This is a genomic window from Nonomuraea sp. NPDC026600 (genome assembly GCF_040638335.1).
Taxonomy (GTDB): Bacteria; Actinomycetota; Actinomycetes; order Streptosporangiales; family Streptosporangiaceae; genus Nonomuraea.
Map to the genome: position 1 here is coordinate 56,128 of NZ_JBEZYD010000032.1, position 55,009 is coordinate 111,136.

57 protein-coding genes (2 of these 57 running past the window's edge) are annotated in these 55,009 nt (G+C 70.3%); 35 read left to right on the forward strand and 22 right to left on the reverse strand.

Annotated elements, in window-relative coordinates:
* The 4 genes from AB0F17_RS47865 to AB0F17_RS47880 form a co-directional block, all read left to right on the forward strand.
* Position 1: a 1-nt sliver of a hypothetical protein gene (locus AB0F17_RS47865; RefSeq protein WP_358037719.1), read on the forward strand. 584 nt of this gene lie to the left of the window's left edge; just 1 of its 585 coding nucleotides falls inside the window; the start codon falls outside the window, past its left edge; its stop codon straddles the left edge of the window (only 1 of its three bases is visible, at position 1).
* A 63-nt stretch (positions 2-64) separates the two neighbouring features.
* Complete coding sequence (locus AB0F17_RS47870; RefSeq protein WP_358037722.1) at positions 65-1,207, forward strand: histidine kinase; 1,143 nt, start codon at positions 65-67, stop codon at positions 1,205-1,207.
* Positions 1,204-1,875, forward strand: a complete 672-nt coding sequence (locus AB0F17_RS47875) for a response regulator transcription factor (protein ID WP_358037725.1) — start codon at positions 1,204-1,206, stop codon at positions 1,873-1,875. The genes AB0F17_RS47870 and AB0F17_RS47875 overlap by 4 nt, the downstream gene beginning before the upstream one ends.
* A gap of 123 nt (positions 1,876-1,998) precedes the next feature.
* Entirely contained in the window at positions 1,999-2,211 is a 213-nt protein-coding gene (locus AB0F17_RS47880; RefSeq protein ID WP_214643926.1) for a hypothetical protein, read from the forward strand.
* Positions 2,212-2,275: 64 nt separating this feature from the next.
* Here the strand turns inward: AB0F17_RS47880 and AB0F17_RS47885 are convergent, their stop codons facing one another.
* Positions 2,276-2,908 (reverse strand): TetR/AcrR family transcriptional regulator, encoded by a 633-nt coding sequence (locus AB0F17_RS47885; RefSeq protein ID WP_358037729.1) that lies wholly within the window; start codon positions 2,906-2,908, stop codon positions 2,276-2,278.
* A gap of 45 nt (positions 2,909-2,953) precedes the next feature.
* Between AB0F17_RS47885 and AB0F17_RS47890 the strand changes: the two genes are divergently transcribed.
* The 4 genes from AB0F17_RS47890 to AB0F17_RS47905 all read left to right on the forward strand — a co-directional run bounded on the left by AB0F17_RS47890 (position 2,954) and on the right by AB0F17_RS47905 (position 5,246).
* Positions 2,954-3,892 (forward strand): beta-ketoacyl-ACP synthase III, encoded by a 939-nt coding sequence (locus AB0F17_RS47890; protein ID WP_358037732.1) that lies wholly within the window; start codon positions 2,954-2,956, stop codon positions 3,890-3,892.
* A 126-nt stretch (positions 3,893-4,018) separates the two neighbouring features.
* Positions 4,019-4,354 carry an antibiotic biosynthesis monooxygenase gene (locus AB0F17_RS47895; protein ID WP_358037735.1) on the forward strand — a complete coding sequence of 112 codons (336 nt, stop codon included), beginning with the start codon at positions 4,019-4,021 and terminating at the stop codon, positions 4,352-4,354.
* A 225-nt stretch (positions 4,355-4,579) separates the two neighbouring features.
* Entirely contained in the window at positions 4,580-4,888 is a 309-nt protein-coding gene (locus AB0F17_RS47900; RefSeq protein WP_358037738.1) for a metalloregulator ArsR/SmtB family transcription factor, read from the forward strand.
* On the forward strand, positions 4,857-5,246 hold the full coding sequence (locus AB0F17_RS47905; RefSeq protein ID WP_358037741.1) for a VOC family protein: 390 nt from the start codon (positions 4,857-4,859) through the stop codon (positions 5,244-5,246). The genes AB0F17_RS47900 and AB0F17_RS47905 overlap by 32 nt, the downstream gene beginning before the upstream one ends.
* Here the strand turns inward: AB0F17_RS47905 and AB0F17_RS47910 are convergent.
* Together AB0F17_RS47910 and AB0F17_RS47915 are read right to left on the reverse strand one after the other, a co-directional pair.
* Entirely contained in the window at positions 5,243-5,896 is a 654-nt protein-coding gene (locus tag AB0F17_RS47910) for a response regulator transcription factor (RefSeq protein ID WP_358037744.1), read from the reverse strand. The two genes, AB0F17_RS47905 and AB0F17_RS47910, sit on opposite strands and share 4 nt — an antisense overlap.
* Positions 5,893-7,077, reverse strand: a complete 1,185-nt coding sequence (locus AB0F17_RS47915) for a histidine kinase (protein ID WP_358037747.1) — start codon at positions 7,075-7,077, stop codon at positions 5,893-5,895. Before AB0F17_RS47915 ends, AB0F17_RS47910 begins: the two co-directional genes overlap by 4 nt.
* Positions 7,078-7,248: 171 nt before the next feature.
* Between AB0F17_RS47915 and AB0F17_RS47920 the strand changes: the two genes are divergently transcribed.
* Together AB0F17_RS47920 and AB0F17_RS47925 are read left to right on the forward strand one after the other, a co-directional pair.
* Positions 7,249-7,647, forward strand: coding sequence for a hypothetical protein (locus tag AB0F17_RS47920; protein ID WP_358037750.1), 399 nt, complete (start codon positions 7,249-7,251; stop codon positions 7,645-7,647).
* Positions 7,647-9,182 carry a multicopper oxidase domain-containing protein gene (locus AB0F17_RS47925; protein ID WP_358037753.1) on the forward strand — a complete coding sequence of 512 codons (1,536 nt, stop codon included), beginning with the start codon at positions 7,647-7,649 and terminating at the stop codon, positions 9,180-9,182. The genes AB0F17_RS47920 and AB0F17_RS47925 overlap by 1 nt, the downstream gene beginning before the upstream one ends.
* Before the next feature lie 30 nt (positions 9,183-9,212).
* Here AB0F17_RS47925 and AB0F17_RS47930 read toward each other — a convergent pair whose 3' ends face one another.
* Positions 9,213-9,815, reverse strand: coding sequence for a TetR family transcriptional regulator (locus AB0F17_RS47930; RefSeq protein ID WP_358037756.1), 603 nt, complete (start codon positions 9,813-9,815; stop codon positions 9,213-9,215).
* A gap of 58 nt (positions 9,816-9,873) precedes the next feature.
* Here AB0F17_RS47930 and AB0F17_RS47935 point away from each other — a divergent pair, with 58 nt between their 5' ends.
* Positions 9,874-11,130 (forward strand): NAD(P)/FAD-dependent oxidoreductase, encoded by a 1,257-nt coding sequence (locus tag AB0F17_RS47935; protein WP_358037759.1) that lies wholly within the window; start codon positions 9,874-9,876, stop codon positions 11,128-11,130.
* Positions 11,131-11,188: 58 nt separating this feature from the next.
* The gene (locus AB0F17_RS47940) at positions 11,189-14,056 is read left to right on the forward strand and encodes a BTAD domain-containing putative transcriptional regulator (RefSeq protein WP_358037762.1); all 2,868 of its coding nucleotides are present in this window, start codon (positions 11,189-11,191) and stop codon (positions 14,054-14,056) included.
* Here AB0F17_RS47940 and AB0F17_RS47945 read toward each other — a convergent pair.
* Entirely contained in the window at positions 13,978-14,175 is a 198-nt protein-coding gene (locus tag AB0F17_RS47945) for an FAD-dependent monooxygenase (RefSeq protein ID WP_358037765.1), read from the reverse strand. The two genes, AB0F17_RS47940 and AB0F17_RS47945, sit on opposite strands and share 79 nt — an antisense overlap.
* Positions 14,176-14,363: 188 nt before the next feature.
* On the opposite strand from AB0F17_RS47945, the gene AB0F17_RS47950 reads away from it, so the two are divergent.
* On the forward strand, positions 14,364-15,377 hold the full coding sequence (locus tag AB0F17_RS47950) for an acyl-CoA desaturase (protein WP_358037768.1): 1,014 nt from the start codon (positions 14,364-14,366) through the stop codon (positions 15,375-15,377).
* Positions 15,378-15,404: 27 nt separating this feature from the next.
* On the opposite strand, the gene AB0F17_RS47955 is transcribed toward AB0F17_RS47950, so the two are convergent.
* On the reverse strand, positions 15,405-15,617 hold the full coding sequence (locus AB0F17_RS47955; RefSeq protein ID WP_358037771.1) for a hypothetical protein: 213 nt from the start codon (positions 15,615-15,617) through the stop codon (positions 15,405-15,407).
* A gap of 65 nt (positions 15,618-15,682) precedes the next feature.
* On the opposite strand from AB0F17_RS47955, the gene AB0F17_RS47960 reads away from it, so the two are divergent.
* From AB0F17_RS47960 to AB0F17_RS47975, 4 genes are all read left to right on the forward strand, one after another.
* A complete protein-coding gene (locus AB0F17_RS47960; protein WP_358037774.1) occupies positions 15,683-16,807 on the forward strand; it encodes a histidine kinase in 1,125 nt (374 codons plus the stop codon).
* Positions 16,804-17,472 (forward strand): response regulator transcription factor, encoded by a 669-nt coding sequence (locus AB0F17_RS47965; protein ID WP_358037777.1) that lies wholly within the window; start codon positions 16,804-16,806, stop codon positions 17,470-17,472. The genes AB0F17_RS47960 and AB0F17_RS47965 overlap by 4 nt, the downstream gene beginning before the upstream one ends.
* Before the next feature lie 96 nt (positions 17,473-17,568).
* Positions 17,569-18,807 (forward strand): cytochrome ubiquinol oxidase subunit I, encoded by a 1,239-nt coding sequence (locus AB0F17_RS47970; protein WP_358037780.1) that lies wholly within the window; start codon positions 17,569-17,571, stop codon positions 18,805-18,807.
* 10 nt (positions 18,808-18,817) lie between these two features.
* Positions 18,818-19,558 (forward strand): cytochrome d ubiquinol oxidase subunit II, encoded by a 741-nt coding sequence (locus AB0F17_RS47975; RefSeq protein ID WP_358037783.1) that lies wholly within the window; start codon positions 18,818-18,820, stop codon positions 19,556-19,558.
* Between the two features lie 120 nt (positions 19,559-19,678).
* On the opposite strand, the gene AB0F17_RS47980 is transcribed toward AB0F17_RS47975, so the two are convergent.
* The 3 genes from AB0F17_RS47980 to AB0F17_RS47990 all read right to left on the reverse strand — a co-directional run bounded on the left by AB0F17_RS47980 (position 19,679) and on the right by AB0F17_RS47990 (position 21,969).
* Positions 19,679-20,095, reverse strand: a complete 417-nt coding sequence (locus AB0F17_RS47980) for a PIN domain nuclease (RefSeq protein WP_358037786.1) — start codon at positions 20,093-20,095, stop codon at positions 19,679-19,681.
* Entirely contained in the window at positions 20,092-20,337 is a 246-nt protein-coding gene (locus AB0F17_RS47985) for a type II toxin-antitoxin system VapB family antitoxin (protein WP_357651335.1), read from the reverse strand. Before AB0F17_RS47985 ends, AB0F17_RS47980 begins: the two co-directional genes overlap by 4 nt.
* 357 nt (positions 20,338-20,694) lie before the next feature.
* Complete coding sequence (locus AB0F17_RS47990; protein ID WP_358037789.1) at positions 20,695-21,969, reverse strand: helix-turn-helix transcriptional regulator; 1,275 nt, start codon at positions 21,967-21,969, stop codon at positions 20,695-20,697.
* A 150-nt stretch (positions 21,970-22,119) separates the two neighbouring features.
* On the opposite strand from AB0F17_RS47990, the gene AB0F17_RS47995 reads away from it, so the two are divergent.
* A complete protein-coding gene (locus tag AB0F17_RS47995) occupies positions 22,120-22,497 on the forward strand; it encodes a hypothetical protein (protein ID WP_358037792.1) in 378 nt (125 codons plus the stop codon).
* A 98-nt stretch (positions 22,498-22,595) separates the two neighbouring features.
* Here the strand turns inward: AB0F17_RS47995 and AB0F17_RS48000 are convergent, their stop codons facing one another.
* Together AB0F17_RS48000 and AB0F17_RS48005 are read right to left on the reverse strand one after the other, a co-directional pair.
* The gene (locus AB0F17_RS48000; protein WP_358037795.1) at positions 22,596-24,290 is read right to left on the reverse strand and encodes an alpha-amylase family protein; all 1,695 of its coding nucleotides are present in this window, start codon (positions 24,288-24,290) and stop codon (positions 22,596-22,598) included.
* Positions 24,291-25,274, reverse strand: coding sequence for an aldo/keto reductase (locus tag AB0F17_RS48005; RefSeq protein ID WP_358037797.1), 984 nt, complete (start codon positions 25,272-25,274; stop codon positions 24,291-24,293).
* Between the two features lie 62 nt (positions 25,275-25,336).
* Between AB0F17_RS48005 and AB0F17_RS48010 the strand changes: the two genes are divergently transcribed.
* From AB0F17_RS48010 to AB0F17_RS48020, 3 genes are read left to right on the forward strand one after another with little or no spacing between them, the layout of a single operon-like run.
* Positions 25,337-26,215, forward strand: coding sequence for a LysR family transcriptional regulator (locus AB0F17_RS48010; protein ID WP_358037800.1), 879 nt, complete (start codon positions 25,337-25,339; stop codon positions 26,213-26,215).
* 29 nt (positions 26,216-26,244) lie between these two features.
* The gene (locus AB0F17_RS48015) at positions 26,245-26,448 is read left to right on the forward strand and encodes an EF-hand domain-containing protein (protein WP_358037803.1); all 204 of its coding nucleotides are present in this window, start codon (positions 26,245-26,247) and stop codon (positions 26,446-26,448) included.
* Positions 26,449-26,508: 60 nt separating this feature from the next.
* The gene (locus AB0F17_RS48020) at positions 26,509-27,696 is read left to right on the forward strand and encodes a helix-turn-helix domain-containing protein (RefSeq protein WP_358037806.1); all 1,188 of its coding nucleotides are present in this window, start codon (positions 26,509-26,511) and stop codon (positions 27,694-27,696) included.
* On the opposite strand, the gene AB0F17_RS48025 is transcribed toward AB0F17_RS48020, so the two are convergent.
* Positions 27,693-28,448 carry a TetR/AcrR family transcriptional regulator gene (locus AB0F17_RS48025; protein WP_358037809.1) on the reverse strand — a complete coding sequence of 252 codons (756 nt, stop codon included), beginning with the start codon at positions 28,446-28,448 and terminating at the stop codon, positions 27,693-27,695. The two genes, AB0F17_RS48020 and AB0F17_RS48025, sit on opposite strands and share 4 nt — an antisense overlap.
* A 93-nt stretch (positions 28,449-28,541) precedes the next feature.
* Here AB0F17_RS48025 and AB0F17_RS48030 point away from each other — a divergent pair, with 93 nt between their 5' ends.
* Positions 28,542-29,291 (forward strand): SDR family oxidoreductase, encoded by a 750-nt coding sequence (locus AB0F17_RS48030; RefSeq protein WP_358037812.1) that lies wholly within the window; start codon positions 28,542-28,544, stop codon positions 29,289-29,291.
* 127 nt (positions 29,292-29,418) lie between these two features.
* Positions 29,419-29,643, forward strand: coding sequence for a hypothetical protein (locus AB0F17_RS48035; protein ID WP_358037815.1), 225 nt, complete (start codon positions 29,419-29,421; stop codon positions 29,641-29,643).
* Between the two features lie 378 nt (positions 29,644-30,021).
* On the opposite strand, the gene AB0F17_RS48040 is transcribed toward AB0F17_RS48035, so the two are convergent.
* From AB0F17_RS48040 to AB0F17_RS48050, 3 genes are all read right to left on the reverse strand, one after another.
* Positions 30,022-31,203, reverse strand: coding sequence for a hypothetical protein (locus AB0F17_RS48040; RefSeq protein WP_358037817.1), 1,182 nt, complete (start codon positions 31,201-31,203; stop codon positions 30,022-30,024).
* 154 nt (positions 31,204-31,357) lie between these two features.
* A complete protein-coding gene (locus tag AB0F17_RS48045) occupies positions 31,358-32,587 on the reverse strand; it encodes a glycosyltransferase (RefSeq protein ID WP_358037820.1) in 1,230 nt (409 codons plus the stop codon).
* Positions 32,588-32,740: 153 nt separating this feature from the next.
* Positions 32,741-35,173 (reverse strand): MMPL family transporter, encoded by a 2,433-nt coding sequence (locus AB0F17_RS48050; protein ID WP_358037823.1) that lies wholly within the window; start codon positions 35,171-35,173, stop codon positions 32,741-32,743.
* A 211-nt stretch (positions 35,174-35,384) separates the two neighbouring features.
* Here AB0F17_RS48050 and AB0F17_RS48055 point away from each other — a divergent pair, with 211 nt between their 5' ends.
* Entirely contained in the window at positions 35,385-36,635 is a 1,251-nt protein-coding gene (locus AB0F17_RS48055) for an MFS transporter (RefSeq protein ID WP_358037826.1), read from the forward strand.
* On the opposite strand, the gene AB0F17_RS48060 is transcribed toward AB0F17_RS48055, so the two are convergent.
* Positions 36,594-37,136 carry a hypothetical protein gene (locus AB0F17_RS48060; RefSeq protein ID WP_358037829.1) on the reverse strand — a complete coding sequence of 181 codons (543 nt, stop codon included), beginning with the start codon at positions 37,134-37,136 and terminating at the stop codon, positions 36,594-36,596. The genes AB0F17_RS48055 and AB0F17_RS48060 overlap by 42 nt on opposite strands.
* 102 nt (positions 37,137-37,238) lie before the next feature.
* Complete coding sequence (locus AB0F17_RS48065; RefSeq protein WP_358037832.1) at positions 37,239-37,814, reverse strand: hypothetical protein; 576 nt, start codon at positions 37,812-37,814, stop codon at positions 37,239-37,241.
* A 141-nt stretch (positions 37,815-37,955) separates the two neighbouring features.
* Here AB0F17_RS48065 and AB0F17_RS48070 point away from each other — a divergent pair, with 141 nt between their 5' ends.
* The 7 genes from AB0F17_RS48070 to AB0F17_RS48100 all read left to right on the forward strand — a co-directional run bounded on the left by AB0F17_RS48070 (position 37,956) and on the right by AB0F17_RS48100 (position 44,493).
* Positions 37,956-38,585, forward strand: a complete 630-nt coding sequence (locus AB0F17_RS48070; RefSeq protein ID WP_358037835.1) for a helix-turn-helix domain-containing protein — start codon at positions 37,956-37,958, stop codon at positions 38,583-38,585.
* 78 nt (positions 38,586-38,663) lie between these two features.
* The gene (locus AB0F17_RS48075; protein WP_358037837.1) at positions 38,664-39,833 is read left to right on the forward strand and encodes a homogentisate 1,2-dioxygenase domain-containing protein; all 1,170 of its coding nucleotides are present in this window, start codon (positions 38,664-38,666) and stop codon (positions 39,831-39,833) included.
* Positions 39,830-40,585: a hypothetical protein gene (locus tag AB0F17_RS48080; protein WP_358037840.1), complete on the forward strand. Its 756-nt coding sequence runs from the start codon at positions 39,830-39,832 to the stop codon at positions 40,583-40,585. Before AB0F17_RS48075 ends, AB0F17_RS48080 begins: the two co-directional genes overlap by 4 nt.
* Positions 40,582-41,685 carry a fumarylacetoacetase gene (fahA, locus tag AB0F17_RS48085; RefSeq protein WP_358037843.1) on the forward strand — a complete coding sequence of 368 codons (1,104 nt, stop codon included), beginning with the start codon at positions 40,582-40,584 and terminating at the stop codon, positions 41,683-41,685. The genes AB0F17_RS48080 and fahA overlap by 4 nt, the downstream gene beginning before the upstream one ends.
* A 70-nt stretch (positions 41,686-41,755) precedes the next feature.
* Positions 41,756-42,913: an Ig-like domain-containing protein gene (locus tag AB0F17_RS48090; protein ID WP_358037846.1), complete on the forward strand. Its 1,158-nt coding sequence runs from the start codon at positions 41,756-41,758 to the stop codon at positions 42,911-42,913.
* A 72-nt stretch (positions 42,914-42,985) separates the two neighbouring features.
* On the forward strand, positions 42,986-43,417 hold the full coding sequence (locus AB0F17_RS48095) for an NfeD family protein (protein ID WP_358037848.1): 432 nt from the start codon (positions 42,986-42,988) through the stop codon (positions 43,415-43,417).
* A gap of 2 nt (positions 43,418-43,419) precedes the next feature.
* The gene (locus tag AB0F17_RS48100; protein ID WP_358037851.1) at positions 43,420-44,493 is read left to right on the forward strand and encodes an SPFH domain-containing protein; all 1,074 of its coding nucleotides are present in this window, start codon (positions 43,420-43,422) and stop codon (positions 44,491-44,493) included.
* 21 nt (positions 44,494-44,514) lie between these two features.
* Here AB0F17_RS48100 and AB0F17_RS48105 read toward each other — a convergent pair whose 3' ends face one another.
* Entirely contained in the window at positions 44,515-45,153 is a 639-nt protein-coding gene (locus tag AB0F17_RS48105) for a hypothetical protein (RefSeq protein ID WP_358037854.1), read from the reverse strand.
* Between the two features lie 343 nt (positions 45,154-45,496).
* A complete protein-coding gene (locus tag AB0F17_RS48110) occupies positions 45,497-46,672 on the reverse strand; it encodes a Gfo/Idh/MocA family oxidoreductase (RefSeq protein WP_358037857.1) in 1,176 nt (391 codons plus the stop codon).
* A 176-nt stretch (positions 46,673-46,848) separates the two neighbouring features.
* Between AB0F17_RS48110 and tdh the strand changes: the two genes are divergently transcribed.
* The 4 genes from tdh to AB0F17_RS48130 are packed head-to-tail and all read left to right on the forward strand — an operon-like array spanning position 46,849 to position 51,209.
* Positions 46,849-47,877 carry an L-threonine 3-dehydrogenase gene (gene tdh / locus AB0F17_RS48115; protein ID WP_358037860.1) on the forward strand — a complete coding sequence of 343 codons (1,029 nt, stop codon included), beginning with the start codon at positions 46,849-46,851 and terminating at the stop codon, positions 47,875-47,877.
* Positions 47,877-49,058, forward strand: coding sequence for a glycine C-acetyltransferase (locus AB0F17_RS48120; protein ID WP_358037862.1), 1,182 nt, complete (start codon positions 47,877-47,879; stop codon positions 49,056-49,058). The genes tdh and AB0F17_RS48120 overlap by 1 nt, the downstream gene beginning before the upstream one ends.
* Before the next feature lie 13 nt (positions 49,059-49,071).
* Positions 49,072-50,013 (forward strand): LysR family transcriptional regulator, encoded by a 942-nt coding sequence (locus tag AB0F17_RS48125; RefSeq protein WP_358037865.1) that lies wholly within the window; start codon positions 49,072-49,074, stop codon positions 50,011-50,013.
* A gap of 23 nt (positions 50,014-50,036) precedes the next feature.
* A complete protein-coding gene (locus AB0F17_RS48130; protein ID WP_358037868.1) occupies positions 50,037-51,209 on the forward strand; it encodes an MFS transporter in 1,173 nt (390 codons plus the stop codon).
* Positions 51,210-51,235: 26 nt separating this feature from the next.
* Here AB0F17_RS48130 and AB0F17_RS48135 read toward each other — a convergent pair whose 3' ends face one another.
* The 3 genes in view from AB0F17_RS48135 to AB0F17_RS48145 are tightly spaced (at most 9 nt apart) and all read right to left on the reverse strand, a layout consistent with a single transcriptional unit that may run on beyond the window.
* A complete protein-coding gene (locus AB0F17_RS48135; protein WP_358037871.1) occupies positions 51,236-52,852 on the reverse strand; it encodes a GTPase in 1,617 nt (538 codons plus the stop codon).
* Positions 52,849-54,624: an ABC transporter gene (locus AB0F17_RS48140; RefSeq protein ID WP_358037874.1), complete on the reverse strand. Its 1,776-nt coding sequence runs from the start codon at positions 54,622-54,624 to the stop codon at positions 52,849-52,851. The genes AB0F17_RS48135 and AB0F17_RS48140 overlap by 4 nt, the downstream gene beginning before the upstream one ends.
* 9 nt (positions 54,625-54,633) lie before the next feature.
* A protein-coding gene (locus tag AB0F17_RS48145; protein WP_246650632.1) for a response regulator transcription factor crosses the window boundary here: on the reverse strand, positions 54,634-55,009 show its 3' portion. 281 nt of this gene lie beyond the right edge of the window; 376 of the gene's 657 nt are visible here — the last part of the coding sequence; its start codon lies beyond the right edge, outside the window; the stop codon is at positions 54,634-54,636.

The window sequence follows — 55,009 nt, forward strand, 5'->3', positions numbered from 1 at the left end:
AGAGCCCTCCGGTAAAAGTGCGGAAAGATGAGGCACTGTGTCCGACTTGTCGCTTATTGACATCGTGCGGCGAAGGATCCGGGCGCTCCCTCCCCTCTGGGTGGACGGCGCGCTCACCGCGGTGATCCTGATCGCCCAGCTCTGGCCGCTGCTGTCCAATGACGAGCGCACTAGCCAACCCTGGGACTGGTGGGGGTACCTGGTGGTGATCCTCGCGTCACTGCCGCTGATCTGGCGGCGGCGGGCGCCGATCACCGTACTGACTGCCAGCCTGTGCACGGGCGCCCTCTACGATCTCGCCGACCATGTCGCGCGCCAGCCCATCTGGTACGGCGGGATGGTCGCGCTCTACACGGTCGCCGCCTACTCCGGGACCTGGCAGCGGATCACCGTGTTCGCCATGACCATCGCCGGTGGCCTGCTCCTGGTCGGCTCGTCGGAGACCGCGCTGCGCGGGACCGTGCTGTTCGTCGCCGCGTACGCCATCGGCAGGGCCACGGCCACCTCCCGCGCCCACGCCGCCGCACTGGAGGAACGGGCCGAACGGCTGGAAAGGGAGCGACAGGTGGAAGCGGAACGCGCCGCCGAACACGAGCGCGCCAGGATCGCCCGCGACATGCACGACATCCTCGCCCACGCGGTCAGCCTCATGGTCGTCCAGGCCGAGGCGGGGCCCGTGGTGGTCAGGAGCAACCCGGCCCGGGCGGAGGCCGCCTTCGACGCGATCGCCGCGGCGGGGCGGGACGCGATGATGCAGCTCCGCCGGATGCTGGGCGTGCTGAAGGACGAGGAGGCGCCGCGCGCGCCCCAGCCCACCATCGACGACCTGCCCGCCCTGGCGGACCAGGTCTCGCATACGGGGCTCCGGGTGGGGTTCGCCTCGGTCGGCCGGCCGCGTCCCGTCTCGCCCGACTGCGCCGTCGCCGCGTACCGGGTCACGCAGGAAGCGCTCACCAACATCGTCAAGCACGCCGGCGCGAACCACGCGAACATCCGGCTCACCTGGGAGGACGACACCTTGCTGCTCGACATCACCGACGACGGCCGGGGCCGCGCGCTCGACGGGCGCGGGCTGCCTTCGGGCGGGCACGGGCTGATCGGCATCCGGGAGCGCGCCGCCGCCTGCGGGGGCACCGCCGCGGCCGGTCGCCGCACGGACGGGCCGGGCTTCCAGGTGTCGGTACGACTCCCGCTGGCCCAGGCATGACCGGCCCGGATGTGTCCCCGAGCATCCGGGTCGTGGTCGCCGACGATCAGGAGCTGGTCCGGGGCGGGTTCGCGATGATCCTCGACGCTCAGCCGGACATCGACGTGGTCGCCGAGGCGGGCGACGGGGTGCAAGCGATCGCCGCGGTCCGCGCGCACGAGGCGGACGTGCTGCTGCTCGACATCCGCATGCCCAGGATGGACGGCATCGAGGCCGCCAAGATCGTGTGCGCGGAGACGGACTGCCGGGTGCTCATGCTCACCACGTTCGACCACGACGACTACATCTATGACGCGCTGCGGGCGGGCGCCAGCGGGTTCCTGCTCAAGGATGTGCGCCGTGATGACCTGGTCAACGCCGTACGGGTGGTCGCGGAGGGGGAATCGCTGCTGGCGCCGACGGTGACCAGGAGGTTGATCTCCGAGTTCACCTCCCGGCCGGCTGCCCGGCCCACCGGGGCGCTGGACGTACTGACCGCCAGAGAGCGCGAGACGCTGCAGCTCATCGCGCGCGGGCTGTCGAACGCGGAGATCGCGCAGGCCATGGTGGTCAGCGAGCACACCGTGAAGACGCACGTCAGCAATCTGCTCGCCAAACTCGGGCTGCGCGACAGGGTACAGGCGGTGATCACCGCCTACGAATCGGGCCTCACGGTGCCTGGTGCGTAATACGTGGCCGGACGGGGTAGGCGGGGACGTATTCGACCGACGAACCGGGAACGGCCCTAACAGTGGATGAAACACCCTTCCAGGTGATGCAATGGGCCGACCCGCTATCACCGAGGAGGCCCGTTGAGAGACAACCTCGACCTCGCCGCGAGCGCCCAGCAACTGGCCGACGCCGCACCGGCGGGCTCGCTGGACCGCGCGGCGGCCGCGTCCGTGGCCATCACGCTGGCCACCACGCGCGACGTCTTCCAGGCAAGGCAGACGCTCGACGGACTCGCACCGCAGGACGTACGCCAGGCGGCGCTGACACTCTTCGAGGAGCTCTCGGCGAGCTGACCAGACCGACCCCCATGCCGACGCCGCACCCAGCAGGGACGCGCGGCCTCTTAAACGCGCCGTCTTACGCACCGCCGGCTGGCGAAATGGCGGCCGGCGAAATGCCGAGACGAGCCCGTACGGCCCGGCGCGCCCAGGTGACGGCCTGGCGGTCGCCGTGCAGTTGCAGGGTGTGGTTCAGCGACATGACCAGGCCGTGCAGCTCGAACACCAGTTGTTCGGCATCGGTGCCGCCCGGCAGGTTCCCTGCGGCCACGGCCCGCCGCGTCTCCTTGAGCAGCCGCGCCCGCCAGGTGTCGAACCGGGCCTCCACCGCGTCGCGCACCGCCCCCGCGCGCCCGTCGAACTCGTGGGCCGCGGCGACGAAGAAGCAGCCGCCGGGAAAGACCCCGCGCTCCAGGTAGGAGATCCACGCCTCGCAGAGCGCCCGCAGCCGCGGCATTCCGGGCTCGATCCGTACGACGGGCTCCCAGACCTCCGCGCGGAAGACCTCGCCCGCCCGCTCCAGCACCGCCAGTTGCAACGCCTCTTTTGAACCGAAGTGCCCGAGCACACCGGACTTGCTCATGCCGAGCTCGGTCGCGAGGCGGCCGATGGTCAGCCCTTCCAGCCCGGCGACGGAGGCGATGCCGACCGAGCGGTCGAGGATGGCGGAGCGGGTGCCGAGGGCCTCCGCCACGGATCTGCGCGGGCTCATCGGGCCATTTTAGCGTCCGAACGGTCGGTTGCTATAGTCCGGCCCATGAACGGATCACGCATCGTCGCCACCGGCCACTACCAACCCGCCAAAGTACTGACCAACGACGACCTCGCCGCCATGGTCGACACCTCCGACGAGTGGATCGCCAAGCGGGTCGGGATCCGTACCAGGCACATGGCCGGGCCGGAGGAGGGCGTGACCGAGCTGGCCGGGCACGCGGCGGCCAAGGCGCTGGCGGGCAGCGGGCTGGACGCGTCCGACATCGATCTCGTGCTCGTGGCCACCTGCACCCAGACCGAGCGGGCGCCGAACATCGCCTCCCGCGTCGCGGCCAAGCTCGGCGTGCCGGACGCGGCCGTCATGGACCTGGGCGTCTCGTGCTCCGGTTTCACCCACGCGCTGGCCATGGCCGACCACACGATCAAGGCCGGGGCCGCCACGCACGCGCTGGTCGTCGGTGTGGACAAGATGACGGCCGTGACCGACTGGACCGACCGTACGACGTGCGTACTGACCGGCGACGGCGCCGGGGCGGCGGTGCTGAGCGCGGCGGTGGAGCCGGAGATCGGGCCCGTCGTATGGGGTTCGGCCCCCGAACTGGGCAGTGCGGTGCGGATCGGCGGCACGCCCACCCGGTTCGCCCAGGACGGCCAGACCGTCTACCGCTGGGCCACCACGCGGCTGCCGGACATCGCCCGGCGCGCGTGCGAGCGTGGCGGCGTCAAGCCGGAGGAGCTGGCGGCCGTGGTGCTGCACCAGGCGAACCTGCGGATCATCGAGCCGATCGCGCAGAAGCTGGGCGCGGTCAACGCGATCGTGGCCCGTGACGTGGTCGAATCGGGCAACACCTCGGCCGCGAGCGTCCCGCTGGCGCTGTCGAAGCTGCTGGAGCGGGGTGAGGTGCGGCGGGGGGCGCCGATGCTGCTCTTCGGGTTCGGCGGGAACCTGTCGTACGCGGGCATGATCGTCCGCTGTCCCTGAGCAGGGACGGGGTCCGGGCGCGGAGGCCGTCTGGACGCGCAACGCGGTGCGCGACCGGCTTCGCGCACCCAGATCGCGAAGCGTCGCGCGCTGACGCTAGCGTTGGAGGGGAAGAGAGGGGTTCCGTTGTCAGTCGTGAAGATCAACGTCCTGACCGTGCCGACGGAGATGCGGGAGGAGCTGGAGCGACGCTTCTCCAACCGGGCGGGCATGGTGGAGTCGGCCGACGGGTTCGAGTGGTTCGAGCTGCTCAGGCCGGTCGAGGGCACCGACCAGTACCTGGTCTACACCCGCTGGCGCAGCGAGGACGACTTCCAGACGTGGCAGCAAGGTCAGGCCTTCCAGCGCGGGCACGCGCAGGCCGGGGCCGCCCAGGGGCATGGCCACGGCCAGGGGCCCGCCGCGTCCGGATCGCAGATCTGGTCGTTCGAGGTCGTCCAGAGCGCCGGCCCCAAGAGCTGAGCCGCACCTGCACCTGTGGCGTTGATCACGACCTTCTGCCAGGATCCGGTGGCTGCCCGAGGCCCACAGCGAGGCGGCGGCCCAGCATCCGGTCGCTCGCGCCCGATGCGACCGGTCCGACGACGCGCGGCAGGCCGCGCCGAACCCGCGCAGCGGCCCCCGTACGAGGCACGGCAGCACGACTTCAGTTGACATGCAAGTATCTGCTTGCCTATGGTGCGGCGTGTGGGTGACGTCTTCAAGGCCTTGGCCGATTCCACGCGCCGGACGATCCTCGACGAGCTGACCGACCGCGACGGCCAGACGCTCTTCGAGATCTGCGCCCGGCTGGCCACCAAGCATGGGCTCGGTTCGTCGCGGCAGGCGGTCTCCCAGCATCTCGACGTCCTCGAGGCGGCCGGCCTGGTCGAGACCAGGCGCGAGGGCCGGTACAAGTTCCACTACATCAACACCAGCCCGCTCGAACCGATCATCGAGCGGTGGCTCGGGAAAGGGGACCGACATGAGAATCAACCTGGCGAGCGTGCTCGTTGACGACCAGGCGAAGGCGCTGCGCTTCTACACCGAGGTGCTGGGGTTCGTGAAGAAGCACGACGTCCCGCTCGGCGAGCACCGGTGGCTGACCGTGGTGTCCCCGCAGGACCCGGACGGCACCGAGCTGGTGCTCGAACCCAGCAGCCACCCGGCGGTGCAGCCGTTCAAGGAGGCGCTCGTCGCCGACGGCATCCCGTACACCTCGTTCGCCGTCGACGACGTCAAGGCCGAGTACGAGCGGCTCCGCGGCCTCGGCGTGCGCTTCACCCAGGAGCCCGCCGACATGGGGCCGGTGACCACCGCCGTGCTCGACGACACCTGCGGCAACCTGCTCCAGATCGCCCACCAGGCCGGCTAGCCGCTCCCCGCCAGGCCGCTCTGGTAGGCGATGATGGCCAGTTGGGTGCGGTCGCGGGCGGGGAGCTTGGTGAGCAGCCTGCTGACGTAGGTGCGCGCGGTCTCGGGGCTGATGAACAGCTCGGCGGCGATCTCCTGGTTGTTCAGGCCGCGCCCGATCGCGGCCAGGACCTCGCGTTCGCGGCCGGACAGGCGTTCGACCAGCTCCGGTCTGGTTCGCGGGTGCGCCGAGGCGGCGGCGCGCATGACCTTCTCGGTGATCGACGGCGCGAGGAGCGATTGGCCGCCGGCCACGAGACGGATGGCGTCGCGCAGGTCCTGTGGCTGGATGTCCTTCAGGAGGTATCCGGAGGCGCCCGAGCGGATCGCGTCCAGGACGTTCTCGTCCTCGTCGAACGTGGTGAGCACGATGATCCGGACGCCGTCGAGGCCGGGGTCGTCGAGGATGCGCCTGGTGGCGGTGATGCCGTTGAGCACGGGCATGCGGATGTCCATGAGCACGATGTCGGGCCGGTGCTCGCGTACCGAGTCGACCGCGCTCTGGCCGTCGCCGGCCTGGGCCACGACGGTGATGTCGCCGTCGTGTTCGGCCAGCGCGCGCAGGCCCGAGCGCAGCAGCGGCTCGTCCTCGGCGATGACGATCCTGATCATGTACGGGGCTCCCGGGTCAGCGGCAGCCGGGCGGTCACGGCGGTGCCGGACGTTGACGACCTGCTGGTGCTCAGCGCGCCTCCCAGGAGGGCCGCCCGCTCGCGCATCCCGGCGACGCCGCGCCCGCCCGCGCTCGGCTCGGTCGTCGCCTTGCCGTCGTCGCCGATGGTCAGGTAGAGCGTGTCGTCTTCGATCCTGGTCGTGATGGTGAGCGTGGTCGCGCCGGCGTGCTTGATCACGTTGGTCACAGCCTCCTGGGCGATGCGGTGGGCGGCGGTGGCGATCGTGGGTGGCACGCGCGCCGGGTCGGCGGCCAGTTCGGTGCGCGTGGTGAGGCCGGCCTGCCGGGCGGTCTCGACGATGGTCTGGATGCCTTCCAGCGTATGAGGCGCGCGGTCGTCGCGGCCCGTACGCGCCGGGGAGTGCAGCATGGACACGGTGGCGCGGAGTTCGCGCAGGGATCTCGTGGTGGCGTCGGTCACGTTGGACAGCGATCGGGTCACCGTGTCGTCGTCGCGTCCGACGGCCTCACCGGCGACGTTGGCGTGCACGGTGACGATGGCCAGGGCGTGCCCGATCGTGTCGTGCAGGTCGCGGGCGATGCCGATGCGCTCCTCCTGCATGGCGTGTTCGACGCGGTCGCGTTCTCGCTCGCGTTCCAGGGTGATGATGAGTTCCTGTTGCTCGCGCAGTTGGTGGCGGCTTCGCACGGTTGAGGCAAGTGCGATCGCGCAGCCGATCAGTGCGGCGTTGGTCAGCAGGTCGTAGGACAGGACGTCGCCCGCCTCGTGCTCGTTGACCGCTCGGAAGTAGGCGGACACGGCCAGCAGCACCAGTCCCGCGCTCAGCGGCCATCGGATGTTCCTGCGTTCGGCGGCGAAGTAGAGCGCCGCGGCGGCGGGGGCGGCCATGCCGATCGGTGGATAGCCGTTCATGGCGTAGTAGGTGAAAATGCCGGCGATGGTCGTCGCGAGCACCGCGAGTGGGGCGGCCCGGTGCGCGAGCAGCAGGACGCCGAACCCGCCGGCGAAGGCGTAAGCACCCCACCCGCTGTAGCCGCTGCTCGGGGCGCCGACCGCGATGATGAGCGAGATCGCGAACGCTTGTCCGGAGGCGACGAGGGCCAGGAACACCCCGTCCGGGATGCCGTCGGCGTCCTGGGGTCGTACGTGGTGGAGCATGCGATCCGTCCTGCCCTGATATGTCTCGCCCGTCCCGTCCTAGTCTGTGGCCTGGCGTGCGGCGGGACAGACCGGACCGCGCAGATGTCGCTTCTCGACGTACAAGCGGGCCGCGAAATGACGCTTGAGGGGCGATGCGCGGCGGGACCACGCGTTCGTACGTTCGACCGCATGACATCGAACCAGCAACCTCCGGGGTCCCTTCTTCATTCGCTCAACTGGCTGCTCATCGTCGGCCTGGCGGCCATCGCACTCATCCGGCCGCTGTTCTCCATGGTGGGCCTGTCGGACACGCTCGGAAAGCCGGCCACGCCGATCGTCCTGACGGTCGCGATCTCGCTGGCCTGGGTCCTCATCGTCGGACTGACCCAGGTGCGCAGGCCCGTACTGACGCTCGTGCTCGCCGGTCTCCTCTACGGGGTCGTCGCCGTCGCGACCAGCGGTCTGGCGCTGCGCGGCGGTCCCGCCGTGATCTTCGGCAGCGTGTCCATCCTCATCACCAACCTGCTCTGGGGGGCGGCCTGCGGCCTGCTCGCGGTGCTGCTGCAGCGGCTGCGCGGGGTGCGTTGATGCTGTCCAGACGGGCGCTGTTCCGCCTCGGTGGCGCCGCACTCGTCCTGCCCGCCGGCCTGAGCGCCTGCTCGGGCGGCGATGGAGGGGCGCTGATCGGGGCGGGAGGGGCCAACAGCAGCGAGGAGGGCAGCGGCGGGGCGCTGCTCACCAGCGAGGCGCCTCTTCCTGCCCCGTTCACCGTCGCGCTGGCCGTCCCGCCGGTCCTGCGGCCTGTGCGCAAGGACGCCGGCACCGACTACTACGAGATCACCCAGAAAGCCGCGAAGGTCGAGATCCTGCCCGGGCTGCGGACGGAGATCTGGGGATACGAGGGCATCTTCCCCGGGCCGACCATCGTGTCACGCCGCGGCCGCCGCACGGTGGTCACCCACCGCAACGAGCTGCCGGTCCCGGTCGCCGTACACCTGCACGGCGGCAGGACCGCCCCGGAACACGACGGCTATCCGACCGACGTGATCCTCCCCGAAGACGGGGGCAGGGAGTACGTGTACGCGATGGAGCAGCGCGCCGCGACCCTGTGGTACCACGATCACCGGATGGACTTCACCGGCCCTCAGGTCTATCGCGGCCTGGCGGGATTCCACCTGATCCAGGACGACGCCGAGGAGGCGCTGGGCCTGCCCAGCGGCAAGCGCGACATCCCCCTGATGATCCTCGACCGGTCGTTCGCCGCCGACGGGAGCTTCCGCTATCCGTCCGTCGATCCGACCCTGATGAAGACCCCGGGCGTCACCGGCCCGTACATGAGCGGCGTGCTCGGAGACTGCATCCTGGTCAACGGCACTCCCTGGCCCGTCCTGGACGTCTCCACCGCCCGGTACCGGTTCCGGCTCCTCAACGCCTCCAACGCCCGCCGCTACCGGCTGCGCCTCGACGGCGGCCCCGGCTTCATCCAGATCGGCAGCGACCACGGCCTGCTGCCCGCACCGATCAAGCACGAGACGCTCGATATCGCCCAGGCCGAACGCTTCGACGTCGTCGTCGACTTCTCCGGCCACCGCGTCGGCGACGAGATCACGCTCGTCAACGACCACGGCAGCGGCGGCACCGCTCAGGTGATGCGCTTCCGGGTGACCCGCCAGGAGAGCGACGACAGTGTCGTACCGGATCGGCTGGCCGACGTCGAGACGCTCTCGGACGCCGATGTCACCGTCGAGAGGGAGTTCACCTTCGCCCGCGGCGGGGCCCACGCGCACGGCATGACGCTGTCGACGGTGAACGGCAAGCCGTTCGACCCTGAGACCATCGTGGCCCGGCCTGAACTCGGCGCCACCGAACGATGGATCATCCGCTCGCAGAACGTCGAGCACCCCATCCACATCCACCTCGCCCCGTTCCAGGTCGTGGGCAAGGACGGCAACGACGACCCCGGGCCGTTCAACCACGGGTGGAAGGACACCGTGAACCTCGACAGCGGCGGGCGGGCCGAGATCCTCATCCGGTTCGACGGCTACCGGGGAAAGTACGTCTTCCACTGCCACAACCTGGAGCACGAGGACATGATGATGATGGCCAACTTCGAGGTCGTCTGAACCCCCATACGTCCGCTGACCGCTCCAGCCTCACGGAGCCGGAACGTCGCGCAGGTGGTCGGCCAGCCGCTCCAGTTGCTCGGCGTAGTAGTCGCCGAACTCGGGTGAGCCCGGGTCGAGGCCGCAGGCGGCCCGGACGAGCTGCGGGAAGGCGATCCCGGCCGCGGCCATCCCGAACAGCGCCACCATCAGCGCGGCCGGGTCCAGGTCGGCGGGGAACTCCCCGGCCTCCTGGCGGGCGCGCAGGTGCTCCAGGTCGCGGCGCACGTCTTCGGCGAAGGCGGGATCGGGCGGACCGTCGTCGGTGAGCCCCTGCCAGACCATCAGCTTGCCGAAGTCGCGGCGGCTGGAGTTGGCCCGCGCGTAGCCCGCGACGAGCCGGCCCAGCGACGACCCCCGGTCGGCGAACACGCTCTCCTCGCTCTGCCAGCGGGTGTTCAGCGCGCGGAAGAGCCCTTCCTTGCCGCCGAAGTAGTAGGAGATCAGCTGCTTGTTGACCCCGGCCCTGGCCGCGATCTCGCCCACCCGCGCCCCCGCGAACCCCTTGGCCGCGAACTCCTCCAGCGCCGCCTGGAGGATGCGGGCCTTGGTGCGCTCCGGGTCGCGCTGCTTCTCCTCCGGCTCTCGTCTCATGACCGGACACTATCATCCATCCGGATGGTTGACAGAATTATCCATACGGTTGATAGTCATGAACATGACAGAACACATCGCGATCATCGGCGGCGGGGTCGGCGGCCTCTGCCTCGCCCAGGGGCTCCTCAAGGCCGGCAAGCACGTCACCGTCTACGAGCGGGACCGCACCCCGGCCGACCGGGTGCAGGGCTACCGGGTGCACATCGACCCCAACGGCGCCCGCGCCCTCCACGACTGCCTGCCGGCCGCGCTCTGGCAGACGTTCCTCGCCACGACCGGGCAGGGTGGCCAGGACTTCGGCTTCCTCACCGAGCGGCTCGGGACGCTCGCGCTGATCGAGACCGCGCCTGCGGCCGACCCGGTCGACGACCACCACTCGGTGAGCCGCATCACGCTCAGGCAGGTGCTGCTGAGCGGGCTGGAGGAGGTGGTGCGGTTCGGCAAGACGTACGAGCGCTATGAGCGGCTGCCCGACGGGCGTGTCGAGCTGTTCTTCGCCGACGGGTCCAGTGACACGGCCGACATCGTGGTCGCCGCCGACGGCGGCAACTCGCGGGTGCGCAAGCAGTACCTGCCGCACGCCGAGCGGGTCGACACCGGCATCACCACGGTGGCGGGCAAGTTCCCGCTCACCGACGAGACCAGGGCGCTCATCTCCCGGCGGCTCGTCGAGGGGCCGAACATGGTCATCCCGCCCAAGGGCCTCGGCCTGTTCTGCGCCCCGCACGACCTGGGCGACGTGGCGCCGGTCGGCGCCATCGGGGCGACCGAGCAGCAGGGCGCGCTGATGGACAACACCGGCAGCTACATCCTGTGGGCCGTGGGCGCCACCAAGGACCGCTTCCCCGCCGACGTCGCCGAACTACCGGGCGTCCGGCTCAAGCAGGCGGTGGCGCGGATGGTCGAATCCTGGCATCCCGACCTGCGCAAGCTGATCGACCTGTCGGACCCCGACACGGTCTCGCTGCTGCCGATCCGTACCTCGATCCCGATCGAGCCGTGGCCGGCCACCACCATCACGCTGCTCGGCGACGCCATCCACAGCATGACGCCGATGCGCGGCATCGGCGCCAACACCGCGCTGCGCGACGCCCGCCTGCTCTGCCTGGCGCTGACCGGCGGGCGCGACACGGTCGAGGCCATCGCGGGCTACGAGGAGCAGCTGCGCGAGTACGGCTTCGCGGCTGTGCGGGACTCGCTGCGGGCGGCCGAGCAGTTCGTCGGCGAGAGCCGGGCCGCCCGGATCGGCTTCAAGACGTTCCTGCGTACCGTCCAGCGCTTCCCGTCGCTCAAGGCGAAGGTCTTCTCCTGAGCCGGTCGCGCCGTACGGTAGGGGCGAGGACGGGCCGGTGGCCGCTGTTGGAGGATGGATGCGGATCGGGATCCTGGGGCCGCTCCAGGTTGCGGGGGCCGCGGTCGGCGGCGCGCGGGTGCGGGCACTGCTGGTACGGCTGGCGCTCGACCCCGGACGGGTGGTGACGACCGACCGGCTGATCGACGACCTGTGGCCGGGCGAGCCGCCCGAGCATCCGATGGCCGCGCTGCAGTCGCTGGTGTCCAGGGCGCGCAGGGAGGCGCCCGACCTGATCTCCTCCCATCCGAACGGCTACCTGCTCGACGTCCCGGCCGGTGAGGTGGACGCGTGGGCGTTCGAGCGGCTGGCCCGCGCGGGCGACGCGCACGCGGCGCTGACGCTCTGGCGCGGCCCGGCGCTGGCCGGTGTCGATCTGCCCTTCGCCGAGGCCCCGGGCGCGCGGCTGGAGGAGCTGCGGCTGGCGGCACTGGCGACGAGGATCGCGGCGGACCTCGCCGCGGGCGGCGCCATCGTGAGCGGCGACATCGCGGGCGGCGACGTCGTGGCCGAGCTGGAGGAGCTGGTCGCCGAGCACCGGCTGCGCGAGCCGTTCCACGCGCTGCTGATGCGGGCCATGGTGGCGAGCGGGCGGCGGGGAGAGGCGCTGGAGGTCTTCGAGCGGATCAGGGCGGAGCTGGCGGACGAGCTGGGCGTCGATCCGGGAGCCGAGCTGCGCGAAGCGCACCTCGCGGCACTGCGTGACGAGGAGCCGGCGCCGCGGACCAACCTGCCCGCCCGGCTGACCAGCTTCGTCGGGCGCAACGACGACGTCTCCCGGATCCGGACGCTGACGGGCGCCCGGCTGATCACCCTCGTGGGGCCCGGCGGGGCGGGCAAGACCCGGCTGGCCGTCGAGGCCGCCGCGACGCTGCGGGTGCCCGACGGAGTGTGGCTGGTCGAGCTGGCCCCGGCCGCCGGGGTGCGGGCCGCAATGGAAGCCGTGCTCAAGACATCCGATCTGGGCAGAGCGCTGCGTGGCACGTCACCCGTGATCGTGCTGGACAACTGCGAGCACCTGATCGACGAGGCCGCGCGGGTGGCGCAATGGCTGCTGGGCGAGGTGGCCGGGCTGCGGATCATCGCCACCAGCCGGGAGCCGCTGAACATCCCCGGCGAGTCCCTGCACCCCGTGCTCCCGTTGCCGGAGGAGCCCGCCGTGGAGCTGCTCCGCGACCGGGCCGCCGCCGCCCGCCCCGACCTGGTGCTGGCGCCGGCCGAGGCGGCGCGGATCTGCCGCGAGCTCGACGGCATCCCGCTGGCCATCGAGCTGGCCGCCGCCCGGCTGCGCACCATGTCGGTGTCCATGCTGGTCGAGCAGCTCGGCGACCGGCTGGCCTTCCGCGGCAGCCGTACCTCCGAGCCCCGGCACCGCACGCTCCGCGCGGTCATCGACTGGAGCTGGAATCTGCTGTCGGAGGAGGAGCGGGAGCTGCTGCGCGGGCTGTCGGTGTTCTCCGGCGGCGCGACGGCCGAGGCGATCGCCCGGATCTGCGGCGGCGACCTGGACCTGCTCTCCTCGCTGGTCGACAAGTCGCTGATCGCGGTCTCCGGCGACCGCTACACGATGCTGGAGACGATCAGGCAGTACGTCACGGGCGACCTGCCGGAGATCAGGCAGGCCCACGCCCGCTACTACGCCGAGCTGGCCGAGGCCGCCGAGCCGCACCTGCGGACGGGCGAGCAGATCAAGTGGCTGGCGATGCTCGACACCGAACAGGGCAATCTGGACGCGGCGCTCCGGCATTCCGACGACCCGCTCCGGGTCATCCTGCCCAGGCTGTGGCCGTGGATGATGCGCGGGCGGCGGCACGAGATCACCGCGCACGCGACCGCCGTGCTGCGCCGGGTCGGCGAGGTCCCGCCCGAGGGGCGGGAGCTGGCCCACGGGCTCTGCGTGATGGCCGCCATGGGCGCCGCGCCGACCCGGGCGGTCCTGGAGTCGGACCATCCGGCGGCGCTGCACTCGTGGGCGATGGGCAGCGCGCTGGGTCCGCCCCCCGACGTGGTGGCCATCACGGAGGCGGGCGCCGAGCGGCTGCGCGATCATCCCGACACTTGGACCAGGTCGACGGCGCTGCTGGTGGCGGGCATCGTACGGTTCGAGTACGGGACGGTCGCCGGCGCCGAGTCCCTGCTGGAGTCGGCGCTCGACGGCCTGCGCCGGACCGGCGACCGCTGGGGGCAGTGGGCCGCCTACTACTGGCTGTCGCTGGCCGCCGAGAATCGTGGCGACTTCGCCCGCGCGCTGGTCCTGGCCAAGGAGCCGGAGCCGATCGCGGCGGAGCTCGCCGGGCTGGGGGCGCCGCTCGGGCCGATGAGTTTCCTGCTGCGGCTCGGCCAGCTCATGACGCGCTCGGGCGACCACACCGGCGCCGCCACCGCCCTGGAGCGGGCCTGGCAGGCGGCGTTGCGCTCCGAAGACCCGCTGACCATCGCCCGGGTGACGCACGCCAGAGCCGAGCTGGCCAGACGCTCCGGCGATCGGGGCGAGGCGGCCCGGCTGCTGCGCAGCGCCCTGGCGATGGACATCGACGCGCCTCCCCAGTTCAGGGCGTTCATGAACGTCGAGCTGGCCCGCGTGGCTGAGCCGGCCGAGCCGTTGCGCAGGGCGCTGGAGCTCATGGCCACCTGCGAGGACAGGACCGCCCGCGCGACCGTGCTCGAAGGCGTGGCCGAGCACCGCGAGCCCCTGACGGCCGCCGAACTGCTGGGGGCGGCCAGGCTGCTCCGCGGGATCACCGAGTCGGCCGACCCGTTCGTGGTCGCGCTGGCCGCCCGGTGCCGGACGGCACTGGGCGAGCAGCGCTATGAGGAGGCCCTGGTCAGGGGCGCGTCGATGCCGAACCCGGAGAGGTACGCGCTGAGCCCGCTCTCGTCCCCGTGATAGCCGACGTAGCCGTCGGGGCGGACCAGGATGACGCCTTCCTGCCCGCCGCGGCGAGCGAGCTCGATGGCCAGGGTCAGTCCTGTCGGCCCGGAGCCGACGATGAGTACGTGTGTCATGCCGGCCACGATTCGCGCGGATCTCTGTCAGCCGCTGCCACGGGGTTCGAGGGTGACATGGGCGAAACCATGTCTTGACTTAGACGAGACTATTTGCAGGCGCGACGGCGGAGAACTAGCCGTGATCTCCCGACATCACGGAGAATGCGCAGGGTGGGGGCAACTTCCACCTCTAAGTGAGGAGACCTGTGGCCGATACAGGCACGCTCGAAACCCGTGGTAGTGACTTCGCGAAACTCGCCCGGCAAATCCAGGACGCCGGCCTGCTGAACCGGCGTCCGGTCTACTACGCCGTGCGGCTGACCCTGGTGCTGGCCGCTTACGTCGGTATGTGGGCGCTGTTCTGGTGGGTCGGCGACTCATGGTGGCAACTGCTGGTGGCCGTCGCGCTCGGCGTGGCCTCCGCGCAGATCGGGTTCGTCGCCCACGACCTGGGGCACCGGCAGGTTTTCCGGACCCGGCGGGTGAGTGACATCGTCGGGCTGCTCATCGGCGACTTCGGCATCGGGCTGGGCTGGGGCTGGTGGAACACCAAGCACAACCGCCACCACGCCAACCCCAACCACGAGGACGAGGATCCCGACGTCTCGCCCGCCGTGATCGTCTGGTCGACCGACCAGGTGCGCCGGAGCCGGGGTCTGCCGAGGTTCATCGCCAAGTGGCAGGCGTTCTGGTTCTTCCCCCTGCTCACGCTGGAGGCTTGGCACCTGCACATCGCCAGTGTCAAGGCGGTGTTCCAGCCGACGACGAAGCACCGCAAGATGGAGGGGGCGCTGCTGCTGGCGCACTTCGCCTGCTACTTCGGCATCGTCTTCACCGTGCTGCCGCTCGGTATGGCCCTGGTCTTCGTGGTGGTGCACCAGGCGCTGTTCGGCGTCTATCTGGGCAGCACGTTCGCGCCGAACCACAAGGGCATGCCGATCCTCACCAAGGCCGACAAACTCGACTACCTCCGCAAGCAGGTGCTGACCTCGCGCAACGTCAAGGGCGGCGTGTTCGTGGACGTGGCGCTCGGCCAGCTCAACTACCAGATCGAGCACCACCTGTTCCCCAACATGCCGTCGCCGAACCTGCGCAAGGCCCAGCCGATCGTCCGGCAGTACTGCGCCGATCTGGGTGTCAGCTACCTGGAGACCGGGCTGATCGCTTCCTACGGCCAGGCGCTGCGGCACCTGCACGAGGTAGGCGCGCCCCTGCGCTGAGCAGCCCCGCGGATCAGCCGCCGTGGATCAGCCGCCGTCGCGACGCCGGAGGAGGTCGTCGCGGCGACGTTCCAGGTCCGCGATCAGCTCTTCCTGCTCGTCGGCCATGCCGATCATCGCGCCGACCTCCACCTGATCGGTGGCGCCCATGTCACCGATCTGGTCGCGCAGATCCTTGGTCTGGGCCCGCAACCTGGTCAGGTCCTCTTCGACCTGACGCAACTCGTCTTCTACGCTCATGCTCCGGCTCTACCCATTGCGGGGCGGTTGGCCACCCGGACGGCAGGCCGTACAGAATGGGCGGCATGCGCACGTTGTCGGCCGGCACCGTCGTGTCGCTCGCGGTGGTCATCGCCGTGCTGGCGGGCACGGTCGCCACGTCCCTCCTCCATCCGGGCATCGCTCCGAACGCGCTGGACGTCCTGCTGCCGCTCTCGGCCGGTGCCGGGGTGCTGGCGCGGCAGCGCTACCCGGTCGCGGCGCTGATCGTCGTGCTGGTGGCCGTCGCGCTCTACTACCCGTTCGCCCGGCTCGACGGGCCGATCATCATCCTGGCGTTCGTGGTCCTGTACACCGCCGCCGAGCTGGGCCACCTGACCGCCGCCATCGCCGCGGGCGCGGCCGCGCTGCTGGCCATGGGGCTTGGCGAGACCGGCGGGATCAGGCACGTGGACGACAGCATGTTCTTGATGATCGCCGGTTGGGTGGTGGCCGCCGTCGCCAGTGGGGGCGTCACCCGCAACCGCCGCGCCTACCTGCGGGAGGCCGAGCGGCGCGTGCTCGACGCCCTGCACAGCAAGGAGGAGGAGGCCAGGCTGCGGGCGAGCGAGGAACGGCTGCGCATCGCCAGGGAGCTGCACGACGTACTCGGGCACAACATCTCGATGATCAACGTGCAGGCCGCGGCGGCGCTGCACGGGCTGAAGAAGCGGCCTGAGGCCGCGGAGGACGCACTGCGGACGATCAAGGAGACCAGCAAGGAGACGCTGCGCGAGCTGCGTACCACGCTCGGAGTGCTGCGGCAGGTGGACGAGGGCGCGCCGACCGCGCCCGCCGACAGCCTGACCCGGATGGAGGCGCTGGTCGCGGGCACGGGGCTGGACGTGCGGACCGAGCTGTCCGGGCGGCTGGACGAGGTGCCGACCGAGGTGGACCTGGCCGCGGCCCGCATCATCAGAGAGGCCCTGACGAACGTCTCCCGGCACTCGGGAACCGCCGAGGCTCGGCTGAGCGTCACCAACCAGTCCGGACATATCGTGATCCGCGTGGAGGATGATGGGCCGGGAGCGACGTTCGCCGACGGGAGCGGGTTCGGGCTGCAGGGCATGCGCGAGCGCGCCGGCGCGCTGGGCGGCACCCTGGAGGCGGGTCCCCGCCCTGACGGCGGCTTCCTGGTCGTCGCCGACCTTCCACTGAACGGAGTGCGATGATCCGCACAGTGCTCGCCGACGACCAGAACCTCGTACGGGCCGGGTTCCGGTCCATCCTGAGCGACGAGGACGGCATCGAGGTGGTCGGCGAGGCGGCCAACGGCGCCGAGGCCGTGGCCAGGACCCGCGAGCTGCGGCCCGACGTGGTGCTGATGGACATCCGGATGCCCGAGCTGGACGGCCTGGAGGCGACCCGCGTGATCGTCACCGATCCGCGGCTGGCCGACGTCAAGGTGATCATCCTGACCACGTTCGACCTCGACGACTACGTCTACGGCGCGCTGCGGGCGGGCGCGAGCGGGTTCCTGGTCAAGGACACCGAGCCGGCCGAGCTGATCCACGCGGTCAGGGTGGTGGCCAGGGGGGACGCGCTGATCGCGCCCTCGGTGACCCGTCGGCTGATCGCCGAGTTCGCCGGCCGGGTCAAGCGCCCGGAACCGGGGCCCAGGCTCAACGCGCTCACCGAGCGCGAGCGGGAGGTCATGGCGCTGGTCGCGGCCGGGCTGTCCAACGACGAGATCGCGGCCCGGCTGGTGCTCAGCCCGGCCACGGCCAAGACGCACGTCAGCCGCATCATGACCAAGCTCGGCTCGCGCGACAGGGCGCAGATCGTGGTGCTCGCCTACGAGGCCGGCATGATCACTCCGGGCTGGCTTACCCCCTGAGATGTACGGCGGGCGGCCCGTTGACACCACAGGTGTACGGCAGGTGCCCGCCCCGGCATGACGCGGCGGAGGTGACCTCGGCCGGAACCTCTGAGCATGGAGACCGTAGACCTCGCCCGCCTGCAGTTCGCCCTCACCGCGGGGGCGCACTTCCTGTTCGTCGCGCTGACCCTCGGGCTGGCGACGCTGGTGGCCGTCATCCAGACCTGGGCCACCTTGACCAGCAGCCCGGTGCATCTGCGGATGACCCGGTTCTGGGGGCAGCTCTACATCATCAACTACGCGATGGGCATCGTCACCGGGCTGGTCATGGAGTTCCAGCTCGGGCTGTCGTGGAGCGGGCTCACGGAGTTCGCCGGGAACGTGTTCGGCTCCTCGCTGGCGATCGAGACGATCGTGGCGTTCTTCATCGAGTCCACCTTCCTGGGCCTGTGGATCTTCGGCTGGAACAAGCTGAACCGGTGGGCCCACCTGGCGCTGATCTGGGTCGTCACGCTGACGGCCTACGCCTCGGCGTTCTGGATCCTGATCTCCAACGGCTTCCTGCAGAACCCGGTGGGCTACCAGCTCAAAGACGGCGTCCTGCGGCTCACCGACTTCGGCGCGCTGGTGGCCAACCCGGCGGCGCTGATCGCCTTCTTCCACATCGGCGGCGGCGCACTGATCGTCGGCGGCTTCCTGATGGCCGGAGTGAGCGCCTACCACCTGGCCAAGCGCACCGTCGAGCAGGACTTCTTCCGCAAGTCGCTGCGCCTCGGGATCGGCGTGGCGCTGCCCGCGACGCTGTTCACCGCGACGTTCGGCGGCATCGGCTTCCAGACGTTGCAACCGGCCAAGCTGGCCGCCTGGTCGGGCAGCGCGAACCGGCTGGCCGAGGCGCAGGCGGAGATGGTGGCCAAGTACGGCCCGGGTGACTACCTGCCGCCACTGGGCTGGGTGCACGCCGGTGGTATCACCATGCTGACGCTCTTCGCGGTGCTCTTCCTCGTCTCCGGGGTGAGCTTCCTGTTGATGCTGTTTCGGCCGATCGTCCGGGGCTTCCGGCTGTGGCACTGGCTGCTGACCGCGCTGATCCCCGTCCCGTTCGTGACCATGATCGCCGGGTGGATCTTCCGCGAGATGGGCCGTCAACCCTGGGCCGTGTACGGGCTGCTGAAGACGGCCGACGCCATGTCACCGGTGTCGGACGGCCAGATCAGGTTCTCGCTGACCGCGTTCGGCACCGTGTTCGCCGTGCTCATCCTGGTCAACTACTGGCTGCTGGCCAGAACCGCCCGCAAGGGACCGAACGCCGTCACGCTGGGCGACCTCGTCGCCCCCACCCTGACCTTCTGAGGAGCCCGTCATGGAGATCCTGATCCTGGCCTTCTTCGCGCTCGGCTACCTCGTGCTGGCCGGGGCCGACATCGGCGTCGGCATGGTGCTGCCGTACCTGGGACGTGGCGCGGACGAGCGCCGCGAGGCGATCGCCGCGATCGCGCCGTTCTTCCTCGGCAACGAGGTGTGGCTGGTGGCCGCCGCGGGGGTGCTCGCCGGGCTCTTCCCCTCGCTGGAAGGCTCGTTACTGAGCGGCAACTACTCGCTCGTCGTGGCGCTGCTGCTGTCCTGGGTCATCCGGGACATGGGCCTGTGGCTGCGCGGGCGACTGCCCGGCGTCCGGTGGCAGGGGTTCTGGGACGGCGCCGTCGTCGTGGGTAGCTGGGGGCTGGCGCTGAGCTGGGGTTCGCTGCTCAGCGACGTGCTGCTCGGCCTCCACGGGCCCATCGCGCTGCTGCCCGCCCTGCTGGTGGCCGCGCTGTTCGCCACGCACGGGCTTTCCTTCGCGGCGCTGCGGCTGAGGGGCGTGCTGCGTGCGCGGGCGGCGGTGCTGTCCGGCGGCACCGGCGAGGGCCGTACCTACGCCCTGACCGCGACGGTCCTCATGGCGATCGGCGTCCTGGCGGGCATCCGGTTACCGCTGGCGCCGGGGACCTCGGGCGCGTTCCTGGTGCCGGTCATCCTCACGCTGATCCCGTTCCTGGTGGCCTCACAGGCATGGGTCTGGTGGACCTTCCGTCACCGGGTGACGGGCCCGTCGTACCTGTAACCCCCAAGTCGGATGGGAAGTTCAGCGGTTCGAGATCGTGGCAGCTCCGCGATCCAAGCGGCCGCCAGTCCGCCGCACCATCGAGCGGAGATTTGCACCTGCGGCCCCTTGACCCCCGGTTCAACGGTCCGCTGTCCCTGTGGGCACGACCCACTGGGTGGGCTGTCCGGTGATCGATGCGACCATATCGAAGTCGCCGTCGTAGTGGAGCACGGTCGCCCGGTGACGTTCGGCAGTGGCGGCAATAAGGAGATCCGCCATGGACAAGGCACGGTGAAATCCACGCTCCAACGCGACGCCCTGAACCTCGAGCACGCGCTCGAACACCTCGTCGCCGCAGTAGAGATAGTTGAAGCCGCGCAGCAGGAAGCGGATACGGGCCATGTCCGGCTTGTTGCGAGCGCTGTAGACCATCTCCCATTCCACCGCCGCGCAGGTGGCCAGGACACCCCGGTCACTGAAATCGTCCAGAACGCGGCCGACGGAGGGATGACCCCAACGCGCGAGTGCCGATTTGTCAGCGAGGTAGTCGGTCACGCAGCGCCTTGTTGCGTAGAGCGCTGAAGGGTGCCGTCGGCATTACGGGGACCGGTGTTCTCCACGATCTCGCTGAGGTCGAGCTCCCCGCTCTTGATCGCGTTCGCGAGCTCCTGACGGAGATGGCGCTTGACGGCATCCTCCATGGCCATGCGCACAGCCTTCGCTTTGGTCTTTGAGCCATAGATGCGCATGGCCTCGGCCACCATCTCGTCATCGAGGTCGATGACAGTTCGGGACATGGCAGGACCCTTCCGTTAGCCAGCGTTCCCTAAACGATACCGCACGCGCAGGAATTTAGATATCATTTCTCGCTGGGCGCGGAACTACCCTCGCGACACCGCACCACAGAGTCCGGGCTGGACCTCGCCTTCGCCGCGGCCATGGCACGACAATCACCGTCGACCGGCCGGATGCGCCGACGCTGTCCCAGCGGTCGGCCGGCATCGCGGATGCCGACACATCAACCACACAAGCGGGCATCTCGGGCACGCTCCTGGTGCCGGTCAGCCATCGCCTGGGCCACAGCCGATCGCGAACTCATCCATCGGCACCAGACGCTCCTGCTCTCCACACTGCGATGATCGGCCGCCCTCGTTTCAGAGGCTTACGCCGGAGCGGCGCGCGAGAGCCCGCAGCCCGGAGAGCTTGCTGTGGCGGTCCCGATGGAGCAGGTCGGTGATCACCTGTCGGGGACCGGTTCGGCTGACCTCCGAGGGAGCGATCTTCTCGGCGATCAGGAGCGCGCGCACCGCGCGATCGGTCTTCCCCCACAGTGTGTACGCCTCCGCAATGCCTGTGTAGTAGCTCGCGCGGCGTTCCGACGTCGGAATCTCGTCCGGGACGATGGTCCTGGCGTGCTCCACGGCAGTCCCCGCGTCGCCAAGGACAATAGATACGCCGATTTTGTAAGTGACCACGTGGCCGAGGCTGAGCGCGAGGTTGGGGGCGTGTCGGGCGGCTTCTTCAGCCTCCGTCAACATGCCGAGCGCGCTGTCACGGTCTTCCAGACGAGCTGCGGCTATGGCTCCCGTGGACATCAGCGCTCCATATGCGCCCCATGCGGGGACAGGAGCCGAACGCAGTTGCGGGCGCAACGACTCAGCCGTGCTCACCGTGATGTCACGCGCTTTCCCGTAGTCCGTAGCCCGGTGGAAAAGACTGACCAGGTCGCGGCGGGCTTCGCCGATGGCTCGAATATCACCACTGGCGTGCGCGGCCTGCTCTCCTTGATGCGCGGCTATCCATGCGTATGGCGAAGCGCTCAGCTTGATCAGTGTGCGGGTCGTCAGGTGGTAGACCTGTGCGGCCGTCGCCAGGTCAGCCGGGTCGGACGCGCTGCGGGCAACGGGGATCAGCGCGACAAGACTGTCGGCAAGGTCGGTATATCGAGCGGCGGCGAAGTCTCGGCGAGCCCGAGTGACGGCACGAGCGAACGACGCGGGTGTGAGGGCATCTGCCGAGGTCGGAGCGTCAGGGACGAGGGCATCGCGCAGACGCGCCACGGCTGTTGCGCTCTGATCTGGTTGCCCGACTCCATCGGTCAGCCCAACCCCTGCGACAAGCGCCGCGCTCTTCAAGAACGTACGTCGCTTCGTGGTATTACCTCCCGAACATGTCTCCAGGATAGACGGCGGATTCTCGTATTCGCCGACCCATGCCTCCAGAAGTTTTCCGCCCGCTCCGAGAGCGTCATCAGCGAGTTCGGCGAGTAGCCGTTCCGGATTGCGCAACCCGCGCTCGACACGGCTGAGATAGCTCTTGGAGAAGTAGGTCACTGCATGAAGGCCCGACAGCGAAATATTACGTTGCTGGCGATATCGGCGGAGTTGTTCCCCAAAACTCACCGTTGCCCCGTTGCCCAGGTCAGGCAACACCTCGTTCGCTCAGATACCCATCACACATGCTTGGACGGTAGCCGCACAACACGGCCGCGAGATTAGCGAAACGCTGCAACATCGGACCCGCCGAAACGACTCGAACTCGTCCGGCGGGCCCTTGATCGCACATTGGAGGTGCGACCCATGGGTAACTCTAGAACCACCCCGATCCCCGTCGACGACGCTACGGCGGAAAGCCAAGACAGAGCCCTTGCTGTCATTCAGCGACTTCTCGAAGAGCGGGGAATTCGTGTCCGGCACCATCACACGATCAGTCTCGGGCTCTTCACCAACCGCACGGATGAGACCACCTGGCTCAACCGGCCTCTTCAGTCGTGGCTGCACCGGTATCCGCCCGAGCTCGCCATCATCGGCCCCCGGGGCGGTTGCGCCATCACGGTAACCATGGGGCCGCGTTCCGGCTCCTACCTGGTGTCTCTGCCCAGCGACCCCGAGCCCCAGATCGTGAGGAGTGAGTTCCCCGAAAGAGTGGTCGATCTGATCGCAGAGAGCATGTCGTGACTGTGTTGGATGAGTGTCTGAGTCCGCACGTGGCCATGGTCCAGCGTGATCATGTGCAGCTGGAGTGGTGCATGCCGTACCCGGTCCCAGCGACCGGGTCAGAGGGACTTGACCGAGGCGTCCTCCGCCGGGATCTCCTTCGGCGAGGCGCGTAGCCAGCGGCAGCCGTGCGGGTCCAGTGTCAGCCGGGCCACGCCCTGATCGGAGACCTCCAGCGTCCCGTCCACCAGGAGGTCCGTGAGCGTGTGCGTCTCCAGGCCCACCAGCTTAAGCTCCACGTCCTGGGCGGTTTCGCCAAGGTTGTGGATCACCACCACCGTGGCGCCGTCGGCGTCGCAGCGGTGTGCCAGGATCGCGGGATCGGCCGTCTCCAGCACCGTGCAGTCGCCCCAGGCCAGCTCCGGGCACTCGCGATAGCGCTCGATGAGCAGTTGGAACCAGCGCAGCAACGAGTCCTGATCCCGCTTCTGGTCGGCCACGTTGATCCGCGCGGGCGAGTAGGCGCCGTCCGGCATCTCGCGTTCGGGGGTGCCCCGGCTGAAGCCGCCGTCCGGCGACCACTGCATCGGCACCCGTACGGCCATGCGGCCCTCTGCCTTGAGGTTCTCGCCCATGCCGATCTCTTCTCCGTAGAACATGACAGGCGTGCCCGGCAGCGAGAACAGCAGGCTGTAGGCCATCTTGATGCGGCGCAGGTCCCCGCCCATCATGGTCGGCAGGCGCCGGCGCAGGCCGCGGCCGTAGATCTGCATGTCCGCCTCGGGGCCGAACGCCTGGAAGACCTCCTGACGTTCCTTGTCCGTGAGCTTGTCCAGCGTCAGCTCGTCGTGGTTGCGCAGGAACATCGCCCACTGGCAGTCCTTGGGCGGCCTGGGCCGGGACCTGAGTGCGTCGGCGAGCGGCTCGGCCTCGCCGCGCGCCAGCGACAGCCACGCGCGCTGCATGCCGATGAAGTCGAAGCACATGGTGAGCTGGTCGCCCAGTCCCTCGCCGAAGTAGCCGAGCAGGTCCTTGTAGGCCAGGTTGACCTCGCCGAGCAGCACCGAGGCGCCCGCCCGCCGGCTCATGAAGGCCCGCAGGTCCGCCAGGAACTCGTGCGGGTCGGCCAGCCGGGGCTGGACGTTCTCGATGAGGAACGGCACGGCGTCCACCCGGAACCCCGACAGCCCCAGCTCCATCCAGAAGCCCAGGATCCTGACGATCTCGTCGCGCACCTCGGGGTTGCCGACGTTCAGGTCGGGCTGGTGGCGGTAAAAGCTGTGCAGGTAGTACTGGCCGGTCGAGGTGTCGAGCTGCCAGATGCTGTCCTCCTCGTCGGGGAAGACCACCTGCTTCGGATCGTCCGGCTCCGGCTTGTCCGACCAGACGTACCAGTCGCGCAGCGGCGACTTCTTGCCCGAGCGCGACTCGATGAACCAGGGGTGCTGGTCGGAGGTGTGGTTCACGACCAGGTCCGCGATCACCCGCAGGCCGCGGTCCTTGGCGGTCCGCATGAACTCCACGAAGTCGCCCAGCGTGCCGAGCCGCGGGTCGATGGCGTAGAAGTCGGTGATGTCGTAGCCGTCGTCCCGGTTGGGGGTCGGGAAGAACGGCATCAGCCACAGGCAGGTGACCCCCAGCCCCGCCAGGTAGTCGATCTGCTGCGTGAGCCCGCGGAAGTCGCCGATCCCGTCGTCGTTGCCGTCCTTGAACGTCTCGACGTCGAGGCAATAGACGACAGCATTTTTCCACCACAGATCAGACGTGTACGTCAGTCGCATGGCGCCACCGCTACCCAGGAGCGGGTCACCCATTCAGAGCAGGGTGCCGCCGGTCACCTCGAATCCGGCGAGCGCCTCGTCGACGCGGGCCAGTGTGTCGCGGTGCAGGACGAGGTCGGCGGCGGCCAGGTTCTCCTCGATGTGCGCGGGGGTGCGGCTGCCCGGGATGGCCACCACGTGCTCGTACTGGTGCAGCAGCCAGGCCAGGGCCAGTTGGGCGGGGGTGATGCCCAGGCGGGTGGCCAGGTCCCTGATCGGGGCATAACGATCGTTGTTGCTCGCGAGGTTGCCGGCCGAGAAGCGGGGCGCGTTGTGCCGGAAGTCGCCCTCGCCCAACTGCTGGACGGTGCCGGTGAGGAAGCCGTTGCCGAGCGGGCTCCAGGCCACGATGCCCACGTTCAGCTCGCGCGCCGCCTTGAGGAGGTCGGGATCGACCGGCCGCCACATCGACCATTCGTTCTGCACGGCCGCCACCGGGTGCACGGCGTGCGCCCTGCGCAGCTCGTCGGCGGTCACGTTCGACAGGCCGAGGTGCCTGACCAGCCCGGCCTGGACGAGCTCGGCCATCGCCCCGGTCGTCTCCTCGATCGGCACGCCCGGGTCCACGTAGTGCGAGTAGTAGAGGTCGATCACGTCGGTGTCCAGGTTGCGCAGGCTCCGCTCGGCGTAGCGGCGGACCATCCGCGGCTCGGCGTTCACCCGCAGCTCGCCGAACGCGTAGCCCACCGGCCGCGATCTGCTCGCCTCCCCTTCCGGGACGGCCAGGCCGAACTTGGTGGCGACCACCACCTCGTCGCGCCGCCCCTTGATCGCCCGGCCGACCAGGCGCTCGTTGTGGCCGTCCGCGCCATAGGCGTCACTGGTGTCGATGTGGGTCGCTCCGGCGTCGAGTGCCGCCTTGAGCGCCGTCTCGGCGCGGGTGTCGTCGATGTCGCCGTACACGCCGGGCGACAGCACCATCGCGCCGAAGCCGATCGCGGGGACCCGCAGGGTGTTTCCGAGTTCACGTGTCTTCATGCGATTCATCCTGCTGGCGGTACGGGCGGCGCGTCCAAGACCTGCTGCTATAACCGATGGTTATGGACGTGCACCTGCGGGACCTGCGTTATTTCGTCGCGACGGCCGAGGAGCTGAACGTGACCAGGGCCGCCGAGCGGCTGTTCGTCTCCCAGCCCGCACTGTCCAAGCAGCTCAGGGTGCTGGAACGGCAGCTCGGCTTCGGCCTGTTCGAGCGCGTGCCCTCCGGGGTGGTCCTGACCAGGCAGGGCGAGGCGCTGCTGCCGGTCGCGCGTGACCTGCTCGACCGGTGGAACGCCGGGCTGGAGACCGCACGGGCCGCCGCGCCGACGGGCACCCTGGTCATCGGCATGCAGACGGCGGTCGGGCGGGGGATCCAGCAGGAGGCGCTGCGCCTGTTCCGGAAGGCGATGCCCGGCTGGGAGGTGTCGCTGCGGCTGGTCGGCTGGGACGATCCCAGCGGCGGCCTGGCCGACGGCGGCTCCGACGTGGCCTTCATCTGGCTGCCCGTGCCCGAGGGACTGAACACGCATGTTCTCGCCACCGAGGGCAGAGGCGTCGCCATGCCGGACGATCACCCCCTAGCCGAGCTGGCGGAGATCCCGTTCGAGGCCCTGCGCGACGAGCCGTTCATCGCGCTGCCCACCTCGGCGGGGCCGCTGCGCGACTACTGGCTCGCCCGCGACTTCCGGGACGACGAGCCGGTCATCGGGGTCACGGCCAACACGCCTGAAGAGGTGTTCGAGGCCGTGACCAGCGGTCTGGGCGTCGTCCTGGTGGCCGAGGGCAACGCCGCGCTCTACAAACGGCCCGGCCTGGTCTACCGCCCGGTGGCCGGCCTCCCGCCGGGCGAGCTGGCCATCGCCTGGCGCTCCGGCGATAAAAGGCCAGAAGTCAGGGCATTCATCGACGCGCTCCGAGAAAGCGCCACTAAGGTCTGACCGACACGGATCTCGCGAAAGGGCGACCCATGAGCACCGATTACACGATCACCTTCGACCTGATCGACGTTGACAAGGACGGCCGGATCTCGGCCGAAGAGCTGGTGAAGCTGATGGAGGTGCTGGGTCAGCCGATCACGCTGGAGGCCGCGCAGGCCGGGGTGCAGCGGCTCGACAAGGACGGGGACGGCCTGATCGACGTGCAGGAGTTCGGCGCCTTCCTGCAGAAGTAAAACAAGCACTTGCTACACAAACCTCTGCCGCGCGGGTAACAATGGGCGACAGGAGGGGCGATGGCCAGCAAGAGTGACACCAGCGACACCCGGATCTCCGCGGACATCGTGAAGACGCTCAGGGCCGGAATCGGCCGGATCTCCGCCGAGGTGATCGGGGAGATCCAGGCCCGCATCCCCGAGTACGCCCGGCCATCCGACGAGGTCTACATCAAGGTCGTCAGGACGACCGTCGAGCAGGCCATCGACGGCTTCCTCGACCACGTCCAGGACCCCGCCGCCCCCTGGGACCCCGAGCCGTTCCGCATGATCGGCAAGGGCGAGGCGGCGGAGGGCCGCAACCTGGAGCCCCTGCAGGCCGCGATGCGGCTGGGCGCCCGGGTCGGCTGGCGGCGGCTGACCGAGATCGCCGACCCGCTCGGGCTCTCCCCGCAGTCCCTCTACGACCTGGGCGAGGCCATCTTCGTCTACCTCGACCAGCTCGCCGACGCCGCGGGCGAGGGCTTCGACGAAGCTCGGGCACACGCGGCGGGCGAGATCGAGCGGCGTCGCAACCGGCTGCTCGACCTGCTGCTGAGCCGGCCGCCCGCCGGTTCGGAGGCCATCTCCGACCTGGCCAAGGCCGCCGGGTGGCGGCTGCCGAAGACCGTGGCCTGCGTCGCGCTCGACGACCGGCACGGCACCTGCCGGTCCCCCGCGGTGCCGCCCGACGTGCTGACCGGCCTGGAACGGAGCACGCCATGCCTGCTCGTACCCGACCCGGACGGCCCCGGCCAGGCCCGGATGCTGGAGACCGCGCTCCGCGGCTACCTGGGCGCGATCGGACCCGCCGTACCCCTGCCCGCCGCCGCGTCGTCGCTGCGGTGGGCGGCCGAGGCGCTGGAGCTGTCCGGGCGCGGCGTGCTGCCGCGCGGCCTGCTGCGCTGCACGGACCATATGGCGACGCTGGTCGTGTTCAAGGACGAGGAGCTGGTCAACGCGCTGGCGGAGGTACGGCTGGCGCCGCTGGCCCACCTGCGGCCCACGCAGCAGGACCGGCTGGCGGAGACGCTGCTGGCCTGGCTGCGGCACGGCCGGGGGGCGGGGGAGGTGGCGGCTCGGCTGCATGTGCATCCGCAGACGGTTCGCTATCGGTTGCGGCAGTTGGAGGAGCTTTACGGGGACCAGCTCGCGGATCCGGACATCCGCTTCGAGCTGGAGATCGTGCTGCGCGCCCGCCGGGCGGCCGCCCTGGCCGCGCGCCCCTAGCGCCGTCCTGATCCGTCCCGCGCCCCCGTGATCTGCGCGCCGATTCCGTTGAGTACGCGATCCAGCCCGTTCTGGAAGTGCGCGGCGGGGGCTAGGTGCGCGGTCGCGGATTCCAGCACGGATCGGCTGAAGAGGGGATAGGCGCCCGATTCGACGACCTGACGAACGTAAGGACCGATGTAGTCGCGTTTCCAGCGTTCCGGGTCCAGGCCGGTACGGCGGGCCTCCTCCAGCCAGCCGATCTCGCGGCGGATCGCACTGTGGACGTAGTCGTTCACCATGCCGACGAAGCCGGACATCTCATCGATGCCGAGGCCGAGCCCGTCGAGCGCGCGCAGGGCGAACTCGTGCACGCGCAGGAGGTTCGGGCCCAGGATCGGGCGGCCGTTGAGGAGGCCGATCAGCCAGGAGTGGCGCAGGCCGGCGGCCCGGGTCTGATCGGCGACCAGCGAGAGATCGGCACGCCAGTCGCCGGACGGCTTCTCGGGCAGATCGATCTCTCCCATCACTGTGTCGATCATGAGGTCGAACAGATCATCGCGCTTGGGTACGTACCGGTAGAGGGACATGGCGCCGGTGCCCAATTCGCCGGCGATCCGGCGCATGGTCGCGGCCTCCAGCCCTTCGGTGTCGGCCATGCGCACGGCCACCCGGGTGATCTGCTCCCGGCTGTAGCCGGGCCGCCGCCCCGGCCCTGAACGCTCCACGCGCTCCGGCCGCAGCCAAATGCTGACCAGTTCCTCATCGGACATCCCGCGCATCCTCCCGCTCTTGCGTACATGGTACTCGAATGGCTATGGTCCCATTTCGAGTACGAAGTACGCGATTGAGAGGGACTGAGCGACATGACCACATTGACCGGCAAGACGGCGCTGGTGACCGGCGCCAGCAGGGGAATCGGCCGAGCCGTCGCCACCCGGCTCGCACGGGAGGGCGCCCGGGTCGCCATCCACTACGGCAGCAACGAGGCGGCGGCCAAGGAGACGGTCTCGGCCATCGAAGCGGCCGGCGGGCAGTCCTTCGCCGTCCGGGCCGAGCTGGGCGCGCCGGGAGACGCCGAGGTGCTGTGGACCGCCTTCGACGCCCACGCCGACGGCCTGGACATCCTGGTCAACAACGCGGGCATCCTCGGCGGCCAGGCGGAGATCGACGGCGTGACGCGGGAGGGGTTCGAGCGGCTCTTCGCGGTCAACACGACCGCTCCGTTCTTCATCACCCAGCTCGCCCTGCCACGGCTACGGGACGGCGGCCGGATCATCACCGTCGGCACGATGCTGACCCGGGGCATGGCCATGCCCGGCGCGATCGACTACGCCATGTCCAAGGCGGCACTCGACGTGCTCACCCCTGTGCTGGCCAAGCAGCTCGGGCCGCGTGGCATCACGGTCAACACCGTGGCGCCCGGAGTCATCGACACCGACATGCATGAGGGACGCCTGGTCGGCGAAGCCTTGGCCTGGCTGTCGTCGCTGTCACCGCTGGGCCGGCTGGGCACCCCCGCGGACGTCGCCGACGTGGTCTCCTTTCTCGCCTCCGACGACAGCCGCTACGTGACCGGACACCGTCTGGACGCCTCAGGCGGAACGACCATGTGATTACAGCTTTCCGGACGCCCCCAAACCCAGACATTTGGCCGTCTTTCCCCTGTATTTACGCCCGAAAACCGAACCACTGCGGCGAATGTGGCGTTCTAAGATCTCAGGGTGGCGCATACTGGAGTAGATGAAGCCGCCCAGCGCCGCGACCCGGCGCCACCTGCCCACCAGCCCCTTCAAACCCCCGCCTCCGGCCCCACCGGTCGAGGTGTTCACCTTGAACGACCAGGTGTCCCACGACCGGTACGGTCTCGGTCGGGTCATCGGCGTCGAGGACGAGGCCGTGCTCGTTGACTTCGGTTCACGACAGGAACGAATCACGACCCCGTACGCCAAGCTGATCAAACTCTGACACCGCCTGGCAGTACTGGAAAACGCAGGCAGCGTTCGCCAGAGGGCGCTGTCGGCATGTCTTGACGCGTGTCATACGGGCCCGGCCCATGAAAGCATGGTCATCGCCTTCAGGCGCTCAGCGCCGTTGGAGCTCAGGCGGTGATAGCGGGGACAAGTCCCCGCACTTCCGGCGAGACGGCCGTTCGGCCTCTCGCGCTCCCCGGGCCCAAGCCGTCTGGCCAGTTCGTGCTACCGGAAATCACCGCGCGAGCGCATCATCGCGCCAGCATGCCTTCCGGACGGAAGAAGACAAGCCAAGACGCACTTACGGCAAGCGCCGACCTCATCCGCGGTGCGGTGTGAGGCGCGAACGCTCGCCGTAAGCCAAGCCCGTACGTCAGGCGGTGTGCAGGTAGACCTGCCCGAACACCTCGGACAGCTTCTTGAGGTCCGTGTCGGTGTCGACTTCCGGCGCCGACGGGTCGTAGATCGTGGCCAGCCGAGGACGGATCGAGGTCAGCTTCTTCAGCTGCTCCCAGGTGACGTTCTCCGCCCACTTCTCCCCGTACAGCCTGCTGACCTGCCCCTGGTCGTTCTGCCAGCGGGACCAGAGGTTGACCGTCTCGGCGGCGTCGGCCTGGAGCGGCGCGGCGATGCGGTCGGTGATCGACTTGGCCGCCTGCTCGGCGGTGAGCTGCGGCGAGCCCACGGTGGCGAAGCCCGCGTCCTCCGCGGCGATCTGAGCGTAGGCGTCCCACGCGCGCGCCCTGACCTGGATCCACTGGTTGCGCTGGGCCTCGGTGGCGTCGATCTTCCAGGTGGCGTACTCGGTCGCCAGGTGCCCGCCGTCCAGGGCGAGCTGGTCGACGAGGCCCTTGGTGAGCCAGGCGCCGATCCGCTCGGGGTCGAGCAGCGGGTACTTCTTGGTCATCTCGGTCTTGCACGCGTCGTTGACGCCACAGCCGAGCAGCGGCACCACCGTGTGCACGGCCAGCTTCTTGCCCGGCGCGAGGTTGCGGAGCGTGGTCGTGGCCTCAGTGACGAACTTGTCCATCTCGTCAGCCGTCTCGAACGTCTTGTTGAACCCGAGCTGCGAGCTGAACCTGATCCCCACGGCCCCCTGCTGCGCCGCGACCGCGGCGACCTTCTTGGCCGCCTCGGCGAGCTTGCCCGACTTCCAGTCGTCGGCCAGCTCGGCGTCGATCCAGACGCGCATCCCGGCCGCGGCGGCGGCCTTGACGGCCTGGCCACCGGCGGTCTTCTCGGCGGCCTGGATCTCGGCCGCCGACAGGCCCTCGGGGTTGACGAAGCAGTCTTCGCTGGACTGGCACTCGGGCGAGCCGCCGTCCTCGGCGCCCTCGACGTCGGGCGAGTCGACGTCGTGCAACTGGCCGTCGCCCTCGGAGTCGTTGGCGCACTCGTTGCCGGCTTCGGTGCAGTCGACGGTGATCGGGTTCAGCGGGCCGGCCTCTTGCAGGTGCTCGCCGTCGTTCGAGAGCCAGAAGTTGGCGATGTCGGCCGCCTCTTCCGGCGTGGCCATCCAGCGGCAGACGACGTAGGCCGGCGTGTCACCGGACATGAGGTCGTTACAGCTACGTGGATCGTCCGCCGACCAGGCTGGAACGCCTATACCTAACAGCGAGAGTGCCAATCCGATGACGAAAATCTTCCTCAGTCGCATGGCGCCTTACTCCAAGGGGTGATCGTGGACACATCGCACAATATCTGGATGATCAGCAACCTTCAATGAGATCAACGGCGTTCTTCACCCCGCGTTCAACCTTTAGTAGTTTCCCGAGTTGCGCTGCTTTATCGCGATATTCCGGTACGGATTGCAGCCGCGCGGCCAATGACCGCCCGTTCAGCGCCCTGATCGGCAACGGCGGCGGCCCCGCCCCCAACGCCGCCACCCTGCGCCCCCAGAACGGCTGGTCGGAGAAGAAGGGGCAGACGACATTGGGCACCCCGGCCGCCAGCCCCGCCGCCGTGGTCCCCGCCCCACCGTGGTGCACGACCGCGGCCATCCTCGGGAACAACACCTCATGCGCCACCTCCCCCACCGGGCAGACGTCCGCCGATGCCGTCACGGGCAGCCCCTGGACCACCGCCCGCATCCCGGCCAGCCGCAACGCCGCGACCACCTGCTCGGCGACCACCTCCGGCTCGTCCGGCACCATGCTCCCGAAACCGACGTACACAGGGGGCGGCCCATCGTCCAGGAAGTCGGCGAGGTCGGAGGGGAGCGAACTGTCCGGCTCGGGCGGCAGGCGCCAGTAGCCGGTGAGGTGCACGTAGGCGGGCCAGTCGTGCGGCCTGGGCACCACCAGCGGGCTGACCCCGCACAGCACCGGCACCCGATCCCGCCGGTCGGCCGCGAACGGGCTGCCCCGCAACGGCCGCAGGCCGAGCACCTGCCCGCGCAGCCGGTTCATCATGGGGGCCAGCATCAGCCAGCCGAGCCGTTCGACCACGGCATAGCTGGCCCGGTTGCCGATCCCGCCCAGGGTCCGGCGCGGGACCAGCGGGTTCGGGAACTCGCCGGTCGGCTCGCTGGGCTGGAACTGCAGGATCCCGTACGCCATGCCGTATCTCTCGTGCAGATGCCTGCCGAGGGATCCGAGGGCGGGCGCGAGGACCAGTTCGGCGTTCGCGCAGGCGGCGTCCACCCCGGCGACGAGGTTCGCGGCGAGGGGCTCGACGACGGTTCTCAAGCCCCGGACGAACCCCAACGGCCCGCTACGCAACCACGCCTGTCCTTCCTCGCTCTCCACGATCGCCACCGGATCCGCCCCTAACGGCGCGAACCGCAATCCGGGCCGCTCATAGTGCCCAACCGCCAGGTGTTCGTAGCGTTCCGGCGCCACGAGCGTGACCTCGTGCCCACGCGCGCCCAACCCCTGAGCCAGCGCCACACACGGCTGAATGTCCCCCCGCGATCCCAACGCCAGCACCGCGACCCTCACGACCAGCCCCTCCTCGCGACAAGCCCGTCTTCATGGGATGAACAGCCCGTTCACCGGCGGACCATCGTCACGATCGAGCATCTCGCGGACGAACTGCTCACGGCAGTGTCAGCAAGGCGATCAATGCGCTCAGTAGCAACCCGAGCGCGTGGGTCACGTGTCCACCTCCACCCAGGTCCAGCCGGGTCCGTCGGGGTTCGCCCTGACGACCCTGGTACGGCCGGCGGTGACCTTCTCCCAGGTGGGCCGCTGCGCCCCGGAGCGGGAAGCGTCCGGGTCGTCGGCGGTGATGCTGTAGGGCCGCTTTCTGAGGGGGCGCGAGACGTGGAGCAGTGGGGAAGCCACATCCCCGGAAGGCCGCCGCCCCTCCGGCGGCGAAGGTTCACGGAACTCGATCCGCCGATGAACCCCCCGCAACACCCCCGGCAGCCACCAGTTCGCCCCACCCAGCAGCCGCATCGTCGCCGGCACCAGCAGAGCCCGCACGAGCGTGGCGTCCACCAGGATCGCCACGAACATCCCCACCCCGAGCAGCTTCACGATCGTGATCCCGGCCGTCGAGAAGGCCCCGGTCACCACCAGCAACAGCAGCGCCGCGCTGGTGATGACGCCCCCGGTCCGCTGCAGGCCGGTCGCCACCGCCGCCGCGTTGTCACCGGTCCGCAGCCACTCCGCCCGCACCCTCGACAGCAGGAACAGCTCATAGTCCATCGACAGCCCGAACACCACCGCCAGGATCAGCACCGTCACCGTGGCCTCGATGGTCCCCGTGGGGGTGAAGTGCAGCCACGGTGCCAGGTGGCCGTCCTGGAAGGCCCAGACGATCACCCCGAACGAGGCCCCGATCGAGAGGATGTTCATGAGCAGGGCCTTGACCGGCAGGACGACGGAGCCGAAGGCGGCGAACAGAAGCAGGAACGTGAGCCCGCCGACCACCAGCGCCATCCACGGCAGCCTGGAGAGGAGGCTGGACAGAAGGTCCATCTGGGCCGCCGTCGGGCCGCCCACGACGACCTGGCGGACGTTCGGCTCCGGGGACATCGATCTGATCAGCGTCACCAGGTGCTGGGCCGCGTCCGACATGGGGTCGTAGGAGTAGCGGACCGCCAGGCGTACCGCGCCGTTGGCCTGGGAGAGGCCGGCGAGGTCGACGCCCGTGACCCCGGGCAGCTCGCGCAGGCGGTCGGCGAGGGGCTTGGCGTCGGTGGGGTCGATCGGGGTGACGGCGCTGATCGGGAAGTAGCCCTGGCCGAGGGGGCCGGGGGTGGCGGGACGGGTGGTGAAGGAGCGTTCGACGAGGACGTGGACGTCGATCGTGGCCATCGAGTTCTTGGCGAAGTCGCGGTCGACTGTCTCGGCGACGCGGCGGCTCTCGGTGGTGGCGGGCAGGACCCGGTGGTCCACGTTGCCGAACCGTACGTGGGCGAACGGTCCGGCCAGCGCGAGGAGCACGGACGTGACCGCGACCAGGTAGAGCACGGGCCGCTTCAGCACGCTGGAGGCGATCGCGGGCCAGACCCCGGCGCCCGCGCGGGCCGCGCCGAAGTGGGGGGTGCCGAAGTGGGGGGTGCCGAAGTGGGGGGTGAGGCGGACGGCGTCCACGCGGGGCCCCAGGACGGCGAGCGCGGCGGGCAGGACGACCAGCGCGGACAGCATGGCCACCAGCACCACGGCCGCCGCGCCCAGCCCGATCGAGCGCAGGAACATCTGCGGGAACAGCAGCAGTCCCAGCAGCGAGGTCGCCGCGGTCAAGCCGGAGAAGGCGACGGTACGGCCGGCCGTCGCCATGGTGCGCACCACGGCCTCACGGGTCGGCAGGCCGGACCTGATCTGCTCGCGGAAGGCGGTCAGCACGAAGAGCGAATAGTCGACGGCCAGCCCGAGCCCGAGCATGGTGACGACGTTCAGCGAGAAGACCGAGACCTCCGTCACCTCGGTCAGCAGCCTGAGCAGCACGAGCGCGCCGATCACGGCGAGCAGCCCGACGAGCAGCGGCAGCCCGGCGGCCACCAGGCTGCCGAACACCACCACGAGCAGGACCAGCAGCACCGGCATCGAGATCGCCTCGGCGCGCGCCAGGTCGGCCGCCGTCTGGTCGTTGAGCTCCTTCAGCAGCGGCACCGAGCCGCCGACCTGGACCTGGAGGTTCGCGACGGGCAGCCGGTCCTTGATGGCGGCGTACGCCTGCTGTTTGGCGCCTTTCAGGGTGATCAGGGCGTAGGTGGCGTGCTCGTCGGTGGACATCAGCTCCTTGGAGCCGGTGGTCCAGTACGTGGCCAGCTTGCCGACGTACTGGGCGGGCAGGGCGCGCAGCGAGTCGTGCACGGCCTTCTTGAAACGCGCGTCACGCACCTTGACCTGCGGGTGCCGGTAGAGGACGACGACGTCGGGGGTGTTACCGCTGTACCAGGCGTCGTTCCAAGCGGCGGCGGTGGTCGAGTCGGCGGCCGGGTCCGCGAAGCCGCCGTCGGCCATCCGGCCGAACAGCTGCAGCCCGAAGGGCGCGGCCAGGATGGCCGCCGCCAGGCTCAGCACCAGCAGCGTCCACCTGCCGCCGTAGATCAGGCGCCCCGCCGACTCAAACACGCTCGATCAGTGCCTCGGGCATGCCCGGGTCCCCTCGCCGACTGCAGGAACCTAGAAAATTACGGCAGAAAGCGCCCCGGTTCTTGCCAAACACCTGCACATTCCACTTTCGGTCTTGTCAACGGCGTGACAAGCAGCGATATATCCAGACGACAGCGGATGCGACGAACCAGCACAATAGTGAGCGTTTGGGCGACTAGGGGGCCACCAAGTGCACGGCTATCTTCACGATCTCGGCCTGCTCCGAGATCGGCGGTTCACGCTGCTGTTGACCGCCAGGACCATGTCGATGCTGGGCAGCGCCTTCGCGCCCGTGGCGCTCGCCTTCGGCATCCTCGCCCTGCCCGGCGCGGACGCCACCACCCTCTCGGTGGTGCTCACCGCCGAGGCGCTGCCGATGGTGGTGTTCATGCTGGTCGGCGGGGTGATCGCGGACCGGTTCCCCAGATACAGGGTGATGACGGTCAGCGAGTTCATCAGCGCGCTGGCCTTCTTCGCCCTGGCCGCGATGATGCTGTCGGGCTGGACCCCGCTGCCCGCGATGGCCGCTGCCGCCGCCTGCAGCGGGGTGGCGATGGCGATGATGTTCCCCGCGCTGACCGGCATCATCCCCGAGGTCGTGCCCGCCGACCGGCTACAGACCGGCAACGCGCTGCTCGGCCTGGGCGCCAACAGCTCGCGGGTGGCGGGCGCGGTGCTGGGTGGTGGCACGGTCGTGCTGTTCGGCGGCGGGTGGGCGCTGGCCGCGAGCGGGCTGATGTTCGCGGTGGCCGGGGTGCTGATCGCGGCGCTGCGGCTCACACCCGGCGAGCGGGACACGGCGGCCAGGCATTCGGTGCTGGCCGACCTGCGTGACGGGTGGCACGAGTTCAGGTCCCGGCAGTGGATCTGGGTGGTGGTCGCGCAGTTCTCCGTGCTCGTGATGGCACTCCAGGCGGGTCACGGCGTGCTCGGGCCGCTGCTGGCCAAGGAAAGTCTGGGCGGGCCCGCGGCCTGGTCGGCGTTCCTGGCCGGTGAGGCGGTGGGCACGATCGTGGGGGTGATCGTCTCGCTGCGCGTCCGGCCCACCCGGCCCATCCTGGTCGGGACGCTGCTCTGCCTGCCGACCGCCCTGCCCTACGTGATGCTGGGCACCGGCGCGCCGCTGTGGGCGATCGTGGCGGGCGCGTTCGTGCTGGGCGTCTGCTTCGACGTGTTCGGCGTGCTCTGGCAGACGACCATGCAGCGCGAGATCCCGCCGGAGTCGCTGTCGCGGGTCAGCTCGTACGACGCGCTGGGCTCGTTGATGTTCGGCCCGATCGGGCTCATGCTGGCCGGGCCGGTGGCGAACCTGGTCGGCACGCGGACGGCGCTGCTGGGCTGCGCCGCCCTCGTCGTGCTGTCCACGCTCGCCGCGCTGCTGTCTCCCGGAGTACGTGACCTACGCGCGCCCGTCCCGGTCGCCGAGAGCGTGCCGGGCTGAGTCACCCTGGGCCAGGCGGGCCGAGCGGAAGTACGCGTTGGCCCTCGGCTGGAACATGAGCGCCACGGCGCCGAGCACAGCCAGCACGTGCAGCACCCGGCTGCCGGCGAACATCAGGCCCATCGCGTCGGCCCCGGCGAATGCCTCGGCGACGGAGTGGCCGTCCATCAGCCATTGGACGGGCTGCATGACGAGCGAGAGCGTGCCGAACACGCCCAGCGTCACCGCCAGCGTCCAGCGTGCCCAGTTCCTGCCGTGCCTGAGTCGCAGCGCCAGGAAGACGGCCGTGACGAAGACGGCGAGCCGGATCCCGACGCCGGACAGCAACTCGCCCGCCGAGGCCGTCCCCGTGGACAGCAGGTCGCCGACGGCCAGGACGGTCTCGAACACCCCCGCCGCGACCGCGACCAGCCACAGCGTGGCGGCGGCCTGAACGGCGGGGGGCGGCTCGATGGGCGGCTCGGTCGGGTTCGGCGCCGAGCGGGGCTTCAGCATGGTCATGACGGGCCTCCAGGGTGAACACTTCCTGGCAAGTGTGCGCCGCGCGACCCCGCCGAATCATGCCCGTCGTCCCCCGAACGGCTGGTCAGGCTGGCACTACCGTCAGACGACGATCAGGGCCACCACCACGCCCGCGCAGTTGCCCGCCAGGCAGACACGGACCGGCACCTCGGACACCCCGGCGGCCTCCGGGATGCCGCCGATGTGGCCGTCGGGACCGATCGTGACGCCCTTCGGCAGCCTGCCGTGGTCGGTCACGGAGAACGTGGGCGGCACGCCCGTGGGCCCGCCCTCGATCGTGATCTGCTCGTCGTAACGGTTGCCCACCTTGCCGGGGAAGGCCAGCTCGCTCGGCTGCCAGGGCACGTTCCGCAGCACGACGATCGTGATCTGCTGATCGGCGCAGTCCTGGCCACGGCACAGCAGGACGGGCGCGGCGAAGGTGCCGGGACGCTGGGGCATGCCGTGCAGCTGGCCCGCGGCGTCCAAGGTCACGCCCGGTGCGAGGGCGGCGGGGCGGATGGTGACGTCGTCCTCGAACGGCATCAGGTGAGCATCCACCTCGATGCCCTGCGTGACGTAGAAGACGGTCTCGACGAGCCGCTTGGCCGGGGGATCCCCGTGCGGGACCGGCAGGTCGCTCGACACGGCCACGGTCCGCGTGACCTCCGAGGGCAAGGCGGGAAGCAACGCGCACAAACCCAACCCGGCAACAACCAATCCCCACGTCAGCCGCATTTCGCCCCCCGGTCTGTCTCCCCGATACGTACCCCGGCACCGCGCGGCGTTACTCCTGGCTGACGCGTAGATAATCGGCTCATGGCCGCTGAATCCGCCCAGACTTTGGAACGCGGGCTCCGCCTGCTGAGGCTGCTCGCCGACGGCAAGGGCGGGCGGACGCCCACCGAGCTGAGCACCGAGCTGTCGCTGTCGCGGCCGGTGGTGTACCGGCTGGTGACCACGCTGCTGAGCGAGGGGTTCGTCCGCCGGGACGCCGAGGGGCGGGTGCATCTCGGGTTCGGGGTGCTCGTGCTGGCTCAGGCCGTACAACCGCTGCTTCGGGCGGCGGCGCTGCCGACGCTGCGGCGGCTCGCCGAGGACGTGGGCGCGACCGCGCACCTGACCGTGGCGGAGGGCGACGACGGGCTGGCCGTGGCCGTGGTCGAGCCGTCGTGGACGAACATGCACGTGGCCTACCGGGAGGGGTCGCGTCACTCCCTGCTGCTGGGCGCCGCCGGGCAGGCGATCCTGGCGCTGCGCGAGGGGCGGGCCGACTATCTCGTGACAGAGGGGCAGTTGCAGGAGGGCGCGCGGGGCATCGCCGCGCCCGTGGCCGGGCTGCCGTGGCTGGAGGCGTCGGTCGGCGTGGTGACGTTCGGGCCGCTCGACGAGTCGGCCGGGCGGCGCGTGGTCGAGGCCGCCGACGAGCTGGCCGGCGCGCTGGGTTGACATCGCCCGCCCCATGGCGGACGGTGGTTGCAGATAGAGGACACAGATGTCCGATAAACGGACGCTCGGGAGGCGAGGATGCCTTACTACCGCGTCGTGGGCGAGGTGCCCCGAAAGCGGCACACCCAGTTCAGGCGGCCCGACGGCGGCCTCTACGCCGAGGAGCTGATGGGCGAGGAAGGCTTCTCGTCGGACTCCTCGCTGCTCTACCACCGTTACCTGCCGACCGCGATCGTCAAGGCCGAGGCCGTCACTCCGTCGGCGGACCTCCGCCTGGAGCCGAACCTGCCGCTGTCGCCGCGCCACTTCCGCACCCAGGACCTCGGCAGCGCGGGTGACCTGGTGGCGGGGCGGATGCAGTTGGCGGGCAATGCCGACGTCCGGTTGTCGTACGCCACCAGCGACCGGCCCAGCGAGCTCTACCGCAACTCCATGGGCGACGAGTGCGTGTACGTCCAGGCGGGCCGGGCCCGCTTCGAGTCGACGTACGGCGTCATCGAGGCCGGCGCGGGCGACTACATCGTCATCCCGACCGGCACGATCCACCGGTGGGTGCCCGACGGCCGGGTCAACGTGCTGGCCATCGAGGCGTCCGGGCACATCAGGCCGCCCAAGCGCTACCTGTCCCAGTACGGGCAGTTGCTGGAGCACGCCCCCTACTGCGAGCGCGACCTGCGCGGCCCGGCCGAGCCGCTCGTCGTCGCGGGCGAGGAGGTCCCGGTGCTGGTCCGCACCTGGGGCGGGCTGACCAGACTGGTCTACCGCAACCACCCGTTCGACGTGGTCGGCTGGGACGGTTATCTGTATCCGTTCGCGTTCAACATCAATGACTTCGAGCCCATCGTGAAGAAGACGCACGCGCCGCCGCCAGTCCACCAGACGTTCGAGGGGCCGGGGTTCGTGGTCTGCTCGTTCTGCCCGCGTCCGCTGGACTTCCATCCCGAGTCCGTGCCGATCCCCTACAACCACCACAACGTCGACTCCGACGAGTTCATGTTCTACGTGGGCGGCGACTACTCGGCCCGCAAGGGCTCCGGCATCGACGTCGGCTCGATCTCGCTGCATCCGGCCGGCTTCACGCACGGTCCGCAGCCCGGGGCGGTGGAGGCGGTCATCGACGCCGTCGGCCGCGGCATCACGACCACCAGCGAGATGGCCGTGATGATCGACACCTTCCGCCCGCTCGACCTCGGCCAGGCCGCTCTGACCTGCGAGGACCCCGGCTACGCATGGACCTGGGCCCGATGAACCTCTACATCGCACTGGTCGACGACGCGGGCCTGTTCCCGCCGACCTCCCTGCACATGTCGGAGGCGCTGGCCCGCCACCAGCGCGACCAGGAGCGCGCCTCCCAGGTGCTGACCCACCGCTTCCTCTGCCCCGCCAGCCGCCTGGACGGGCTGCGCCGCGAGGACGCCCCGCCGCTCCGGATCGGGCTGATCGTGGACACGCCGGAGATCCCGCCGTTCGACGACCTGCCCGTGGACTCGGTCGAGATACGGGTGGACGCCCTCGCCCTGCTGCCAGAAGGCGGCCTCCCGCCGAGCGTGCGGCTGTTCGTCGAGGTGCCCGCCGGGAGGTACGTCGCCGACAGGCCCGAGGGCGCCGCGCTCAAGGTGCGCTGCGGCGGCTCGGCCGCCGAGGACTTCCCGCCGGTCGAGCATCTCGCGGCGTTCATCCGGTTCTGCGCGGAGCACGACATACCGTTCAAGGCCACCGCCGGGCTGCACCACGCCGTACGTCATTTCGACCCCACGCTCGGCGTCGACCGGCACGGCTTCCTCAACCTGCTGCTCGCCGTCTGTGAGGCCGTGGAGCAGCGCGACCCCGTGCCCGTGCTGCGCACCACGGACGTGAGCCACCTCGTACGGCTGGCCCGCGCCGTGTCCGAGGAGACGGCGAAACGGGCCAGGGCGCTGCTGGTGAGCTATGGCTCGTGCAACACCGGAGCGCCACTGGACGATCTGCGCGTGCTGGGACTGATCGAGGAGGACGCGTGACCTGGGGTGCCGACAACCTGCCCTACGGGGTGTTCTCCCGGCGCGGCGAAGCGCCACGAGTGGGCGTGCGCTACGGCGACCGGGTCCTCGACCTGGCCGCCGCGCTGCACGACGAGGTGTTCGCCGCTCCCACCCTGAACCCCTTCATGGCCAGGGGGCGCACCGCCTGGCACGACACCAGGACGCTGATCGCCACCAAGCTCACCTCCGACCTCGCGATCACCGAGCCGCATCTGGTCCCGCTGGACCAGGTGCGACTGCACATGCCGTTCGAGGTGGCCGACTACGTCGACTTCTACTGCTCGCTGGAGCACGCCACCAACCTCGGCCGGATGTTCCGGCCCGGCACCGAGGGGCTGCTGCCCAACTGGCGGCACCTGCCCGTCGGCTACCACGGCCGGGCGGGCACGGTCGTGCCGTCCGGGACCCCGATCACCCGGCCGCACGGCCAGCTCGGGGCCGGGCGGTTCGGACCGTCCGCCAAGCTCGACCTCGAAGCCGAGCTGGGCTTCGTCATCGGAGTGCCGTCCGAGCTCGGCGCGCCCGCCGGGGCCTTCGAGGACCACGTGTTCGGGGTGACGCTGGTCAACGACTGGAGCGCGCGCGACATCCAGGCGTGGGAGTACGTGCCGCTCGGGCCGTTCCTGGGCAAGTCGTTCGCCACCTCGATCTCGCCGTGGATCACGCCGCTGGAGGCGCTGCCCCGGATACCCGGCCGCGCGCAGGAACCCGAGCCGCTCGACTACCTGCGCAGGCAGGGCGACTGGGGGCTGGACGTCGCCGTCGAGGTGTCGATCAACGGCGAGGTCGTGTCCCGCCCGCCGTACTCCGGCATGTACTGGACGCCGGACCAGATGCTCGCCCACATGACGGCCAACGGCGCCGCCCTGCGGACCGGCGACCTGTTCGCGAGCGGCACGATCTCCGGCGAGCAGCGCGAGGAGCGGGGCTCGCTCATCGAGCTGACCTGGAACGGCACCGATCCGATAAAGCTCGCCGGCGGAGAGACCAGGACATTCCTGGAGGACGGCGACACTGTGACGATCAGAGCCACGGCCGGCGGCCGCACATTGGGGGAGGTTTCCGGAACCATCCGATAGATGACTTGGCGTGCTCATTTCGTGACTCCCCGCTAACCTGGGTACCCCCTTCCCGGAAAGCAGGATTGAGATGCGGCGCGCCGCGGCCACCTTCCTCGTGGCCCTACTCCTCACCGCGGGCTGCGGCTCGGTAACCGCCGAGCGACCGGCGCCCGTGCCGCCCGTCGTGCGGGTCTCCCCGGCCTTCGACGCGCTGCGCGCCCGTACGGATCAGGGCCTGGTCGTCAAGGCGCAGGGCGGCAAGCTCAGCCAGGTGCTCGCCTTCGTGGCCGGCGCACCGGTGCCGGGCACGCTCGACGCCTCCCGTACGACCTGGCGCTCCTCCTGGACGCTGGCCCCCGGATCCGAATACACGGTGACCGTCACCGCGGCGCGTCCAGGCGCCCCGTCGACGGTGGCCATGGGCCGCTTCCGCACCCGCGCCGCCGGCCATACCTTCCAGGTCGCCTCCATCACCCCGCTGCCGGGCGAGACCGTCGGCGTCGGCATGCCGATCATCCTCGACTTCGACACCCCGGTGCACGACAAGGCGGCCGTGGAGCGGGCGCTGGAGGTCAAACCCGCCGCCGAGGGCGCGTGGCGCTGGGTCGGCGACACCCGGGTGATCTATCGCACCCGCGACTTCTGGACACCGGAGCAGCAGATCACGGTCACGGCCCACCTGACCGGGGTGCGCATGGCGCCGGGCGTCTACGGCGTGACCGACCGCACGTTCGCCTTCACCGTGGGCCGCGAGCAGTCCAGCTCGGTCGACACCCGGACCCACCAGATGGTCGTCAGGCGCGGCGACCGGATCGCGCAGCGCATGGCCATCAGCGCGGGCATGGCCACCACCCCCGAATACACCACGACCAGCGGCATCCACCTGACCATGGACAAGGGCAACCCGGTCCGCATGGTCTCGCCGGGCCGCGTCAAGGGCGAGCCCGGCTTCTACGACGTACTGATCGACCATGCCGTGCGCATCTCCAACAGCGGCGAATACGTCCACGCCAAGAACAACGTGTGGGCCCAGGGCCATGCCAACGTCAGCCACGGCTGCCTCAACGCTCGCCCCGACCAGGCGGCCTGGTTCTTCGCCGGCTCGCTGCGCGGCGACCCGGTGACGATCACCGGCACCGCCCGCCCGCTCCAGTGGGACAACGGCTGGGGGTTCTGGCAACTGCCGTGGGAGAAGTGGCGGCAGGGCAGCGCCTTGTACCGCCCCGCGCCCCTGCCACAGCAATGATTCCGGCATTACGGTAGGAGAGGGGAACCAGTCGAGTACCCAGGCCCGTTATGCCATCAGGAGGGCCGGAACATGGATGAATGGATCATCTGGATAATCCTGGCAGTCGTCCTCGGCGTGGCGGAGATCTTCACCGTCACCGCAGCGCTCGGACTGCTCGGCGCGGCCGCCCTCCTCACCGCCGCGACCGCCGCCATCGGTCTGCCCGTTCCCCTGCAACTGCTGGTCTTCGCCCTGTCTTCCGCGGCCGGTCTGATCGTGATCCGGCCGGTCGCCATGCGTCACCTCCGGCAGCCACAACTGCAGCGCTTCGGCGTGGAGGCGCTGCTCGGCAGGCAGGCGTACGTCGTGTCGGAGGTCACCGGACGCGAGGGCAGGGTACGCATCGGCGGCGAGGAGTGGTCCGCGCGCGCCTATGACGAGACCCTGGTAATCCCCACGGGGGCGACCGTCGATGTCATAGAGATCGAGGGCGCCACAGCCCTCGTATATCCCCGGGAGTGACCATGAACCCGCTGTTGCTGGTCGGACTGTTCGTCATACTGTTCGCGGTGTTGACGGTGCTCAAGGCCGTGCGGATCGTGCCCCAGGCACGCGCCCGCAACGTCGAGCGCCTGGGCCGCTACAACCGCACGCTGAAGCCGGGACTCAACTTCGTCATCCCGTACATCGACCGCGTCTACCCGATGATCGACCTGCGCGAGCAGGTCGTGACCTTCCGCCCGCAGCCGGTCATCACCGAGGACAACCTGGTCGTCGAGATCGACAACGTCCTCTACTTCCAGGTCACCGACCCCCGGGCGGCGGCCTACGAGATCGCCAACTACATCCAGGCGATAGAGCAGCTCACCGTCACCACCATGCGTAACGTCATCGGCTCCATGGACCTGGAGAAGACGCTCACCTCCCGCGACACCATCAACAGCCAGTTGCGCGGCGTGCTCGACGAGGCCACCGGCAAGTGGGGCATCCGCGTCAACCGCGTGGAGGTCAAGGCGATCGACCCGCCCAAGACCATCAAGGACGCGATGGAGAAGCAGATGCGGGCCGAGCGTGACAAGCGGGCGGCGATCCTCAACGCCGAGGGCCAGCGCCAGTCGCAGATCCTCACCGCCGAAGGCGACAAGCAGAGCAGCATCCTGCGCGCCGAAGGCCAGCGCACCGCCGCCATCCTGCAGGCCGAGGGCCAGTCGCGGGCCATCGACCAGGTCTTCCAGGCGGTTCACCGCAACGACCCCGACCCCCAGCTGCTCGCCTACCAGTATCTGCAGATGCTGCCGCAGCTCGCGGCGAGCCCCGGCAACACGTTCTGGGTGATCCCCAGCGAGGTCACCTCGGCGCTGCAGGGCGTGTCGAAGGCGTTCACCGAAGCACTGCCCAGGTCGGCGGCGACGCGGGAGGAGCTGCCGGAGAGCTCGGCGGCGGACGAGGAGGTCGCCAGGGCTTCGGAGGCGGCGGCGGCGGCCGTGGCCGACGCCCAGGACCACGACAGCCCCAACGGGCCTCGCCAGCTCACGCAGGGCGAGCAGGACCCGTCGGCCGCCTTCCCCGACCTGGAGAAGGAGCACCAGGAGCGCTGACCGGCCGGGTGCCCGCCGCGATCACGCGGCGGGCACTTTTGGCGGCGCCGACTCCCCTTGGGCGGCTGTGGCCTCGATCTTGGCCTCGATCTTGGCCTTGGCTTCGACTTTGGCTTCGACGAGGGTGGGACGGCAGGCCACTTCGAGGAGATCCCGCACCTGGGGTGCCCGGTGCACGACACTGGCCCGGCAGGCCAGCTTGACCGCCGCGTCGGCCAGGGTGACGTCCCGGTTCGTCTCCGGAACGTTGTCGCCCATTTTGGTGCGCAGCCACTCGGAGATCTCCGCCCAGGAGTAGAGGCTGACGTTGTCAGCCTCGATCAGCGGTTCGGGAAAGCCGCCGGGCCCACGCTGCCCGCTCGCCAGCTGACGGAAGCTGGCCTGCGTGCGGCCACCGTGTCGCCGGGCCGCGTCGCCGAGCGTCACCGCGTCACCTTGCCCCACGCCGACGGCCCACAGCTTGTCGACCGAACTGATCTGGATGAGCACAGAAGTGATCGCCTCCAGGAGACTCTCCCCTTCGCGCTCGCACATGAGGTAGACGCCGCCATCCGGGTCCCCTGCCACTGCGGAGTCGTCCAGACCCGCCTCGTAGAGGGTGTCCGTCTCTTCGTCACTGGGCGCCCGGTTCAGCATGACGCGGAAGTTCCAGTTGTTCATGAGCCCTCCTCTCTCGTGCTGCACTCAGCATGCTCGTGAGCCCATTCGAGAATGCCTTTGGCGTGGTTTCCCGGATTACGTGGCGTCGACCACACTTTGAAAGGCGTGGCTCCGCATGAGCACTGGACGCACCCCCAGCGATGCCCGTTGTGGTCCTCGACCACGGTCAGTGTCTGGATCTTGCGCAGCCTCTTGAAAGCCGCGTTGATCTCGTTGTGTTGATGTCTGCCTCGACAACCATGTTCTAACTGTGCAACAGTGTTGCACAGTTAGAACGGCATTTCCAAGCCAGGAGCCCCAACCTGCACCGACAGCGGCGCGTCCGTGGTGTCGACCACGTACGTCAGGGTTCCCGCTGTCCACGGTCGAAGTACGCCGCCAGCTCCGGGTCGATCGGCGGGACGTCGTACGGCATGCCGCCGTCGCGTAGCGACATCGTGGCCATGTAACCGGCGGCGACGCTCATCCGCGCGGCCACCGGGGACGTGTCGGTGACCCCGCCGTCCCGGACGAACCCGCAGAACTCCCGCATGATGTTCGTGTCGGCACCGCCATGCGAGCCGGTGGCGTCGGGCACCCGGTACGCGATGTCGCCGTCGCTCCGGTAGCCCGACGGGCCGGTGTTCCAGACCTTGACCGTGTCGCCGGGGCCGTCGCCGAAGTTCTCCAGCCGGCCCTCGGTGCCGATCACCGTGTAGTTGCGCACGTAGTCGGGGGTGAAGTGGCACTGCTGGTAGGCGGCGATGACGCCGTTGTCGAGGCGCATGTTCATCACCGACACGTCCTCGACGTCGACGACGTGGTTGAGGTCGCCGCGGCTGGCCGGTGGCCACTCGTACTCGCTCAGCCAGCCCTCCGGCCTGGGCGTGCCCGGCTCGCGGCGCGGCAGGTCGCCGTAGAGCATGAGGTCGCCGAGGGCGTTCACCCTGGTCGTGTAGCCGCCGGCGAGCCAGTGGATCACGTCGAGGTCGTGCGCGGCCTTCTGCAGGAGCAGGCCCGTGGTCCGGGTGCGGTCGGCGTGCCAGTCCTTGAAGTAGTAGTCGCCGCCGTAGGAGATGAAGTGGCGCACCCAGATCGTCTTCGGCTCGCCGATGACGCCCTGCTGGATGATGTCGCGCATCAGCCGGACCACGCCCATGTGCCGCATGTTGTGCCCCACGTACAGCCGGGTCCCGGTCCGCCGCGCGGCGCGCAGGATGTTGTCGCAGCCCTCCACGGTGATGGCCAGCGGCTTCTCCAGGTAGACGGCCTTGCCGGCCTCCAGGCAGTCGATGGCGACGCGCTCGTGCGTGTTGTCGGGCGTCAGGACGATGACCGCGTCGAGGTCTCGGCGGTCGAGCAGCCGGTGGTAGTCCTCGGTCAGGAACTCCGCGTCGAACCCCTTCGCCTGGCTCTTGAGCACCTCCGGATCGGAGTCGCAGAGCGCGGCCACGACCGAGCCCTGACCCGGCTGGTGCGCGTAGCGTGCCAGGTTGCCGCGGAGGCCGAGGCCGATGATTCCGATGCGCAGGTCTTCCACCCAAGCGAGGCTAGCGCTCGTTTATGCAAATAACCAGCGCTAAAACTGCTATATCGGGCACGCCGTACGAGTGGCGTGAAGGGAAGCTGTGGGGGCACTTAAGAATCCTTCGATGGACACGTCCCTAGGCGAGCGGGCACAGTGCGTTAGGTTCGGGGCAGAGGGAGAGATGAGCCATGAAAGCGCTGGTCAAGGAGCGAGCCGAGCCCGGATTGTGGCTGGCCGACGTGCCGGAGCCCACACCGGGTCCGGGTGAGGTGCTGATCCGGGTGCTGCGTACCGGCATCTGCGGCACCGACCTCCACATCCGGAAATATGACGATTGGGCGCGGCATACTCTGAAGCTTCCGCTGATCGTGGGGCATGAGTTCTCCGGGCACGTGGTCGAGGTCGCGCCCGGTGTCGAGGACATCTCCGTCGGCGACCTGGTGAGCGGCGAGGGGCACATCGTCTGCGGCAAGTGCCGCAACTGCATGGCCGGGCGCCGCCATCTGTGCCGCAACACCATCGGACTCGGCGTGAACCGGGACGGCGCCTTCGCCGAATACGTCACGCTGCCCGCCTCCAACGTCTGGAAGCACCGGGTGCCGGTCCATCCCGACGTGGCGGCCATCTTCGACCCGTTCGGCAACGCCGTACACACCGCGTTGTCGTTCCCCCTGGTCGGCGAGGACGTGCTGATCACGGGCGCGGGCCCGATCGGGCTGATGGCGGCGGCGGTGGCCACGCACGTGGGCGCGCGCAACGTGGTGATCACCGACGTCAGTGAGGAACGGCTCGACCTGGCCGGCAAGCTCGGCGTCTCCCTGGCCCTGAACGTCTCGCGGACCTCGATCGCCGACGGCATCACGCGGCTCGGCATGCGCGAGGGCTTCGACGTCGGGCTGGAGATGTCCGGGAACCCGCGGGCCGTCCGAGACATGATCGCGAACATGACGCACGGCGGGAAGATCGCGATGCTCGGGCTGCCCGCCGAGGAGTTCGCGATCGACTGGGCCACGGTGGTGACCTCGATGCTCACCATCAAGGGCATCTACGGCCGTGAGATGTACGAGACCTGGTACAACATGTCGGTGCTGCTGGAGAAGGGCCTCGACCTGTCCCCGGTGATCACCGACCGCTACTCGTACCGCGATTTCGACGCCGCCTTCGACACGGCGGCCAGCGGCCGCACGGGCAAGGTCATCCTGGATTGGAGCGTTTGATGTTCACGAACGTACGCGATCAGCTGCGTGCGACGCTCGACGAGATCACCGAGGCGGGGCTGCACAAGCCCGAGCGGGTGATCACCACGCCGCAGAGCTCACAGGTGGGCGTGACCGGGCGAGAGGTGCTGAACTTCTGCGCCAACAACTACCTCGGCCTGGCCGACAACCCCGAGGTGGTCGCCGCCGCCAAGGAGGCGCTCGACCGCTGGGGCTTCGGGATGGCCTCGGTACGGTTCATCTGCGGCACCCAGGAAGTGCACAAGGAGCTCGAAGCCCGCCTTTCGCACTTCCTCGGCCAGGAGGACTCCGTCCTCTACAGCTCGTGCTTCGACGCGAACGGCGGCGTCTTCGAGACGCTGCTCGACGCGCAGGACGCGGTGATCTCCGACGCCCTGAACCACGCGAGCATCATCGACGGCATCCGGCTGTCGAAGGCCCGCCGCTACCGCTACGCCAACCGCGACATGGGCGAGCTGGAGGCCAGGCTGAAGGAGTCGTCCGACGCGCGGCGGCGGCTGGTGGTGACCGACGGCGTGTTCTCCATGGACGGCTACCTGGCGCCGCTGGCCGACATCTGCGACCTGGCCGAACGCTACGACGCGATGGTCATGGTCGACGACTCCCACGCGGTCGGGTTCGTCGGGCCGACCGGTCGCGGCACGCCCGAGCTGCACGGTGTCACCGACCGGGTGGACATCATCACCGGCACCCTGGGCAAGGCGCTCGGCGGGGCCAGCGGCGGCTACGTCGCGGCGCGCAAGGAGATCTGCGAGCTGCTGCGTCAGCGCTCCCGCCCGTACCTCTTCTCCAACTCCCTCGCCCCGGTCATCGCCGCGGCCTCGCTGCGCATCCTCGACCTGCTGGAGACCTCCAGCGAGGCCCGCGAGCGGCTGCGCGCGAACACCGCCCGGTTCCGCGCCAAGATGACCGAGGCCGGGTTCGACATCCTGCCCGGCGACCATCCGATCGCCCCTGTGATGATCGGCGACGCCGCCGAGGCCGGGGCCATGGCCGAGCGGCTGCTGGAGCTCGGCGTGTACGTGATCGGGTTCTCGTACCCGGTCGTGCCCCATGGCCAGGCCCGGATCCGGGTCCAGTTGTCGGCGGCCCACTCGGCCGAGGACGTGGACCGCGCGGTCGACGCCTTCATCCAGGCCCGCACGTCGCCACTGACCTGAGTATTCTCGCTGCGTGATAGACACGCGGCGGCTGCGTACGTTGCGCGCGGTGGCCGACCATGGCACGGTCACCGCCGCGGCCGCCGCGCTGCACCTCACCCCCTCGGCCGTCTCCCAGCAGCTCGGGGCGCTGGAGCACGAGGTGGGCCACCGGCTGTTCACCCGCGACGCGCGCGGCGTCCGCCTGACCGCGGTCGGCCAGATCATGCTCACCCACGCCAACGAGGTGCTCGCCCAGCTCGAACGCGCCGAAGCCGAGGTCGCCGCCTACAGCACGGGCGCGGCGGGCGAGGTGACCGTCGCCTGCTTCGCCACCGCGATCAGCGCCGTGCTCTCCCCCGCCATCACCGCCCTCCGCACCGGCTCCCCGGGGCTGCGGGTACGGGTACTCGACGCCGAGGGCGACCACAGCCTGACCATGCTGCTCGACGACCGGGCCGACCTGGCCATCGCGGTGGAGTATCGCGGCGCCCCGGACGCGGCCGACCCCCGCCTGCACCGATCCGCCCTGTACGCGGAGCCGTTCGACCTGGTCCTCCCCCAGGATCACCCTCTGGCGGGCTCCGGCGGCCCGCCCCCGGCGGACGCGGTCCGGCTCGGCGATCTCGCCGGCGAGACGTGGATCGGGCCCTACCCCGGCAACCCCGTCCACGACGTGATCACGTTCGCCTGCGAGCAGGCGGGCTTCTCGCCGAACTTCGCGCACTGCTCCGACGACTTCCGCGCCGTGGTGGCACTGGTCGGAGCCGGCGCGGGAGTGGCACTGGTGCCCAGACTGGCCCTCCGCGACATGGTGCTGCCGGGCGTGGCGGTACCGGGCGTCGCGGTACGTCGGACGCCGGGTCCCGAGCGTCGGGTCTTCGCGGCCGTGCGGCGCGGTGCCCAGGCGCATCCTCTTCTCCGGCCCCTGCTCGACACCCTGCACACGATCTCCGATTCCCTAGGGGCCGGGTGAAACGTTTGGGCTAGTTTGGGCGCATGGGGCAGGGCGTACCGTACCGGAGGCTGTTCGGTCTGCCAGGTGTGACGGCGCAGGCCGTCCTCGGGTTCCTGGCCCAGCTCACGCAGCAGGTCGCGCCGGTGGGGATCGTGCTCGTGGTACAGGCTTCGAGCGGGTCGCTGGTGCTGGCGGGGCTGGCCGCGGCGGCGTTCGCCATCGGCGCGGGGATGGCCAGGCCGGTCCAGGGACGCGTCATCGACCGGCGGGGGCCGCGGGGGGTGCTGGCCGTCAGCGCGTTGGCGCACGTCACGGCCCTGATCGCGGTGGTGGTCGGCGCCGAGTCAGGGTGGCCGGGGTGGGCGATCGTGGCACTGGCCTGGACGGCGGGGGCCGGGCTGCCGCCGGTCTCGGTGACCATGCGTGTCGAGTGGGGCGCCCGCCTGGCCGCGGAGGGCCGTACCGCCGCCTACAGCCTCGTGTACCTGGTGCAGGAACTGGCCATGCTCACCGGCCCGCTGCTGTTAGGGGTGCTGATCGCGCTGGCGTCGTCGTCGCTGGCGCTGGGCGTGGTGGCCGTCGCCGCGGGGGCGGGCACGCTGGCCTTCTCCCGGGCGCTGCGGGTCACCGATCCCTCGCGGGCGGCGGGGCGGGGGCGGGTGTTCCGGCATCTCGGGATGCGGTTGCTGCTCGGCGTGGTGGTACTGCTCGGCGGGGCCATCGGGGCGCTGGACGTCGGGGTGCCCGCTCTGGCGGCGGCCCGGGGCATTCCGGCCGCGACGGGCCTGCTGGTGGCGGCGCTGTCGCTGGGCGGCGTCGCCGGGGCGGCCGTCTACGGCGCCCGCCGGTGGACGGCCGCTCCCGCCCGCCGGCTGACCGGGCTGATGCTGGTCTTCGGTCTCGCGCTGGGGCCGCTGGTGCTGGTGTCGTGGCTGCCGCTGTTCTGGGTGGTGCTCTTCGCCGGGGGGCTCATGCTCAATCCGGCGCTGACGACCACGTCGCTGCTGGTGGACGAGCTCGCGCCGGGGGCGCAGGCGGAGGCGTTCGGGTGGGTGTCGACGGCGGCGGGCGTGGGGGCCGCGGCGGGGTCGGGGGTGGCCGGGGTGGTGGGGCAGCAGTTCGGGCCGTCGATGCCGTTCCTGGTGGCCGCCGGTTTCGCCTGCCTGGGCGCGGCTCTGTCGACCCTCCTCCTCGGGCCCGCCGGCCGCCCCTGACAGACCGTCAGGCCGCAGGAGGCGGGTCAGGCGCGGGCGCGGGTGATCGCTTCGGTGAAGCGGGTGTGCCTGGCCAGTTCGCCCTTCACCGGCTCCAGTACGTACTCGGCGCCGACCTGGGCGATGGCCGACCGCAGGTCCCTCGCCACGCGACGCGCCCGGCGATGCCCACCCGCCCAGGCCGCCAGCCGGGACAGCAACGCGATCAGCACCCCGGCCAGCGCACCGCCGCCGAGCAGCACCGTAGGCCACGGCACCACGCCCAGCGTCGGCAGGGGCGGCTGAGGCAGGCGCAGGTAGTCCATGCCGAACAGCACCCCCAGCCACAGCCCACCGGCGACCATGACGGCGAACACCAGCCACTGCAGCATCCCCACCACCCGCCACCACCTCGGCCGCTTGATCGCCCCGAGTGAGGTCGTCGCCACCGCCCGGTCCACGGCGTCGGCCAGTTCCACGGCCCGCGACCGCGCCGCGTGCCGTACCGCCGCCGCCCACACCCCCGCCAGGTCACCCGCCGCCGCCTCGCCGACGTCACGGATGGCGGTCTCGACCTGTGCTTTCTGTACGGCCGAAGCGACCGGGAGAGACGTACGGCCGACGATCTCCCGCTCGGGTGAAGTGGTGCTCGTGCCGATGCGCAGCCTGCGCAACGGGTCGGGCCGGAACCGCCGGACCCACTTGGTGACGGGCCAGCCGGTCGCCACCACGGCCCGGTGCCGGTGCCCCTTCCGTACGGCCGCCACGACCAGCGGCACCCCGGCGGCCTCGGACAGCGCGTCGGTGAGCGGCTTCCCCAGCCCGGCCACCGCGCCGGCGTCCGGGAGCGGCGTGGCGGACTGGTCGGCCAGGTGGTCGGCGGCGGCGGACACGTCGGCGGACAGGCGGGCGGACCAGGAGCGGCGCTCGGCCACCCGCTCCGCCAGGAGCGCGCGCAGCTCGGCCAGGCCCGCACCCGTACGCGCGGAGACACCGAGGATCGGCACCCCCGCCAGCCCGTCGTCGTCCAGGAGGCGGCGCAGGTCGCGCAGGCACCGGTCCACCGCGTCGGGCGGCAGGCGGTCGATCTGGTTGAGCACTACCACCATCACGTCCCGGTGCCCGGCCAGCGGGCGCAGGTAGCGCTCGTGCACCGCCGCGTCGGCGTACTTCTGCGGGTCCAGCACCCACACCAGCAGATCCACGAGCTCCACCAGCCGGTCGACCTCCAGGCGGTGGGCCAGCCGGATGGAGTCATGGTCGGGGAGGTCTAGCAGGATAAGTCCGGAAAAATCGGGGCCGACAGCGGCCGGGGAGTGCCGTTGGGGGATCTCCAGCCAGTCGAGCAGTGGCCCCGCCCCCGCCCCGTCCCACAGCGCCGCCTGCGCGGTCGAGGTGGTCGGCCGGGTGACGCCCACGGCCGCGAGCTCGTCCCCGGCCAGCACGTTGAACAACGACGACTTCCCGCTCCCCGTGGCCCCGGCCAGTGCCGCCACGGTGTGATCCACCGACAGGCTGCGCCGTACCCCGGCCCGTTTCGCCACCGCCCGCGCGTGGGACACCACGTCGGCCGGCAGCCGCCCCTCGGCCAGCTCGGCCGCCTCCAGCAGCGCGGCCAGCCGGGAGTCCAGCGACGGCCCCTCCTTGCGACGCAGCAGCTTCACGACCCCTCACCTTCAGCGAAACCTTCAGCGAGACCCTCAGCCGGACCTTCAGCGACGTCGATCGGAGCCGTGCCCGACGGCAGTTCGGTGCGATGGGCGCGGACCGATTGGGCGGCCTCCCGCAGGGCGCCCGCCGCCCCGGCCGGCGGCTCGACCGCCGTCAGCAACTCGGTGAACCGCCCGGCCTCCTCCTCCAGCAGTCTCCGCACCCGTTCACGCAGATCCTCGCGCGCCTGGACGGTCAGCGTCCGCACCGCCTGATCACCGAACACCGCCTCCAGCAGCTTCTGCGACAGCACGCTGGTCCCACCCGCGATCCCGACCTCGATCCCGGTCAGCCCACCCGTGGAGGCGAACACGGCCAGCATCAACAGCAATCCCGCTCCGTTCACCCCGAAGGAGGCGATCCTGGCCGTGGTGCGCTTCTCGGCACCCTCGTGGCGGACCAGGTCGAGGACGTACTCCTGCCACCCCCGCACCGCCGCCGAGGCCCGCTTGCTCAGGTCGGGGGAGGTCCGGCCCAGCCGGGCCGCTTCCACCGCGCCGACGTCGGCGATGATCCCGGGACCGCCGGGCGCGGCCGACCAGCCCTCCAGGCTGCGCTCGGCGGCACCGTCGGCGGCGCCTCTGATCAGAGTCTCTACGCCGCTCTCCAGCGCGTCTCGCAGCGACGCGGCCGGCACCCGCCCGGTGAAGAAGCCGACGACCCGGTCACGCAGCCATCCCACCCGGCTCTCCAGCGAGCGCATCAGATCGCCGGTGCCGATGAAGTCCTGCCAGCGGGCCAGCACCTCGCCGCGGAGCAGCGACCCGTCGCGCATGCCCTCGTCGAAGTCGGCCAGCCCGCCCGAGTAGGCCCCCGACACGATGGACCGCAGCGCGTCGAACCCGGCCTGCTGCCGCGTGACGGAGTCGGCCAGCAGCGGCACCCGCGCGACCAGGCTGTCCAGCGCCCCGGACAGCGTCTGCCGGACGACCCGGGACCGTTCGGCCGCGTCGGTGGCCAGCTCGGACAGCCACGCGGAGATGGGCGACACCAGTGCGGTGGGCAGCCGCGCCTTCTCCGACGGCAGCGCCGCCTCGGGCACGGTGAACAGCCGGGTGCCGGTGAGACCGTTCTCGACCAGCAGGCGTTCGAGGTCGCGGGTGACGGGCTCGACGGCCTCGGCGGGCACGCGGTCGAGCACGAGGGCGAGCGCCGTGCTGCGTTCGCGCGCCGAGCGCAGGAAGCTCCACGGCACCTCGTCGGCGTAACGGGCGGCGGTGGTGACGAACAACCACAGATCAGCGGCGGCCAGCAGTTGCGCGGCCAGCTCGCGGTTCGCGGTCACCACCGAGTCGATGTCGGGCGCGTCGAGCAGCGCCAGCCCCGCGCCGAGCGACGGAGAGGTGACCACCCGCAGCGCCCCGGCGGCCGATCCGGTGCCGCGGGACAGCCCGGGGAGCACGTTCTGGCCCATGAACCAGTCGCGGTCGGCCGGGCTCACCACCAGCGTCGGCACCAGCGTGGTGGGCCGCAGCACGCCCGGCTCGGCGACGTCGGCCCCGACCAGCGAGTTGACCAGCGTCGACTTGCCCGCCCCGGTGGAGCCGCCGACCACGGCGAGCAGCGGCGCGTCGATGGCCCGCAGCCGGGGCAGCAGGTAGTCGTCGAGCTGGCCGGTGAGCTCCTTGAGCGCGCGCCGGTCGTCGGCCGCCGCACCGATCTCGAGCGGGAACAGCTCGCGATCGAGCCGGTGGCGCAACTCCTCCAACGCGCCCAGCAGATCCATAGGACCACGCTAGCCCGCCGGGGGCTCCCGCAGCACATAACCGACGCTACGCAGCGTGTGGATGAGCCTGGGCTCGACGTCGTCGACCTTGCGCCGCAGATAGGAGACGTAGGACTCGACCACACCGGCGTCGCCGCCGAAATCGTAGTTCCACACGTGGTCGAGGATCTGCGCCTTGGACAGCACCCGCCCGGCGTTGGACATGAAGTAGTGCAGCAGCTTGAACTCCGTCGGCGACAGCCGTACCTGCCGCCCGTTGCGCCAGACCTCGCGGGCCTCCTCGTCCAGCTCCAGGTCGGCGACCTGGAGGCGGCTCGCGGGCGCGTTCTCCCCGCGCGTACGGCGGAGCACCGCGCGGATCCTGGCCTGGACCTCTTCCAGGCTG

Bases quoted from the DNA above. Each gene is read 5' to 3' on its own strand.
- AB0F17_RS47875 (WP_358037725.1), top strand. From the start codon at position 1,204: ATGACCGGCCCGGATGTGTCCCCGAGCATCCGGGTCGTGGTCGCCGAC.
- AB0F17_RS47885 (WP_358037729.1), bottom strand. From the start codon at position 2,908: ATGAGCCCGCGCAGATCCGTGGCGGAGGCCCTCGGCACCCGCTCCGCC.
- AB0F17_RS47890 (WP_358037732.1), top strand. From the start codon at position 2,954: ATGAACGGATCACGCATCGTCGCCACCGGCCACTACCAACCCGCCAAA.
- AB0F17_RS47905 (WP_358037741.1), top strand. From the start codon at position 4,857: ATGAGAATCAACCTGGCGAGCGTGCTCGTTGACGACCAGGCGAAGGCG.
- AB0F17_RS47910 (WP_358037744.1), bottom strand. From the start codon at position 5,896: ATGATCAGGATCGTCATCGCCGAGGACGAGCCGCTGCTGCGCTCGGGC.
- AB0F17_RS47915 (WP_358037747.1), bottom strand. From the start codon at position 7,077: ATGCTCCACCACGTACGACCCCAGGACGCCGACGGCATCCCGGACGGG.
- AB0F17_RS47920 (WP_358037750.1), top strand. From the start codon at position 7,249: ATGACATCGAACCAGCAACCTCCGGGGTCCCTTCTTCATTCGCTCAAC.
- AB0F17_RS47925 (WP_358037753.1), top strand. From the start codon at position 7,647: ATGCTGTCCAGACGGGCGCTGTTCCGCCTCGGTGGCGCCGCACTCGTC.
- AB0F17_RS47930 (WP_358037756.1), bottom strand. From the start codon at position 9,815: ATGAGACGAGAGCCGGAGGAGAAGCAGCGCGACCCGGAGCGCACCAAG.
- AB0F17_RS47935 (WP_358037759.1), top strand. From the start codon at position 9,874: ATGAACATGACAGAACACATCGCGATCATCGGCGGCGGGGTCGGCGGC.
- AB0F17_RS47940 (WP_358037762.1), top strand. From the start codon at position 11,189: ATGCGGATCGGGATCCTGGGGCCGCTCCAGGTTGCGGGGGCCGCGGTC.
- AB0F17_RS47945 (WP_358037765.1), bottom strand. From the start codon at position 14,175: ATGACACACGTACTCATCGTCGGCTCCGGGCCGACAGGACTGACCCTG.
- AB0F17_RS47955 (WP_358037771.1), bottom strand. From the start codon at position 15,617: ATGAGCGTAGAAGACGAGTTGCGTCAGGTCGAAGAGGACCTGACCAGG.
- AB0F17_RS47960 (WP_358037774.1), top strand. From the start codon at position 15,683: ATGCGCACGTTGTCGGCCGGCACCGTCGTGTCGCTCGCGGTGGTCATC.
- AB0F17_RS47965 (WP_358037777.1), top strand. From the start codon at position 16,804: ATGATCCGCACAGTGCTCGCCGACGACCAGAACCTCGTACGGGCCGGG.
- AB0F17_RS47970 (WP_358037780.1), top strand. From the start codon at position 17,569: ATGGAGACCGTAGACCTCGCCCGCCTGCAGTTCGCCCTCACCGCGGGG.
- AB0F17_RS47975 (WP_358037783.1), top strand. From the start codon at position 18,818: ATGGAGATCCTGATCCTGGCCTTCTTCGCGCTCGGCTACCTCGTGCTG.
- AB0F17_RS47985 (WP_357651335.1), bottom strand. From the start codon at position 20,337: ATGTCCCGAACTGTCATCGACCTCGATGACGAGATGGTGGCCGAGGCC.
- AB0F17_RS47995 (WP_358037792.1), top strand. From the start codon at position 22,120: ATGGGTAACTCTAGAACCACCCCGATCCCCGTCGACGACGCTACGGCG.
- AB0F17_RS48000 (WP_358037795.1), bottom strand. From the start codon at position 24,290: ATGGGTGACCCGCTCCTGGGTAGCGGTGGCGCCATGCGACTGACGTAC.
- AB0F17_RS48005 (WP_358037797.1), bottom strand. From the start codon at position 25,274: ATGAAGACACGTGAACTCGGAAACACCCTGCGGGTCCCCGCGATCGGC.
- AB0F17_RS48010 (WP_358037800.1), top strand. From the start codon at position 25,337: ATGGACGTGCACCTGCGGGACCTGCGTTATTTCGTCGCGACGGCCGAG.
- AB0F17_RS48015 (WP_358037803.1), top strand. From the start codon at position 26,245: ATGAGCACCGATTACACGATCACCTTCGACCTGATCGACGTTGACAAG.
- AB0F17_RS48020 (WP_358037806.1), top strand. From the start codon at position 26,509: ATGGCCAGCAAGAGTGACACCAGCGACACCCGGATCTCCGCGGACATC.
- AB0F17_RS48025 (WP_358037809.1), bottom strand. From the start codon at position 28,448: ATGTCCGATGAGGAACTGGTCAGCATTTGGCTGCGGCCGGAGCGCGTG.
- AB0F17_RS48030 (WP_358037812.1), top strand. From the start codon at position 28,542: ATGACCACATTGACCGGCAAGACGGCGCTGGTGACCGGCGCCAGCAGG.
- AB0F17_RS48035 (WP_358037815.1), top strand. From the start codon at position 29,419: ATGAAGCCGCCCAGCGCCGCGACCCGGCGCCACCTGCCCACCAGCCCC.
- AB0F17_RS48040 (WP_358037817.1), bottom strand. From the start codon at position 31,203: ATGTCCGGTGACACGCCGGCCTACGTCGTCTGCCGCTGGATGGCCACG.
- AB0F17_RS48060 (WP_358037829.1), bottom strand. From the start codon at position 37,136: ATGACCATGCTGAAGCCCCGCTCGGCGCCGAACCCGACCGAGCCGCCC.
- AB0F17_RS48070 (WP_358037835.1), top strand. From the start codon at position 37,956: ATGGCCGCTGAATCCGCCCAGACTTTGGAACGCGGGCTCCGCCTGCTG.
- AB0F17_RS48075 (WP_358037837.1), top strand. From the start codon at position 38,664: ATGCCTTACTACCGCGTCGTGGGCGAGGTGCCCCGAAAGCGGCACACC.
- AB0F17_RS48080 (WP_358037840.1), top strand. From the start codon at position 39,830: ATGAACCTCTACATCGCACTGGTCGACGACGCGGGCCTGTTCCCGCCG.
- AB0F17_RS48090 (WP_358037846.1), top strand. From the start codon at position 41,756: ATGCGGCGCGCCGCGGCCACCTTCCTCGTGGCCCTACTCCTCACCGCG.
- AB0F17_RS48095 (WP_358037848.1), top strand. From the start codon at position 42,986: ATGGATGAATGGATCATCTGGATAATCCTGGCAGTCGTCCTCGGCGTG.
- AB0F17_RS48100 (WP_358037851.1), top strand. From the start codon at position 43,420: ATGAACCCGCTGTTGCTGGTCGGACTGTTCGTCATACTGTTCGCGGTG.
- AB0F17_RS48105 (WP_358037854.1), bottom strand. From the start codon at position 45,153: ATGAACAACTGGAACTTCCGCGTCATGCTGAACCGGGCGCCCAGTGAC.
- tdh (WP_358037860.1), top strand. From the start codon at position 46,849: ATGAAAGCGCTGGTCAAGGAGCGAGCCGAGCCCGGATTGTGGCTGGCC.
- AB0F17_RS48120 (WP_358037862.1), top strand. From the start codon at position 47,877: ATGTTCACGAACGTACGCGATCAGCTGCGTGCGACGCTCGACGAGATC.
- AB0F17_RS48130 (WP_358037868.1), top strand. From the start codon at position 50,037: ATGGGGCAGGGCGTACCGTACCGGAGGCTGTTCGGTCTGCCAGGTGTG.
- AB0F17_RS48140 (WP_358037874.1), bottom strand. From the start codon at position 54,624: ATGGATCTGCTGGGCGCGTTGGAGGAGTTGCGCCACCGGCTCGATCGC.